The 51,441-nt window shown below is 59.2% G+C and carries 53 protein-coding genes; 23 read left to right on the forward strand and 30 right to left on the reverse strand.

Translation table 11 applies throughout. From position 1 onward, the window contains the following. Positions 1 to 800 precede the first annotated feature (800 nt). Positions 801 to 1,439 carry a hypothetical protein gene (locus tag ACODS0_RS22175; RefSeq protein WP_431153421.1) on the reverse strand — a complete coding sequence of 213 codons (639 nt, stop codon included), beginning with the start codon at positions 1,437 to 1,439 and terminating at the stop codon, positions 801 to 803. 417 nt (positions 1,440 to 1,856) lie between these two features. On the opposite strand from ACODS0_RS22175, the gene ACODS0_RS22180 reads away from it, so the two are divergent. The 9 genes from ACODS0_RS22180 (at position 1,857) to ACODS0_RS22220 (ending at position 8,847) form a co-directional block, all read left to right on the forward strand. After that, positions 1,857 to 2,297, forward strand: coding sequence for a hypothetical protein (locus ACODS0_RS22180; protein ID WP_431153420.1), 441 nt, complete (start codon positions 1,857 to 1,859; stop codon positions 2,295 to 2,297). Positions 2,298 to 2,337: 40 nt separating this feature from the next. Next, entirely contained in the window at positions 2,338 to 3,042 is a 705-nt protein-coding gene (locus ACODS0_RS22185; protein WP_431153419.1) for a DsbC family protein, read from the forward strand. 263 nt (positions 3,043 to 3,305) lie between these two features. Further along, positions 3,306 to 4,337 (forward strand): ParM/StbA family protein, encoded by a 1,032-nt coding sequence (locus ACODS0_RS22190; RefSeq protein WP_431153417.1) that lies wholly within the window; start codon positions 3,306 to 3,308, stop codon positions 4,335 to 4,337. A 386-nt stretch (positions 4,338 to 4,723) separates the two neighbouring features. After that, entirely contained in the window at positions 4,724 to 5,239 is a 516-nt protein-coding gene (locus tag ACODS0_RS22195) for a thermonuclease family protein (protein ID WP_488837181.1), read from the forward strand. Further along, entirely contained in the window at positions 5,236 to 5,994 is a 759-nt protein-coding gene (locus ACODS0_RS22200; RefSeq protein ID WP_488837183.1) for a toxic anion resistance protein, read from the forward strand. Before ACODS0_RS22195 ends, ACODS0_RS22200 begins: the two co-directional genes overlap by 4 nt. A gap of 17 nt (positions 5,995 to 6,011) precedes the next feature. Further along, positions 6,012 to 7,142, forward strand: coding sequence for a toxic anion resistance protein (locus tag ACODS0_RS22205; RefSeq protein ID WP_431153414.1), 1,131 nt, complete (start codon positions 6,012 to 6,014; stop codon positions 7,140 to 7,142). Then, entirely contained in the window at positions 7,139 to 8,029 is an 891-nt protein-coding gene (gene traA, locus ACODS0_RS22210; protein WP_488837185.1) for a TraA family conjugative transfer protein, read from the forward strand. Before ACODS0_RS22205 ends, traA begins: the two co-directional genes overlap by 4 nt. Before the next feature lie 39 nt (positions 8,030 to 8,068). After that, positions 8,069 to 8,548, forward strand: a complete 480-nt coding sequence (locus ACODS0_RS22215) for a hypothetical protein (RefSeq protein ID WP_488837186.1) — start codon at positions 8,069 to 8,071, stop codon at positions 8,546 to 8,548. A 2-nt stretch (positions 8,549 to 8,550) separates the two neighbouring features. Further along, positions 8,551 to 8,847 (forward strand): hypothetical protein, encoded by a 297-nt coding sequence (locus ACODS0_RS22220; RefSeq protein WP_431153411.1) that lies wholly within the window; start codon positions 8,551 to 8,553, stop codon positions 8,845 to 8,847. A 105-nt stretch (positions 8,848 to 8,952) separates the two neighbouring features. Here ACODS0_RS22220 and ACODS0_RS22225 read toward each other — a convergent pair whose 3' ends face one another. Continuing rightward, on the reverse strand, positions 8,953 to 9,255 hold the full coding sequence (locus ACODS0_RS22225; RefSeq protein ID WP_431153410.1) for a hypothetical protein: 303 nt from the start codon (positions 9,253 to 9,255) through the stop codon (positions 8,953 to 8,955). Positions 9,256 to 10,036: 781 nt separating this feature from the next. On the opposite strand from ACODS0_RS22225, the gene ACODS0_RS22230 reads away from it, so the two are divergent. Further along, positions 10,037 to 11,317: a hypothetical protein gene (locus tag ACODS0_RS22230; protein WP_488837187.1), complete on the forward strand. Its 1,281-nt coding sequence runs from the start codon at positions 10,037 to 10,039 to the stop codon at positions 11,315 to 11,317. Here the strand turns inward: ACODS0_RS22230 and ACODS0_RS22235 are convergent. Beyond that, positions 11,241 to 12,047: a GGDEF domain-containing protein gene (locus ACODS0_RS22235; RefSeq protein ID WP_488837189.1), complete on the reverse strand. Its 807-nt coding sequence runs from the start codon at positions 12,045 to 12,047 to the stop codon at positions 11,241 to 11,243. The two genes, ACODS0_RS22230 and ACODS0_RS22235, sit on opposite strands and share 77 nt — an antisense overlap. A 55-nt stretch (positions 12,048 to 12,102) precedes the next feature. On the opposite strand from ACODS0_RS22235, the gene ACODS0_RS22240 reads away from it, so the two are divergent. Further along, a complete protein-coding gene (locus tag ACODS0_RS22240; RefSeq protein WP_488837191.1) occupies positions 12,103 to 13,725 on the forward strand; it encodes a hypothetical protein in 1,623 nt (540 codons plus the stop codon). A 337-nt stretch (positions 13,726 to 14,062) separates the two neighbouring features. Here ACODS0_RS22240 and ACODS0_RS22245 read toward each other — a convergent pair whose 3' ends face one another. The 3 genes from ACODS0_RS22245 to ACODS0_RS22255 are packed head-to-tail and all read right to left on the reverse strand — an operon-like array spanning position 14,063 to position 17,489. Further along, complete coding sequence (locus ACODS0_RS22245) at positions 14,063 to 15,931, reverse strand: hypothetical protein (protein WP_488837193.1); 1,869 nt, start codon at positions 15,929 to 15,931, stop codon at positions 14,063 to 14,065. Then, complete coding sequence (locus ACODS0_RS22250; protein WP_121729233.1) at positions 15,928 to 16,416, reverse strand: ABC-three component system middle component 2; 489 nt, start codon at positions 16,414 to 16,416, stop codon at positions 15,928 to 15,930. Before ACODS0_RS22250 ends, ACODS0_RS22245 begins: the two co-directional genes overlap by 4 nt. After that, a complete protein-coding gene (locus tag ACODS0_RS22255) occupies positions 16,413 to 17,489 on the reverse strand; it encodes an ABC-three component system protein (RefSeq protein WP_488837195.1) in 1,077 nt (358 codons plus the stop codon). The genes ACODS0_RS22250 and ACODS0_RS22255 overlap by 4 nt, the downstream gene beginning before the upstream one ends. A 742-nt stretch (positions 17,490 to 18,231) precedes the next feature. Between ACODS0_RS22255 and ACODS0_RS22260 the strand changes: the two genes are divergently transcribed. The 7 genes from ACODS0_RS22260 (at position 18,232) to ACODS0_RS22290 (ending at position 24,299) form a co-directional block, all read left to right on the forward strand. After that, positions 18,232 to 18,717 carry a hypothetical protein gene (locus ACODS0_RS22260; RefSeq protein ID WP_488837197.1) on the forward strand — a complete coding sequence of 162 codons (486 nt, stop codon included), beginning with the start codon at positions 18,232 to 18,234 and terminating at the stop codon, positions 18,715 to 18,717. Then, on the forward strand, positions 18,710 to 19,801 hold the full coding sequence (locus ACODS0_RS22265; protein ID WP_488837199.1) for a hypothetical protein: 1,092 nt from the start codon (positions 18,710 to 18,712) through the stop codon (positions 19,799 to 19,801). The genes ACODS0_RS22260 and ACODS0_RS22265 overlap by 8 nt, the downstream gene beginning before the upstream one ends. Next, complete coding sequence (locus ACODS0_RS22270) at positions 19,791 to 20,474, forward strand: YkgJ family cysteine cluster protein (protein ID WP_488837201.1); 684 nt, start codon at positions 19,791 to 19,793, stop codon at positions 20,472 to 20,474. Before ACODS0_RS22265 ends, ACODS0_RS22270 begins: the two co-directional genes overlap by 11 nt. 8 nt (positions 20,475 to 20,482) lie before the next feature. Further along, positions 20,483 to 20,686 carry a hypothetical protein gene (locus ACODS0_RS22275; RefSeq protein ID WP_488837203.1) on the forward strand — a complete coding sequence of 68 codons (204 nt, stop codon included), beginning with the start codon at positions 20,483 to 20,485 and terminating at the stop codon, positions 20,684 to 20,686. Further along, positions 20,683 to 21,720 carry an SMEK domain-containing protein gene (locus ACODS0_RS22280; RefSeq protein ID WP_488837205.1) on the forward strand — a complete coding sequence of 346 codons (1,038 nt, stop codon included), beginning with the start codon at positions 20,683 to 20,685 and terminating at the stop codon, positions 21,718 to 21,720. Before ACODS0_RS22275 ends, ACODS0_RS22280 begins: the two co-directional genes overlap by 4 nt. Positions 21,721 to 21,792: 72 nt before the next feature. Continuing rightward, a complete protein-coding gene (locus ACODS0_RS22285) occupies positions 21,793 to 22,155 on the forward strand; it encodes a DUF6283 family protein (protein ID WP_488837265.1) in 363 nt (120 codons plus the stop codon). A 14-nt stretch (positions 22,156 to 22,169) separates the two neighbouring features. Next, positions 22,170 to 24,299, forward strand: a complete 2,130-nt coding sequence (locus ACODS0_RS22290) for a site-specific integrase (protein WP_488837207.1) — start codon at positions 22,170 to 22,172, stop codon at positions 24,297 to 24,299. Positions 24,300 to 24,319: 20 nt separating this feature from the next. On the opposite strand, the gene ACODS0_RS22295 is transcribed toward ACODS0_RS22290, so the two are convergent. Both ACODS0_RS22295 and ACODS0_RS22300 read right to left on the reverse strand, forming a co-directional pair. After that, complete coding sequence (locus ACODS0_RS22295) at positions 24,320 to 24,631, reverse strand: hypothetical protein (protein WP_488837209.1); 312 nt, start codon at positions 24,629 to 24,631, stop codon at positions 24,320 to 24,322. A 98-nt stretch (positions 24,632 to 24,729) separates the two neighbouring features. Beyond that, positions 24,730 to 24,999 carry a hypothetical protein gene (locus tag ACODS0_RS22300; protein WP_488837211.1) on the reverse strand — a complete coding sequence of 90 codons (270 nt, stop codon included), beginning with the start codon at positions 24,997 to 24,999 and terminating at the stop codon, positions 24,730 to 24,732. Between the two features lie 657 nt (positions 25,000 to 25,656). Between ACODS0_RS22300 and ACODS0_RS22305 the strand changes: the two genes are divergently transcribed. The 3 genes from ACODS0_RS22305 to ACODS0_RS22315 are packed head-to-tail and all read left to right on the forward strand — an operon-like array spanning position 25,657 to position 31,380. After that, the gene (locus ACODS0_RS22305) at positions 25,657 to 28,317 is read left to right on the forward strand and encodes a DNA methyltransferase (protein ID WP_488837213.1); all 2,661 of its coding nucleotides are present in this window, start codon (positions 25,657 to 25,659) and stop codon (positions 28,315 to 28,317) included. After that, positions 28,310 to 30,229, forward strand: a complete 1,920-nt coding sequence (locus ACODS0_RS22310) for a DEAD/DEAH box helicase (protein ID WP_488837215.1) — start codon at positions 28,310 to 28,312, stop codon at positions 30,227 to 30,229. Before ACODS0_RS22305 ends, ACODS0_RS22310 begins: the two co-directional genes overlap by 8 nt. Beyond that, positions 30,226 to 31,380, forward strand: coding sequence for a GIY-YIG nuclease family protein (locus tag ACODS0_RS22315; RefSeq protein WP_488837217.1), 1,155 nt, complete (start codon positions 30,226 to 30,228; stop codon positions 31,378 to 31,380). The genes ACODS0_RS22310 and ACODS0_RS22315 overlap by 4 nt, the downstream gene beginning before the upstream one ends. A 205-nt stretch (positions 31,381 to 31,585) precedes the next feature. Here ACODS0_RS22315 and ACODS0_RS22320 read toward each other — a convergent pair whose 3' ends face one another. The 17 genes from ACODS0_RS22320 to imuA all read right to left on the reverse strand — a co-directional run bounded on the left by ACODS0_RS22320 (position 31,586) and on the right by imuA (position 46,001). Next, positions 31,586 to 31,840, reverse strand: coding sequence for a hypothetical protein (locus tag ACODS0_RS22320; RefSeq protein WP_488837219.1), 255 nt, complete (start codon positions 31,838 to 31,840; stop codon positions 31,586 to 31,588). 59 nt (positions 31,841 to 31,899) lie between these two features. Continuing rightward, positions 31,900 to 32,952, reverse strand: a complete 1,053-nt coding sequence (locus ACODS0_RS22325; protein ID WP_488837221.1) for an exonuclease/endonuclease/phosphatase family protein — start codon at positions 32,950 to 32,952, stop codon at positions 31,900 to 31,902. A gap of 120 nt (positions 32,953 to 33,072) precedes the next feature. Continuing rightward, the gene (locus ACODS0_RS22330) at positions 33,073 to 33,744 is read right to left on the reverse strand and encodes a hypothetical protein (RefSeq protein ID WP_488837223.1); all 672 of its coding nucleotides are present in this window, start codon (positions 33,742 to 33,744) and stop codon (positions 33,073 to 33,075) included. 71 nt (positions 33,745 to 33,815) lie between these two features. Next, on the reverse strand, positions 33,816 to 34,001 hold the full coding sequence (locus ACODS0_RS22335) for a hypothetical protein (protein ID WP_488837225.1): 186 nt from the start codon (positions 33,999 to 34,001) through the stop codon (positions 33,816 to 33,818). A gap of 78 nt (positions 34,002 to 34,079) precedes the next feature. Continuing rightward, on the reverse strand, positions 34,080 to 35,291 hold the full coding sequence (locus ACODS0_RS22340) for an AcrVA2 family anti-CRISPR protein (protein WP_488837227.1): 1,212 nt from the start codon (positions 35,289 to 35,291) through the stop codon (positions 34,080 to 34,082). 17 nt (positions 35,292 to 35,308) lie between these two features. Next, on the reverse strand, positions 35,309 to 35,485 hold the full coding sequence (locus ACODS0_RS22345) for a hypothetical protein (RefSeq protein ID WP_488837229.1): 177 nt from the start codon (positions 35,483 to 35,485) through the stop codon (positions 35,309 to 35,311). Positions 35,486 to 35,501: 16 nt separating this feature from the next. Beyond that, positions 35,502 to 35,777, reverse strand: coding sequence for a hypothetical protein (locus tag ACODS0_RS22350; protein ID WP_488837230.1), 276 nt, complete (start codon positions 35,775 to 35,777; stop codon positions 35,502 to 35,504). A 67-nt stretch (positions 35,778 to 35,844) separates the two neighbouring features. Continuing rightward, a complete protein-coding gene (locus ACODS0_RS22355) occupies positions 35,845 to 36,405 on the reverse strand; it encodes a hypothetical protein (RefSeq protein ID WP_488837232.1) in 561 nt (186 codons plus the stop codon). 120 nt (positions 36,406 to 36,525) lie between these two features. Further along, a complete protein-coding gene (locus tag ACODS0_RS22360) occupies positions 36,526 to 36,822 on the reverse strand; it encodes a hypothetical protein (protein ID WP_488837234.1) in 297 nt (98 codons plus the stop codon). Between the two features lie 36 nt (positions 36,823 to 36,858). Further along, positions 36,859 to 37,347, reverse strand: coding sequence for a hypothetical protein (locus tag ACODS0_RS22365; protein WP_488837236.1), 489 nt, complete (start codon positions 37,345 to 37,347; stop codon positions 36,859 to 36,861). Next, on the reverse strand, positions 37,344 to 38,003 hold the full coding sequence (locus tag ACODS0_RS22370) for a tyrosine-type recombinase/integrase (RefSeq protein ID WP_488837238.1): 660 nt from the start codon (positions 38,001 to 38,003) through the stop codon (positions 37,344 to 37,346). Before ACODS0_RS22370 ends, ACODS0_RS22365 begins: the two co-directional genes overlap by 4 nt. 139 nt (positions 38,004 to 38,142) lie before the next feature. After that, a complete protein-coding gene (locus ACODS0_RS22375; RefSeq protein ID WP_488837240.1) occupies positions 38,143 to 38,682 on the reverse strand; it encodes a hypothetical protein in 540 nt (179 codons plus the stop codon). 568 nt (positions 38,683 to 39,250) lie between these two features. Next, positions 39,251 to 39,694 carry an LPD11 domain-containing protein gene (locus ACODS0_RS22380; protein WP_488837242.1) on the reverse strand — a complete coding sequence of 148 codons (444 nt, stop codon included), beginning with the start codon at positions 39,692 to 39,694 and terminating at the stop codon, positions 39,251 to 39,253. A 365-nt stretch (positions 39,695 to 40,059) separates the two neighbouring features. Further along, positions 40,060 to 40,602, reverse strand: a complete 543-nt coding sequence (locus ACODS0_RS22385; RefSeq protein ID WP_488837244.1) for a hypothetical protein — start codon at positions 40,600 to 40,602, stop codon at positions 40,060 to 40,062. A 213-nt stretch (positions 40,603 to 40,815) separates the two neighbouring features. After that, positions 40,816 to 43,941: an error-prone DNA polymerase gene (locus tag ACODS0_RS22390; protein ID WP_488837246.1), complete on the reverse strand. Its 3,126-nt coding sequence runs from the start codon at positions 43,939 to 43,941 to the stop codon at positions 40,816 to 40,818. A 7-nt stretch (positions 43,942 to 43,948) separates the two neighbouring features. Beyond that, positions 43,949 to 45,265 carry a Y-family DNA polymerase gene (locus tag ACODS0_RS22395; protein ID WP_488837248.1) on the reverse strand — a complete coding sequence of 439 codons (1,317 nt, stop codon included), beginning with the start codon at positions 45,263 to 45,265 and terminating at the stop codon, positions 43,949 to 43,951. After that, a complete protein-coding gene (gene imuA / locus ACODS0_RS22400) occupies positions 45,204 to 46,001 on the reverse strand; it encodes a translesion DNA synthesis-associated protein ImuA (protein WP_488837250.1) in 798 nt (265 codons plus the stop codon). Before imuA ends, ACODS0_RS22395 begins: the two co-directional genes overlap by 62 nt. Positions 46,002 to 46,139: 138 nt before the next feature. On the opposite strand from imuA, the gene ACODS0_RS22405 reads away from it, so the two are divergent. Next, on the forward strand, positions 46,140 to 47,120 hold the full coding sequence (locus tag ACODS0_RS22405) for an NYN domain-containing protein (RefSeq protein ID WP_488837252.1): 981 nt from the start codon (positions 46,140 to 46,142) through the stop codon (positions 47,118 to 47,120). Between the two features lie 115 nt (positions 47,121 to 47,235). After that, entirely contained in the window at positions 47,236 to 48,063 is an 828-nt protein-coding gene (locus ACODS0_RS22410; RefSeq protein WP_488837254.1) for a hypothetical protein, read from the forward strand. Positions 48,064 to 48,695: 632 nt separating this feature from the next. Here the strand turns inward: ACODS0_RS22410 and ACODS0_RS22415 are convergent. The 5 genes from ACODS0_RS22415 to ACODS0_RS22435 form a co-directional block, all read right to left on the reverse strand. Continuing rightward, on the reverse strand, positions 48,696 to 49,157 hold the full coding sequence (locus ACODS0_RS22415) for a hypothetical protein (protein ID WP_488837256.1): 462 nt from the start codon (positions 49,155 to 49,157) through the stop codon (positions 48,696 to 48,698). A 25-nt stretch (positions 49,158 to 49,182) separates the two neighbouring features. Then, positions 49,183 to 49,506: a helix-turn-helix domain-containing transcriptional regulator gene (locus tag ACODS0_RS22420; RefSeq protein ID WP_488837258.1), complete on the reverse strand. Its 324-nt coding sequence runs from the start codon at positions 49,504 to 49,506 to the stop codon at positions 49,183 to 49,185. Then, on the reverse strand, positions 49,503 to 49,856 hold the full coding sequence (locus ACODS0_RS22425) for a type II toxin-antitoxin system RelE/ParE family toxin (RefSeq protein WP_488837260.1): 354 nt from the start codon (positions 49,854 to 49,856) through the stop codon (positions 49,503 to 49,505). The genes ACODS0_RS22420 and ACODS0_RS22425 overlap by 4 nt, the downstream gene beginning before the upstream one ends. Continuing rightward, on the reverse strand, positions 49,840 to 50,166 hold the full coding sequence (locus tag ACODS0_RS22430; RefSeq protein ID WP_488837262.1) for a hypothetical protein: 327 nt from the start codon (positions 50,164 to 50,166) through the stop codon (positions 49,840 to 49,842). The genes ACODS0_RS22425 and ACODS0_RS22430 overlap by 17 nt, the downstream gene beginning before the upstream one ends. A 214-nt stretch (positions 50,167 to 50,380) precedes the next feature. After that, positions 50,381 to 51,208, reverse strand: coding sequence for a DUF932 domain-containing protein (locus tag ACODS0_RS22435; protein WP_488837263.1), 828 nt, complete (start codon positions 51,206 to 51,208; stop codon positions 50,381 to 50,383). Between the last annotated feature and the right edge of the window lie 233 nt (positions 51,209 to 51,441).

Consider the following 51,441-nt stretch of genomic DNA (forward strand, 5'->3'; position numbering starts at 1 on the left):
ACTCGAGAGATCGTGGCAACGGGTTACCTAAGCGGCCGCCCGGCTTCGCCGGGCGGGCTGGAACCCGCAGGACCGTGGCTCGCAGTTCGGGCTTGGATAACGGGTTGCACCGGAAACGTGAGCCCGGCCTACCGGCCGGGCGGGAGGCCGGTTCGATGGAAACTGAGCCCTGGGACGAGCGAGCGGGTAACGGGTTACCAAAAGTGGCGCCCGGCAGCGCCGGGCGCGGTACGACCTCCACCAGTCGCGCCACCTCCCATTGTCGAGCGAGGTTTGGGTTGCCTAGGCCGCAGGATGCGTAACGGGTTACCCGGTCGAGTGTGCCCGGCTGTGCCGGGCAGAGTCGACGAAGGAGTGATGCCGCGATTCTCCGGCTTGGCGGATCACATGAACCCAGTGCAACTCAGAACGTAGTGCAACAGGTTACCCCGGAAAGGGAAGGGGAGCTCCCGCAGGGAAAAAAGACAATCGAAAAGCACAACAAGGGAGCATTACTGCGAAGTTTTGTCCAATGAGTTGGACAAGAATGGAGCAAGGGGGGAAGAAGAGTGGAGAAATGCGAAGAGTAGAAACGAGAGCGAGAGGCAGAGCGAGGAGGAGAGAGAAGGCGAGAAATCGAGAGCATTACAGCGATGGAATCGCTGTGGGGAGGGAGAAGCGAGAAGCGGGAGATTCGCGACAGGCGAGGGAAGGCGATGTGCGAGAAATGGCGCCATTCGAATCAGGCGCAACACTTCGAGTAGAGACGCACCACTGAGGGTGGTGGTGCGGATACACCGGGGCACGTGAACTGCGATAACTCACGCGGAGGAGGGGAGGGGAGTATCGAGATCTTCGAACCGCCAAACGACCTTGGGATGAAATCGACGGTCCACGTCGTATCCCGCAACCTGCAGGTTCTGCACGATAGCCTCGTGGATCACCAGAAGATCAGCGGAGGTGTCATCGGCGCGGCCTTCGTTCTTGGAACTGGACAGTTTTGATACTCGGCTGATTCTATTGAGGCACTCGATTATCGATTCACGCTCGGCGGTAAGGGATTTGAAGTTGAGAATCACATCCGTCACGAGTTGCCGGTTGGGAAAATCTACTAGCCCAGCACCCACCATGTCCGGATGAAATCGAGTGACAGTCCGGGTGTAGCTGCGACCTGTGCCCGTCGAGAACCAGCGCACCAGGGCTGGAGTATTGGGACGACCATCGTGCTTCCGATACCAGCGAATATCGAGCTTCCCGTGCATGGGAGGCTGGCCAATCCTCAGGAGAAGCGCCGAATAGTCGATAAGCTCATCGATTTTGTGAAGCCGATCAAAGAGCCCAGCGATTCCCACGCCAAGTTCTGTGTTTTTAAGCTCGGCCCACTGCGAGTCGCGGCGACTGCCAGGAGACGCGCCAGGATCAGGAAGGCGGAATCGGCCATTGGGAGAACTGAAAACCATTGAATGCTCTCAAACTTTTGATATCCGGGCTGGGCCGCGCTCCAGCGGCACAGCTGCCCCGTTGCGAGGACGTAACAATTCTAGAACATCAGCACCGTGCAGAAATCGTGCATGCGTATTGACACGCGCCACGCCTCTGGAGCACGTGCGGCTCCGGCGAAATCGGGCCCATGATTCCGATGCCTTGCGGCCACTACTCGCGAGTGGCTAAGGGCCTGGAAGCATGCAAGACTAGGCGCGGGGTGTCTCGACCGAGACTAGCGGGAGCATGTGGCGACCCCTAATAAGTTATGTAAGCGGGCCAGGACGCGGGTAGCTCAGTCGGCACCGAGTGCGGCCAGGTCGCGGGGTGTAGGCCGGTAACAAATCTTTTTGGTGCTGCTACAATGCGCCCGTATCAAAAAAAGGAATGTTGCTGTGCCAAAGCTCATCAAGGAAGTGTGCGGAGCCATCGTCAGTGGTGCTTTGATCGTTTGGGTTGGGGCGATGTTGCTCACGAATGATCCCTGTGAGCGCCTTTCTCGATTCGACTGGCTTCCGGCCGCTGTCGTGCACGCTACGATATTCGTCGCCGAACCGTTCGTATCAAAGGGGACTGCAGTCGGGATAGGCGACTCCTTGAATGTCGTGCGAAACGGCTTGAATGGAATTTTTGCAAAAGTTGTACTCAGAAAGTCAACTGAGGAACTGAAGTGCAGCGCGCAGAAACCCTCGAATACTGCGCAAGAGGGTTTGAAGGCTGAACCCGAGCGCCCGTCATCTGGCAACAAGAAGATCCCAGAAATAGAGGAAGCTCGAGAACTCTTGAATAGTCTCAAGCACGAGGCTTCGAAGGAAGAAGTTCCGGCTTCCAAGTGAAATACGCTCAAAATCCATTTTTCCAACCCGAGGTAATCGAATGAAACGAGTATTTGCGCTGCTATCTATTGCGGCTTCCATGTCGGTTTTTGCTAGCCCGAAAGAGGATGCCATCCTTGCCAAGATGAAGGAGATTACCAAGTCTCCGGGGATCTCTGTCCAGGCCACGCCCTTTCCAGACCTGTTTGAAGTGCACCTTGGGGGTGGAAACATTGTTTACACGAATCCAACGGTGGACTATGTGATGCTCGGTAATCTCATCGACCCGAGTACTCAAAAGAATCTCACGGACGAGCGCCGTTCGGAATTGAACAAGGTTGATTTCAAATCGCTGCCGCTGGAGCGCGCGATTAAGACGGTGAAGGGGAACGGGCAGGCCAAGATTGCTGTCTTTGAAGACCCCAATTGTGGATTCTGCAAACGGTTGCATTCAGAGCTCAAGAAAGTAGATAACGTAACCGTCTATACCTTCTTGATGCCAGTGCTTGGCGCCGACTCGGTTTCCAAGGCGCGTGGAATTTGGTGCGCCCCGAATAGAGCCAAGGCCTGGTCCGACATTATGAGTGGGGGGCCAATTCCTGGTTCGAATTCTTCCTGTGACTCTTCGGTGGTCGATAAGAACCTGGAACTCGGCAATACCTTGGGAATTCAAGGCACTCCCACTATCTTTCTGGCAGACGGCCGGCGCCTTCCCGGATTTGTTACTGCCGATGAGTTGAACAAGAACATCGCCTCTGTGAAGTAGCAATAGCCTTCTCCTCCCCCATTTGGCCCGTTCGACGGGCTTTTTTTTCGCCTGAAGCGCAGGATTGGCGCCAGCGTGGGCGCGGAGAAGACCCATTGCTAGTGCTGGGGGCCAATATGGCGCCACCGCTGTTGGCTTGCTTGGTGCTGACTGCCAGCTGGGCGCAGATTTGGCGTCAAAAGAGCGTAACAATGTTGCCAGGTGGCAAAAAACATTTATAATTTGATACGCAACATTTGTTATCACTACTGGAAAGCTATCTCATGACCTGTCCCGTGATTGGATTTGACCTTGGCCACTCTGCTTGCAAACTGACATTCGACGCTCCCGTTGGGGTGCGTCGCATGTTGTTCCCTTCCATCGCCTGCCTGGCCCAGCCAATCTCGAGTCCCGCAGAGGCAGAGAGGGCGAAGGCGGAAACGGTTGAAGTTGGCGGGCGGGATTGGTTTGTGGGTGACACGGCGCGGCATCAGGGGAAAGCGGCCACCGCGTCGGGCCTGAACGATCGTTGGGTGGAAACTGACGAGTTCGCCGCCCTTGTTGAACTTGCCAAGCGTCGGATCGAAGCGGCCGGGGTCAAGGGCCAGCAGTTCTGGATCGTTGGACTACCGGTGGGATCGTATGTCCCTCATCGCGACGCCGTCGGGAAGCGGATGACCTCGATCCTTGGTCAGGATGCGCGGGTTCTGGTCATGCAGCAGCCGGACGCTGCCTACTTTGCGCACATCTACACACGGCAGGGCGGGCTGCGCCCAGGTGTCAGCCCTACGAACGAGTCTTGGGCGGTAGTAGACGTGGGCTACTTCACCACGGATTTCGTACTGTATGAGAACGGTCGCTACATCGAGTCCTGCTCCGGCCGATACGAGGGCGTGCGGGTGGTGGCGGAAACCGTGATGCGCGCGCTCGAAGCCCGGGGCATCAAGCGCACGCTTATCGACATCGAGCGCATCTTGCCCGTTGGGAAGCTCCGCCACATGGGCGAGGAGGTGGACGTCTCCATGGAGATCGACGATGCCTTCGCTCAATTGTTCTCCAACATCTTTGACCAGGCGTCACGCCTGCTCGGTGATCGTGTTGAGCTGCTTTCTGGGGTGCTGGTCGCGGGTGGCTCTGCCTCGGCACTTGCGACACGCATGAAAGCTGTGTGGCGTCACACGCGTCTTGTGAGCGACGATCACCAGGAGGACTGTGCAGCCCTTCATGGGTCGCGCTTCATCATCAGCGAGGGCTACTACCGCTATGGCAAGGCCAAGCAGTACCTCGAAGGTATGAATCTGGCCACTGCGGGGTGAACATGGCGAACTGGATCAGAGACAGCGAACCCCTGGAGTCCATACGCGTTTCCTTCCGGGCGGACCCGTACCGGGACCAGGCGGTGCATCAAGCACTGTCGAAGCTGCCGTTCCGTGCGGGCGGCGCGTTCGTGCGATTCGCTACCGCCCAGGCGATCGCTGCGGGCCTTGTGAATGTGGACGACTTTCTGCGCGGCCTAGCGCCTCAACGGGCACCCCGCGCTGTACGCCCCTCCACCCAAGTGGCACCCCCGATGCCTGCCGATGCTCAACGCATCCCTCAGCCACCAGGCGCGCAGCGCGAGGTCGCTGAGGCGAAGCGCCCGACGACGGATGCTGAGTTGGACGCCCTTCGCGCCACTACGCGCTTCTAGAGGGGGTGATTCATGGTGAATTTGATTCTGTCTGCGCTGCTGGTGTGCTTTGGCGCCCAAGCCTTCGCCAATCCGATTGGCGACGTGGAAGGAACGGTCGTGGGCGTGGTGGACGGGGACACGTTGGATGTTTCGACCGGCACCGTGGCGTACCGCGTGCGTCTCGCGGCGATTGACGCGCCCGAACGATCGCAGGCGTTCGGTCAACGAGCCAAGCAGGAGCTGATGGTGCACGGCCGACGTGTCTCGCTGCGTTGCAGCAAGCAGGAGCGAAGGCCCGAAGGGCAACGAAGTCGCGAGATCTGCACGGTGTTCAGCGGCGGCAGGGACATCAACTTGTTGCTGGTATCCCTGGGCTGGGCCTGGCACCACAAGGCCTACGCACGGGAGCAGTCAAGCGCAGACCGGAATGCCTATGAGGCAGCAGAGGCCTTCGCACGCGCAAGTGCCCGGGGCCTGTGGGAGGAACGAGATGTTGTGGCTCCGTGGGCCTATCGGCGTGATCTGAGTAAAGGAGTACGGGAATGAAGTCAGTGGAGGAACTTAAGCGGGATGTGCTGCCGGCGCTGTTCGCGGACTCATCCAGGGTCGCGGAGTACGGAGACGGCGCATCGGGCAAGGAGGCTATGCAGGCGCTCTCCGACTTGATGGAGCGGGGTGCAGTCTCGCGGCTCGCGGAGGCGATCGAGGCGATCGTGAACAAGCTCTCCGACGCTGATCCCAAGCAAATTGCCAAGGCGCCTAACTGGCTCGACAAGCTGCTGGGCCGCCATGTGGAGCGTCGCGTCCGGTACGACGTGGCGAGAAAGTCTCTCGATGAGCTTATCCAGGCGGCAGCTGGCATTGAGCAATCGGTGCGGGACACCTTGCGGATGGTGGACCAGAGCCTGTCGACCCACGAAGTAGAGACAGCACGCCTTGACGATCTCATCCGCGCCGGCCAGGAGTACCTGGACGAGAACCCCCAGGCGGGGATGGCAGCTGCTGGACAGCTGGAGTTTGACAAGCCGCGCGAGCGATTTGCCAGAAAGCTGGCGAACCTCGCTACCTTGCGCGCTTCCCACGCCATGTCGTTCATGCAGATGAAGCTCACGCGGGCTCAGGCGGTGGACATGCTGGATCGATTCGCTGAAACCAAGAGCGTGCTCGTGCCCGTTTGGCGTCAGCACACGCTGGCCCTGATCACCTCGAAGCACATGGATCCGGCCATGGTTGGCGAGGCTGCGAAGGCTCACACGGCGCTCATGCGAAGCCTCTCGAAGAGCCTTGAAGGCGTCAAGTAATACCCCAGGAGATCAACATGAAAAGTTCCATTGCTACCCGCCCAGGAAACTCCCTCGTGACACTCGACGAAGGCGAGCTGCGCAAGCTCGGTCTCACGGCCGCCGACCAGGCCGAGATCTCCCAGGTTGCGATGCGCATCCAGCCAGAAAACCCGCTCACCGTCTCAGAGTTCGGTCGGGACGTCGGCGAGCACACTTCTCGCTATGCGGACAGCTTGCTGGACCAGGTGCGAAACCGTGACCTCGACGTCGCCGGCGAGAAGCTCTCCGCTGTAGTGCATGTCGCCAAGCGGATGAACCTCGGGGTGCTCTCGGACAAGCGCTCTCGCCTGCCTATCGTGGGTCCCTTGGTTGACCGGATTCGCCTGCGCTCTGGCCGCATCATGGGGGAATTCGACAGCACCCGCCAGCAGATCGATAGCCTTGTGCGGGAAGTGGAAGCAACGCAATCCGGTATTCGCGAGCGGAACGCGGGGCTGGAGGATATGCACGTCGGAGTCCGGGAAGAGCACCGCCTCCTCGGTATCCATGTCGCAGCGGGGAAGATGCGGCTTGCCGAGGTCCGGGCGCAACTCGTCCAGTTGCGAGAAGGTGGCCAGGGGGATATCCAGGCTGCGCACGAGGTCGCGGACCTCGAAACGGTGGCCACCAATCTGGAGAAGCGGATCAACGACCTGATGGTGCTGCAGCACTCCGCCCTGCAGAGCCTGCCAATGATTCGGCTGATTCAGTCGAACAACCAGATGCTTGCGGACAAGTTCCACACGGTCCGGGAGATCACTGTACCCGCCTGGAAGCGCCAGTTCATGCTGAAGCTGACGCTCAATGAGCAGCGCAATGCGGTGGAGCTCGCGGACACCATCGACAACACGACAAATGACCTGCTCAAGCGCAATGCTGCCCTGCTGCACCGCAACTCCGTCGAGACAGCAAAAGCGAATCAGCGCCTGGTCATCGATGTGGACACGCTGCGCGAGGTTCAGACCACGTTGATCAAGTCGGTCGAAGACGTCATCCGCATTCACCACGAAGGGATCCAGAGCTTCCGGCAGGCCGAAGCACAGATAGAGAGCATGCGAAGCGACCTGCAAGCCAAGTTGTCGCGTACACCGGCGGCGGGGACAGTTTCTTACCAGGAGGCGGCATGAGATCGAGTGCTTCCGTTGATGCCAAGCTCGCCGTATCGGAGCTTGCGAGCCGCCGCGAACGATGGGCACTGGGCCAGACGCGGGCGACCTGGATAGTGCTCGGGATGCTGGCGGTCACCGTGTGCGCCGCGGTGCTCGTTGGCCAGGTTGGTCCCCAGTCGGCGATATCCGAGATTCAGGTCCCCGAGTCCCTTGGAACTGCCCTCAGAATGGCTGGGAGCGGTGGTACAGGGCACAGTCCCGAAGTAGCAGCGGTCTTCGAGCAGCTGGATGGCTTTGCCAGCGGGTATATGGTGAAGGCGCTCGCAGTAGCAATGCTGCTAACAGGCCTCGCGGTGGGGGTAACCAAACAGTCGATCATGGCCCCAATCGTTGGCATATCGACAGCATGTACGCTGGCACTCATGCCGTCGATCCTCGACTCTATGGGAGGGGATTCCAAAGGCCGTTCGCTGGCCGTCATCGCGCAAGAAGCCATTGAACGGCACGATGCCGTAGGTCTTCGCTCCATCGTTGCAGATCTGGACCGAGCCGTGCAGCTGGAGGGTGAATTCGTACTTGCCCAGATGGGCCCTCGGAAGGGGGAGCAACCGCGTCAGTCGCAGGCAAAAGCGGTACTGGCGAAGCTCGCTGGGCAGAAAGCGTTCCAGCCGAGGGCTGATGTTCTGTATGCCCTAGAGAAGAGTGCCTATGGTGCGGCCCAATCGGACAGCGCCAGAACCTACTCAACCGAGCGGGAAGGGCGCGTGGCAATTGCTCGTATGGCTGCCTGGGCCCTGGCAACAATGACAGCGACGGCAACTGCCGCCCTGGGCGCGTGGCTCCTAGTCAGCTTCCTGATTGCCCGTCGGATCCGGCGCATCCGCGAGTTGCTCGCTGCAGACTGATTGTTGAAACCCCGTACTTCCACCACTGAAAGGAAAACCATGAATCTCCAACGTACTCAAGTATTCACCGGAATGGCGGCGATCGCGCTGTTGATCGTCGTGTTCGAGGTCATCCCAATGCCTGCCAAGGTGATCGAGTTCAAGTGGCTCACTGCCGTACTGGCCGGGCTGCTCCTCGTGGCGACCACTGCGATAGAGCTGACACAGCGCAAGGCCCGAGAGGAGTTTGCTGCCTCGGTTGAAGTGGCGGTTGGCATCCGCCGGTCCAAATGGGGGGTTCTCAAGCGGCTCGACGTGATGTTCGGCGTCTTCATGGCAGTGCTGCCCTTCGTGCTGATCGCCAACTATCTGGGCATTTCGCATGAGTCTGTTGCTGAGAAGCTTGGGATATCGCCTCTCTTGCTGGCCATCTTCGCGATCGCCGTGACTGGAGGTAGCATTTGGGGCGTGGTGCGCGGACTCGGCTGGAAAGTCTCGCGGCCAGGAATGGAAGAATCGAATCAGGCGAAAGGGGTCTAAGCATGGAAACACTGTTGGAAGCGTCTTTCCGCGAGCTCGGCCGCGGCAACGCAGAACGTGCGCTTGAGCTGGTAGAAGCTTCCAACAGGTTTGTTGACCTGGTGGACTCGTTCTACCCCCGGGCAAAGCCGTACGTTCCCGTGAGCGCCATGTCCAGCGTGCTGGCCCTTGAGTCCTATCTGCTGGTGAGCGTCGAGGACGTCTTCGCGCAGCTGCCGCAGGACGCTGAAGTGATCGAGATGCGCGGCTTGCTCCTGCTGCGCGAACCTATGGTGCCTTTGAGTTCCACCATCAACTAGCTGGATTTGGCCCCAAGAATCTACATCACGAAGGGACAGGTTCAGTTTCGCTCGGGCAAAAAAAAGAGGACACATAGTGTCCTCTTTTGCTATTTCGCCAGTAAATCAGTTGCTGGTCGAAGGGTTCATGGCGCGAAGATAATCCATCTGACCTTGAACCACATAAAGTGCAGCCAAAGCAATATCGCCTTGACGCTTGTCACCACGCACGGAAGCGCGCTCAACCGCAGCCCAATAGGACCTGAAGAGTTTATTGAGGACGTAAAGGTCCTTCTGAGAAGAGACTTCTTGAAAAGTCTTAGCGACGACAGTGTCAGTGCCCGGAAAGTTCCGAGCGATAGACATGTTCCAGGCGCGTTGAGCTTGGTCAGCGGCTACAGACGTGTTGTCGATTGCGAACGTGTTCATGGGAACTCTCCGGATAGTTGAAGGAGCCTCGGGGGAGGCGGATTGGTTTACGGTCCTTCTTGTCACCAGAAAAGTGATAACCAAGGGGGTGGGCGTCGCATCGATGAAACGAAGGCCTGCCCTGAATGCTGGGTTGATGGTTTTGCCGCGCCTAATCGCACATCCCCAGGTCGTGCGGGTTGGCCTCGAGAATGAGTTGTCCGGTTATTCGAATTGAATCTGAATATTGATGTTACGTTCGCAGGTGAAACTGGTTCTTCCAATTCCCACGTGCCTGCACGTAGAGCGAATATGAGTGAGTCCAGCTGATGATATAAACCCACTGATACTTGCAGCCCTGTTGGTTTTCGGAACAACGGTTTTTGATAACGCTAAATTGTTCCGATAGTTTTGTTGTGGCACTAAGACGGTGCCAAAACGTATTGCAAATTTGATGCGATTGTTTGGCGCCTGGTGTCAAAATCGCGCCAAAAGTCCACGGTGCGGACTTTTTCCGCTGCCGGGTTGCATTCCATCGGTATCCTCGACGTAGGAGTCGAGTTGGAAGCGTAGGTTTGGGCGTATCTATTGCCAGCGGCGGATCTTGGCGCACGGATGATCGGCGTGAGCAGGTTCGATAGGGGGCGAGGCAGCGTCGAAACCATACCTGTTTGGTCACTTGTCGACGTCGGTAGCAATTTGGTAGGTGGTTTCCGTATTGGTGCAGTCGTCCAAAGCTGGCATAATTAACAAATAAGCAAACTTAGTACCTCGATATATTTTGATTCGAGCAGGAGCAATCATGAAGGCGTGGACCAGTGGTCAGCGACACCAAGGGCATGGGAAAAGTGCCCAGATGGTCAGGGCTGGCCGGCCCGATGCAGTGGCGCCGCGCGGCATCTTTTTGACGAGATACCAGAACTTTAAGCTGCTTCATCTCGCTTTAGGTTCTGACGTGCTGTTGACGGCAACAAAGGCCCATGTCTCGAAGGACCGCGCGGAGCGGATCTTGGCACAGGAGGAAGTGATTGATGACCAGCTGGCAGAGCACATGGGCAGAATGATCCAGGCGCCCAGTTGGTTTGATACGGTCGGAGCTGTACTTGATGACACCTTTGTCGAACGGATCAAGTCTTTCCAGGCTGAAGATGAAGACGAGACGCACAACCCAATGAGGGAGACCACAATGACCGCACTCCGAGTCCAATCTGACGTGAACGAAATGGGCGCCACCTCAGGTGGTGGGCTGAGCCAGCAGGTCAGCGCTCCCGCTGCGCCGTCTTCTGTAGCTGCGAACGCCGACCAGCGAGCTGCGGGCCCCAGCCGCGGCGTAGAAGATCGCTACGACCTGTTTGCGGCATGGCTTTCGAAGGAGATCTCGTCAAGGCCTGGCCTCAAGCCCGAGATCACTTCCTGGCTTGGCATCGAGTTATGGATGCTAAACGGCTGGCTCAGTGCTCGTCGCCGTATGTTCCTCAGTGACGTGGAAATGCTGAGTAATGCTTTGCAGCAGCACGGGCATTCCTGGGGCAGCCAGGTGCGAGGGAAGTTCGACGAATTTGTGATTCGTCAGCTTCCCACGGCGCGCGGTAGAACCCGTCGGTCGCAGACGGAAGTGGGTGCGGGTGCGGGCGAGGCCATGAATGAACTCGTCAGTGCCGCGGCTCAGGCGAGCGCGGGCGGCTCGTCGTCCTCCGAGACACCTCCTCCCCCTGCGAATGCGGCGGCGGCCAGCGGCCAGGCGATTGGAGGCTCTGCGAGTGCTCCAACCAAGATGGAGGCGACGGATGCAAAGGTTGAAGGGCGGCAGCGTGCGTTGCCTACTGGGCCAGGAGCAGCGGCTGGCTCGCGATCGGCACCGCAGGGCGCCGGGGGTGCCGCGGCGTCAGGCCAAATTGGAGCGGCGCCTGGCAGTCCAGTGCCCGGGGCAGCTGCGCGCCAAAGTGTCCCAGCCCGGTTCGAAATCGTTGAGCCAGGTAACCCCGAGCCGGTGATGGCAGAGATTGTTACGGCGGCCCGGAGTATTGCGGCAACGCTCGAAACGGCAATGAACATGCTGGCTGAATCCCGCCAGAAGAAATGATGTAGCTGGTCAGCGGCTGCCGAGCTGCTGGCCGGTCCATCGTTGGCACGGGTTTGGAACTCAGCGGTCTAGCTCGCTGTGACCAGACCACGCAGCGCTTCCCGGCCGCTTTCGCACTGTACATGGCGTGATCCGCCTTTCGCATCAAAGTGTCGACGTCGTTGGCGGTGCCCGGAAAATGCGAGATGCCGAGGCTTGCTGTGATCGTGGCCCTGACTGTGCCGATCGGGTGGGGCGCGGAGAGCTGCTCCACCAACCGGCTGGCGAGGGTTCGGGCCTGGTCCAGCCCGGTGTAGGCCAGCGCGAGGGCAAACTCGTCGCCGCCCAGCCGTGGCCATACGTGTCGTTCACGGCTTTGAGCTGCTCCCGCTTGCGTTCGTAGTAGCTCACGAACAGAAGGACTGCCTCGACAGAGATCGGAAGGATGCAGGCGATGGCTAGCATTCCGAGTGCTGTTCGGATGCTCAGAGCATGTCCGGTGACTGGCGTCCACCACCGCGGCTTTGTAGCCTGAAGCATCGACAAGATTTCCATGTGCAGGGTGTGTGGTTCGAACGTATCGCTCGCGGCCAATGGAAGTCCCGTGGCGCAGCCCTGGGGTAGGTGCCGACCTCCAAGCATAGTGTTCGATGGCTCCCCTTGAAAGAGGCTGGCGTTCACCCAAAGGATGCCCGGAAGGATGTGCACCGGCTGCCAAGGATTCGTTGACACCCTCGGAGGGTTCCAGCATAAATGTCAGCGAGCAGTCGATTCGTGTGCGCTTGACAGGTACCGGAGGGAACCCAATGAAAAAGTTACTCGCTCTTGCATGCTTTCTTGTCCCGGCGATCGCCTACCCGTGCGGTGCCAACGAATATGAGCAGTGTTACTCGGCCTGCCTCCTCCCGAGGCCGTTTGGTGGTGGTTGTGCCCAAGAGGTGAAGGACTGCAAGTGCCTCCCGAAGATCGGTGGCACAGTGGGGCAGATCGGAGAGGCCGGGAAGGACGCCGTGAACCACGTCGCAAAAGAGGTGGAGAAGCTTGGCCAAGACACTCTCACGACCATCAAGAAAGCCGGCGGAGACACCGTCAAAACGCTTGAGAAGGCCGGTGGCGACACGGTTACCACAATCGAAAAAGCTGGCGGGGACACTGTCAACACCTTCGTAAAGGCGGGTCAGGATGCAACAGCCACCTACGTGAAGGCATGGAAAGACTCGGCGGAGCAAACCAAGCGAAGTTTTCAGGACACAGTCGATGCGACGAACGCAGCCGCCAACTACACGACGAATCAGATCAAGTCCTATGAAAGCGCGCTGAAGAACGCGGACAGGCGCCTGCGCGAGGGCAAGGTCATTGACGCAATGTGGGGCCTGGGCGTTGAACCGTTGCAGGCCCAAGAAGCCAACTTCGCCAGAGCGACGCAGGAAAGCACGCTCATCGCCGCAGCCGCCTCGTCGGCCGCCGCGGTCTATGGTGGACCTGGTGGCGCTGCAGCGTATGCAGCATGGGCTACGTATCGAGCGACGGGCAACGCCGACCAGGCCCTTCGCGCCGGCTTTCTTGCTGCGGCAACCGCGCAGGCGGGTAGTTCGGTGTCCAGCATGCCCAGTGGAACCATGGGCGAGGTTGTCAAGAAATCCGCAATGGCAGGTGCGGCCGGAGGGATCGCGATTGCAGCCGCTGGGGGCGATGAGCAAGCGATCAAAGAGGGATTTCTAAAGTCGGCCGGAGCCGTGCTGGTACAAGCGGGAAACGACAAGGCGAAGGCGTTCTCGCCTAAGGCCAAGGACGCCTGGGACACCGTGCAGTGCATATCGGCCCGGGACGTTGACTGCGTGTCGAAAACGACATGGGCAAAAGATGCTCAGGGAAGGATCCTGAAGGATGCCAAGGGTAGGCCGCGTTTTGATACGTCGAAGCTCGATCCCCAGCAGTACATTGGCAAATGGACCGGGATTGATCCCAACTCGGTAGAGGGCAAGAAGAACGCGCTGATGGCGAAGATCTCCCAACTGCCCAAGATTGAAGCGATTCCGCTGATGAAGAATCGGTGGACTCTCACCTGGACGACTGGAAAGTCTGCCGCGATGGGCTACGGTCAGCCGACTGTGGTGTTGACCTACGTTGGTCCCAAGCCGCCCTTCACCTCCGTGGTGCGATATGGTCGTGGAGGTGATCCAATCGTTTGGACCAGCGAGGGGCCCTCGGGGGCCGTTGTTGGGAGCTACAACTGTACTTTGGCAGGCATCGGGCGAACGGTTCGCGTGACTCAGAAGGGTGATGGCTGCGATGCTATCTATCGGAGGGATGATGGCGGGCAGGACGTGATCTGGCACTCCGACCACCGCCCCGAGATCTGTGCCCAGAAGGCCGTTGCCTTCGTCACCAGCATGCGCGCCAAAGGTATGCAATGCTCCGCGAAATGAGGTGCATGGGTGGTGAGGTAGCTCCAGTTGGAGGGGCTGGTGGGCATTCTGTCGGCCGCCCCCGTTTAGGTGCAGGTGCGCGACAGTTCAGGGGTGTGCTGTGATCCTCCAGGGCTAGTTGGGCAGCAACGAGCGCAACACAGCAGGGCGCCCCGGTCGGCAAGGCAGAGACTGTCGCAGCAGTCGCGGAGAAGCTGGGCGCGCGATGCGCGGCGGGAAGTTGTAGCGCGTGCCCATGCACCGCGCCAGCCTGCCCACGTCGGTGGCTGCAGTGCCGGACTCCAAGGGCTGGCGCGCTGGTCAGCTGGCGTCGTGGATCGGGGGCACGAGTGGCGACTTACGCAAGATCGTCGAACTCGGCCCCGTCGCTCGGCCCTGGCGGCGGAACAATCATCGGTCTGGGCGGATAGAACCCTTGCCGTCCGCGGGCGTAGTCGTCGGTGAACTCGATAGCGTCCAAAGCGCGGGCCGTGACCGGATCCACCGGTTCGTTTTCCAGAACGACGATTTGGCCGGGGCCTTGGAAGCGGGAAAGCCAAGCGTAAAAGCTCGTGTTCACCGTGGCTGTGGGGATCTCCCGGTCCTTGTCCGGCGACTCTTTCTGGGCGTAGGCTTTCAGCGGCGAATCCAGCACGACGACGCCGAGGTGAGGGTGCCCACTTCTTAGAGCATGCTGCATCAAGGCTATCGTCATAGCGGACAGGAACAGGCCACGCTTGCCCGCTCCATAGCTTAGGCGTCTGCGGCCATCGATGACCAGGTCGCAGGCCTTCGGGTCGACGTATACAGACTGGATGGACGTGAACCCCCAGTCGTTGAGCATCTGGCGTGCGATCGCCCCGACGTCGTCGCCGTGCTGTCCAATGTTTCGAACGAGGGCCGTCTGCTTCTGTTTCGTGGCTTCCTTGAGGTGGTCGATTGCCGCCGTCAGCCGAACGGTCTCATCAAATGCGTCGATGAGTGATGACAACCGCGTATGGGACTCGGCGAGTTCGCGTGGGTCTGAGTCGAACTCCAGCGATGCACTACGAAGCACGGCCTTCTCCTGTTCCTCCAATGCCTTCAGCGATGTCGTAAGCCGTTGCACATCAGCAGTTGCGGCGGCGAGACGCGTCTGTTCTTGGGCCAGGGATGGCTGCAGTCCGCGACGGAGTGCGCGGATCTTTTCCGCCTCGGCCGCGATCGCGTCGCGGTACTTTGTTGGCGCCCGGGGCTTCAGGTTTCCGGGATCGACGTGCTGTTCTACCGACGTGCCGCAGAGTGGACAGGGAGTCTCCGTCAAGGCCTCGAAGAACTGGATGCCTTCGTCCGTGGCTCCGAGCCGGGCAAGGTCGCTCGAATACTTCAGGTCCAGCAGCGTGAAGCGTTCGCGCATCGACGTTGCACTGGCCTGTTGTGTCATCGCGGTACTCAGGGCTTCTCCCTCCGCAAATATCTGCTGCCGTAGCTCCTTCAGAACAGAAGAACGCGCCTGGAGTTGCGTGGCAAACATGTCCAGCCGCTCATCGACTTGCGCCAAAGCTGCAACGGCTGATGCTCGATCTGTGTCCGCTGGAATCACTCCCTGAAGGCGAGCCAGTTCCGCCTCGGCCGCCGCCAATCTTCCCTTGGCCTGGTCTTTTTCGGAAGCGGTCTTATAGAGCTCGACCGCGGAGTCATCAAGGCCGCTCAGGAACAGCGAGAAGGACGAGACGTGCTTGTCCTTGCCATGACCCTTACCCTTCGTCGCGTCCTCGGAAATCATTCCGGGCTGGGAGAGGAGCGCCCAATGCCGCAGGTCGTCACCAGTGATGGGGCCTTTTTCACTTCGCTTGCGAAGCACCTGTTTGCCTGCAGCGCCAGACAGCTGGACGAGCAGCTCGCCAAGATCCTGATTGACGTCTTCGAGCGGGTTCGGGGTACCGTCCCGAACCCAAAGATCGTCCAATCGCACCAGAACGCGCGCGGCACCGCCAGACATCGCCTTACGAACAAGGTATTCATGCTCACCATGCAGGAAGGCGAGCTCCAGCGAGTCGTATCCCTGCGACTCCGGAAACTGTTCGAGTGTCGCGGTGCCGCCCAGTAGGAACCAAATGCATTTCCAGATGTGCGACTTACCTGTATCACTCGGGCCGCGGATGAGGGTGCGTCGACCATCAAAGACGACAACGGCGGGCAAGAGGCCCGGACCATGAACCGACAGGTGCTTCAGCGTTATTGTCATTGGTGCTCCCTCGCGGCGGCACCTTCAAATTCGGCCCCCCACAGATAGCCTTGTTGGGCGAATCTCTCGGTCATGTCTCTCGAGCTTAGGGTGGCGAAGGTGGTGGCCGCCCAGCGGCACCGGCCTTCCAACTCACGCAGGTAGGGTGACGTCAACGCGCCGACCATGCTTCTAGCGGTGTCACCGGCGAAGTAGGTGATGCCGGCCTCATCCATGACCACGGCGACGAGACCGCGGGTGCTCATCAGGTATAGGCCTTGTGCGATGAGGTCACGGCGACTCATGTATTCGCTGCCGCGGTAGGGCACAGGCGTGTGAAGGCTAGGTGGCCCACCGAGATCGTCTGAATACACGATGGCGTAGTCGAGCAGGACCAGTTTTTGGAGGTCGGCGCCGGCCGGCTGCAAGGAATTGAGCAGATACACCATCCGAACGCCCAGTTCGAACGGCGAGTTGAAAGCGGCGAGAGGCTTGGACTTTTTCACTTGACCCACTTCAGCCTACCGGCGTTGGCGAGGTGATGGCAGGTGCCGGGCAGGTCCCCCCCACGAAGCTGGAGAGACAGACGGCTCTCCTGGACCTGCAGCGTCGACGCCTTTTCTACGGCAGCGTCGACCCGTTCCATACCCGTCTTTAGGCGGAGTTGGGCGACCGTGGGGCGGACGCCCGCATGGACCATGTCTAACAGCCGCTCGAACTCGGGCTCGTTGGGGTATATGTCGCGACTGAATCGTTGCAGTCCTTCAGCGCAATAGAAGACTTGTCGATGCGAATCGAAGTGGTCTTCGTAATCGCTGCCCTGGAGGTCAGCAAGGGCGACGGGCGATGCTTTGTGCTCGCTGTAGACGCGCAAGAGTTCGTCGACGTATACGCTCTCGTGCCCAGCGGGCTGGGCTGGCATCGGATCATCGTCGCCGCGTTCCGGCACGATTCCGAACTGTTGATAGTGGGCGGCCTTGTCGAGCGCGTGCCAGGCCAACAGGTCATGCACCGGGCACTCGATGAAGCGGTCAAAGTCGAAATCGTCGATTGCCGCCTGGACTTCCTTGGTCAACTCGGCGGCTCTGCCCTTCATGCCTGTGTTCTCGTTCTTCCATGCATCGATGAACTTTGCCTTGAAGGCAGCGGCCCCAGAGGCCATCGTGTTGTGTAGCTCGTTGCCCACCGCATGCGGGCAGCAGAAGTAGTAGAAATTTGGACGCGGGTAGGTCTTCAAGGCCAACTGCTTGAAGAACTTCGCCATCTCCGGAAATGCGTCGCTCTGCGTCAGTCCCTGCTTGTAGTGCTTGGCCTGGTACAAGTCCCACCCATCACGCACCAACGCCGGACCATACCGCGCCTCGATGTCGCGGCCGCCGTCGCCCGCCCCGCCTAGCCGCTTGATCGCCGCATATTGGGCGCCCCCTGAATGCACTCGCTGGCGCGCGGCTGCCAAAATGAACTCCTCCCACTGATCAGGGTTCAGCAGAAGAACTTGCGAGGATGGCTGGATGACACCGCCTGCGGTTACATGCTGGGTCTTCCGCGACTTGCGAGTCGTGCCTGGTTTTGGTGGCATGGATTTGGACTTGTCCCTGGTGCGATTTTTTAGCGATCACGCAAGCTCGGATTTTGCCAGGGTGGCGGTAGTGTGGGCACCATCCGCCGGCACTTGTTGAAGGGGTACAGAGATTGTCGCATCGCGCAGGAACGACGGGCTCATGCCGAGGTCGCGACAACCATCATCAACAGTCACGTGTTACGGATGGGCGGTGGCGTGCAGGCGTGGACTAGTTATCCAGCACCTAAGTGCAGCAAAGCAGACGCAGGCGAACGTCCGCAACCAGCCTGTAGCTGACCTTGAAATGCGACCGCAGTGGTCCGATAAAAAGTGTGTTATTGCTCACTTCCAGTTCAATCCTTTATCGCTGGCGCTCAGCTAGCTGGCGTTGATACGAGGTGCTCCCCAGGTTCACGGTCGCGGGGCGCCAAAATCTAAAGTTGAATGGCGGAACAACGAAAGTAGAGTGGCGTTCCGCACTTGTCGCGGACTGGCCCATTGAAGGGGGTGTTTCTTGTCGGACAGAACACGTGGTTACGATGACGGATTCTCAGGGAAGCGAATTATTTGCCACGCATGCTAATAGCCCTTATGATGCGTGCGTTTGAACAAAAAAATTGAAGCCTGCCTGTCGGGCATGGCCTCCACCGGCTGCCCACGGCAGCTTTTTGAAAATTTTGCGCTCGCTGGAGCCCTGGATCAAGATGGATAAATGATCAGGTGCAGTCAGTGGCGGCCGCAGACCTCTGGGACATGAGCCATGGCGCGCATGCGCTACTTCTGCGATCTGGGGCCCGGCCCCGAGCCGGTCCCGCTTCAGGGCGTGTGGCCCATGGCCAAGCCGGAGTTCGCGCAGCGCTTTCCTGGGATAGCCGGGCTGCGCGCCGACGGCTACTCGCCCTGGGTCGGCTATCCGCTGGAAGGCCCTGGCGGCCCGCTGCCCGTGACGCGGCGGATCGACTACAAGGCCCAGACTTCACGGCACGACTGCAACGCCAAGTGCCTGCATGGCAGCGCCACCGGGACGTGCGAGTGCCAGTGTGGAGGGAGCAACCATGGGCGCGGCGTGCTTTCGCGCCTGGTGAGCCCACCAGCGCAGCAGTCCGCGTCGGGTGCCACGGCCCACCGCGATGTGGCGCGCCCTATCGCCCAGGCGGGTGCCATGAAGAATCAACTTTTTATGCAAAATTTAGGTCTCCGGCTGGACGCAGCCACGGACTTTGCGATGGAGCCGCGACATGACTGAATACCTGCACGACATTCCAGGCCTCGCCGAGGCCATTGCCAGAGTGCCCGCCGATGGGCGCGACCCGCGCCACAAGGCACTGCTCAAAGTCCTGCGCGCAGTGCCCGGCCTGGAAGCCGTCGAGTTCGCCACCAGCCGCGGGAACTGCTACCTGGCCCAGCGCCGGGTTTTCACGGCGGCGGGCGCGCTCGTGCACGAGGACCTGGCGGCCTGGCTCTCGCAGGAGTTCGTGAACGACGGCGCGCGGGCCAGCGTCACCCACCAGCGCTTGCTCGCGGCCGACCTGCGGCTGAGCACCACGGAAATCACCTCGCTGTACCTGGTGGTCGACCGTGGCGGCGACGAGTCCAACTTCCTGCAGATCGAGGTCGAGCTTTCGAGCGAACGTCTGGAGAATCGGCTGATGCAGGACTATGGCTCGCCTCCGCGCGACGCCCGGGAGCTACTTTCCGAAGCCAAGGGGCAAGAGCTGCCGCCCAAGGAACAAACGCCCCTGGGGACGCCGCGCTACCGGCTGCGCCGGGTCGTCGATATGGCCCGGTTCATGGAATTGATAGACGCGGACGAGGAACTGCAGCGCGCCCGGGTGCGTGCCCTGCGGTTCACGGTGTCGGATCCCCAGTCCGAACAAGCGCCGCGTGTCGTTGGCTACAAAGAGATCGATCCCGGGCTCGACAAATACCCCGCCAAGGGCCGCCGCCTGTTCAAGGACTGGGCCGCGAGCAGTGCCGGGCAATCGGGCCAGCGGCTGTGCCGCCACTGGGTGATGCAGATCAGCGACTCGAAGGACAAAACCACGAACCGCCGCTGGGTGTCGCTGGTGCCGATGTGGACCTTCGACAAGAAGCTCGCCGAGGTGGAGTCGCGCAAGGGCAGCGTGCACGCGCTCTATGACAAGCTGTGCACCATCGACCGGCGCACGGGTGCCCCGTTTGCCTGGTTCTTCTATTTGCTGCACGGCAACCGCGTGCACGACGGGGCTGGCCACCGCGTTCTGGAGGCGGCCGAGGCCTGCCAGATCGACCTCCCCGAAAACGACTACCAGGTCCTGCGCCGCTGGCGTGACCGTGTGTATGGCTTCTAAAGCAGGCCCGGCCATCCGCTGGGACACCTCGGACCGCGCTGCGCACCTGCACCGCGTGCGGCAGCGCGAAGGCGAGATCCTGGGGCCCGAAGGTCGCGCGCGCATCGACGGGCGTGCCAGGGCCGTGCTCGCGCCCGCCAACGCGGACCGTATGCGACTCGTCAATGAGGCGATCGGGGCGCCTACGCGCGCGAAGGCCATCGTGTGGCTGCACCGTGCTGCCGACCGGCTCAGTCAGGCCGTGGCGCGCGAGGTCGCCTGCCGCCGGGGTTGCGATGCGTGTTGCCACCAAGACGTGGTGGTGTCCCAGGCCGAGGCTGAACTCATTGGACGGGCCATCGGCCACCGGCCTGCGGCCGCTCCCCCCGGCGCCGTGTCCGTGGGGCGAGACCTGCACGAACCGCCCCCGATGGCGGCACGGCACACCGGCCAACCATGCACCTTCCTTGACGCGGGCGAATGCGGGATCTTTAGGCACCGCCCGCTCGTGTGCCGTCTGCACGCGAACTTTGACGAGGACGCATTGCTGTGCCAGATCGTGCCAGGGGAGTCGATTTCCGTCCCGTATGTGGACACGTCCATCGAAAAGGCGGTCTACCACGTCAGTGTGGCCGCAGGAGGCCTGGTGGCGGACATCCGGGACTGGTTTCCGTCAGAAATCGGGGAGCAATAGCAGTGGACATGGATGCGATGAACGTAGTGCACCAGCAGCTCGCGCCGGAAGTGCGCTATGTCGCCTGGAGCAGCAACTGTGCCGGCGAGGTGCTCGCCCAAGGAAGCTCGGCCGACGGCCTGCACATCGGGCACTTCCAAGGGGACGCGGAGCTGGCCGCGTTTGTCGTCGCGGCGCATGACGCCTGCCGAGCACAGGAGAACCGGGAATGATCACCAGAGGGCACTTCATTGGGGAGATCGTGGATGCGTTCACGGGCATCTCAGAGCGGGTCGAGACCCGCAACCGCTTGGGTATCACCGACATGAGCGTCTTCACCGAGGCCTTTGTGGGCGAGCTGCTAAACGCGGTGCTGGGTACGAACTTGCATTCGCTCAACGATGAGCGTCCGAACGAGCCCGGTCTCGACCTGGGAGACAGCGGCGGACGGTACGGAATCCAGGTAACCGCCACGGCCTCGAGCCAGAAGGTGCGCCACACCCTGGACGCCCTGACCGCCGAGCAGGCGAAGGCCTACGAGCGAATCGTGGTGTTTTGCCTGGGCAAGAAGCAAGGCAGCTACAGCGTCGAGGGGCCATTCAAGCATGGCGTGACCTTCGATCCCGAGAAGGATATTTGGGACTTCACCGAGATCGCCCGCATGGTGCTGGCCTTGCCGCTCGACAGGCTGCAGGCAGTCCACCAGGTCGTCCGCCGGAACACCGTCCAGCTGTTGGTGGAGCTGGAGGTCCCCGACGAGAAAGGCCACTACCCTACAAATGGCTATGACAAGTGGGAGGCACGGCCGCCGCTCAAATTCGGTGACGGCAAGGCTTACTTGGAGTTCTACCAAAAGGCGTTCGGCGAGCTCGAAGACGAAACGAAGGTCGAAATCGCGAAGGCATTGCCGATCCTGGCCAAGAAGCTGCACCGTTTGCCGCGAGTGACCCGGGAATTCTTGGCCATGCTGATCGAACGCCGCGAGCATCGCGAGCCAAGGCGCAACTTTCGCGAAGCTGCGATTCACGCGGAGTTAAACAAGGTGCTGCGCGAGTGTGGCGGCAAGGTCAAGGAAGAGCTGGACCTTTTGATCTATGAAGGCCTCGTTGCTGTCGATGACGATGATCCGCACGAATCTGGCGCCCCTGAGATCTTCATGGACCTCACCGATAGCATTCCGTTGCGTGAGGGTCTGGTCGATTTCATCGAGAGCCGTGGCCTGACGGTGCGCCAGGTGATCGGTGGCGCCGACCTTTCCTCGTTTTAGTGACAGGCCACGCACAGTGAAACGTTCGAAGAAGGCCCGAGCTGCAAAGGCGGTGCCGATCAAGCCTGGACGCTGCTTCCCCAGCCCTGCCCCAGCTGCCCGTGGCGCCTGGACCAGACTGCGAAGGACATCCCGGGGTTTTCTGTCGCGAAGGCGTGCGACCTGGGGGGCACCTGCCCGGATGCGCGTGGACACGGGCCGGACTTTGACGCCAAGGTGTTCGCGTGCCACCAGTCGAGGGTTGGCGAGGAATTCGCCTGTGCCGGCTGGCTGGCGACCGTCGGCCACTGCCATCCCAAGGTGCGGCTGGCCTGTGTCCAGGGCCGGGTGCCGGAGGCCTCGCTGGCGCCTGGCCGGGATTGGCCTGCACTGCACGCGAACTATGGCGATGTGTTGCACAAGCTGGAGGAGTCCGCCGATGACCGTACAGCCTAGCTCGGGGGGGTGCCATGCCTGACACTTCAGCACGCGCTCTGAGCGGAACCCCGGTTGTCGACGACCATGGCCACGCGCTCGAGGCGCCCGAAGCCGCCGCGCCGCGGCGCCGGCGCGGGCGTCCGACTGGCGCGCGGGCGAAGACCACGGAGCGGCCCATCACCGCGGATGACGTCGCCTTCCTTCGGGCCACCGTGCAGGGCGTGGATGCGCGCGTAGCCGCTGAGCAGTATCTATCCTACCTGGGCGTGGCGATCGAGCGCAAAGCGGCCGACAGCTACGGCGATCAGCTGCGCGGGCGCGTCCTTGCGATGGCCTCGACCTGGCCAGAACTTGCCGAGCAGGCGGCAATCGTGTGGCCGGAGGGCGCTGACCCCGCGGTGAAGGGGGCGGATCAAGCTCTCGCGCCCCCGGCCCCGGGCGAGTCGGCGGTGGAAACCCGCCCTAGCTTGCAGGAATTCGCGGGGCGGTTCGACGCCGACATGTACTCGGAAGCCGAGCTCATTGAGCTGTATGAGGAGGAGTTTGGTGCGGCTGCGTCGCACACCGAAGTCAGCTGCCCTGCCCCGGCGGCAAGCCCGGAAAATGCCCAGGCTGGCGCAGGCGACTTCCGCCGCAAGCTGCACGCGCTGGACTGGATGGACCGACGCCTCGCGGTGCGGCCGCAGCGAGAGGATGCGGTCGCGCAATGGCTCCAACTAACACCGGCGCAGACGCAGGCACTACGCGACGCCGGGGTGGTCAACCTGGGCAACTTGCGCGACTGGATGGCGCTCAAAGGCGTGCGCTGGTGGAATTCGATACCCCGGTACGGGCGGGTGCGCGGGCGCAGACTGCAAGGATGGCTGGACCAAAGCGGCATCCTGCCCGACAACGGCCTGGAGTATCCGATGCGCGCCCGGGCCGGTGAGATCCAGGAATACCGCGGCCAGCTCGTGCCCTTCGGAGAAATGATATGGCCGCCGGCGTTGCGGGGCGCGGTAGGCGGCTTTCGCGGAACGATAAATACGCTGGGTGCTCAAGACGACCTGCAGGCGATACAGCGGTGGTTCGACACCTTGCGCGACAACAGCCCGGCGACACAAGAGGCCTACAGGCGCGCGATCGAGCGGCTGGCGCTGTGGGCGATCACCGAGCGCGGCCGAGCGATCTCGGCACTGGAGTCACCTGATCTGAAGATGTTCTTCGATTTCTTGCGAGCGCCGCCAGCCCACTGGGTCCAGGTGCGCGTCCGCACGCGGGCAGCCTCCGACTGGCGTCCCCTTAAAGGCCCACTCAGCGCAGCGAGCATGCTGCAGACCAGCGCGGCGGTGCGACAGATGCTCACCTACTGGTATGGCACGGGCTACCTGGCACTCAACCCGGCGGTGGGCATGCGGGGGCCCAAGCGCACCGAGGTCAAGATGGACGTCATGCGCTCCTTCAGCGCCCAAGACAAGGAAGTCATCCGCACCGTGGTGACCAGCATGGACGATGGACCGCGCAAGCGCCGGCTCATTGCGATGATCCGGCTGCTGCAGACAGCAGGCCTGCGCCGCGACGAGGCTGCCAGAATGACCTGGTCGCATCTCGAGCGCATGCGCATCGATGGCGAGGCCTCCGACAGCTGGGCGCTGCGTTTCGAGGGGAAGGGCAAGCGGGAGCGGATCGTTCCGCTGCAGGATGCAACGATCGAAGCGCTGCAGGCACACCGTGCCGACCGTATCGCGCTCGCTGAGTCGGGTGAGTTGAATGTGTTCAAGAACCTGGAGCCCTCAACGATGCCGCTGCTGGGCATTCTCGATGAGCGGCTAGCCGGAAAGAGCGAAGGAAGCGACGGCGACATGCCCCATAACGCACGGCGAGAAGGGAATGCCGACGGCGGATTGAGCGCGGCGCGCATCTACGGGCTGCTCAAAGAGTTCTTTAGGAAATGCGCGAAGATCGCGGGGCCGAAGAGTTCGGATTTTTTGGCGGCCTCAACGCATTGGATGCGCCACACATTTGCGCATGACACGATTGCAGCCAACAAAGGTCAAGATGGCGCACTGGCGGTGGCGCAGGCGCTGCTGGGCCACGCCGACATCAACACCACGATGATCTATGTGAAGGCAGAGCTGTCCTCGCGCAAGGAGACCGTGGACAAGATCCAGTCCATTGTTTGAGTCATGCACTTCGCATTTCCTCAGGTCTTGAAGTTTCCTTTGGCGGTGAAGATGTAAAAGTAGCCGATGCCGGTTCCGCCTGGTGTCGACAAACTGCAGTCACTATCAACACTAAGGCGATCCCACGACACGAGGCCTTTAGTACCAGCCTTCACTGCCTTGTCCTCAGCATCTCGCTTTGCCCTATTGCACCCTTCGACGGGATTTGGAGGATTGATTGAGCCCGCTGCAATTGCGGCGGTGCCTTCTATCTTCTTAGTTTGAGCGTGTGCGACGCAGCAAGCCGCCATGCCAACGCAGACGATTAAAAATGACCTGTTCAGGCGTTTCATGAGGACTCCTTTGATGGTGTTTAAGCCTTCAATATATGCCTACGCAGGCGCCCGCCGCCAGTCACGTAGGGCCGCTTCAAACGCTAAGCCTTGAACAACTAGATGCTGCTCACGACAAGCGCAACCAGGGCCACCACGAGCGCCGCAGCCGCGACCAACAGGTCTGCGGTGGCGCTAACTCGCGCGAAGTACAAGCTCCACCTCTCGCTGGTCGTATGTTCACGCCCTGCCAGGTCCATCTCGCCTCTGGCTGGAGACTCATGCCGAATGCTCTCCTGAATCCATTCCTCGATGGCCTGGTGGATCTCGTGGTTCCAGCGATCGGTGAACTTCAGAAAGCCGCATAAGAATGCGAGTGTGACGCCCATCGCCAGCAAGAAGGAAAAGAGCTGACGACCAACTAGTCCATGGTTCCAGAATTGCTTGTGGGCGACGGGATGGCCTGTAGCTCTATTGGCCTAGTCGCGCCCGCCTTTGGTCAGGTGCTTCTCAGTCTCTGACGCCTGCTCAAGTTCCGAATCCAGGTGTTTTGCAAAGGCTCAGAAAGAAAGTCCCATATTGTTGGCGCCGATTGAATCTTGACAGATAGATGGAGCGTTGGCTGTGCTGGCGCAGGGTGCGCGCCAAGGCGTCGAAGCGGGCCAGGGCGAGGTTGGCCAGCCGCCTCACTCTTGGTTTTGGCGCGCCAGCCGTCCAACAATGGCCTGCCCCATCCCAGGGCGGCGCCGGGGCGCGCGTTTTGCCTATTTTGAGAGCATCAATCCTAACGGCTGACGCCATCGGCAGCTGCGTCCGCGCGGCGCGCGCACAAACTGGGCTGTTGGAGCCGAAAGGCCGGGTTTGACTGCTCTATGATGGATGTTGTCGGGGCGTTGGGAGAAAAATGACGCAGCCGACGCACAAGCCGAGCCGCAGGCCTCCTGCCGGCGACGCCAATAAGAAATAGCGATGGGGGCATCCGCACTTTCAGCCACAGGCGACGCCTGTGGCTGGCAGGGCTGTGGCCCCCATTACATGGGGCCGGGATGAATATTGCGCTGATCGAGCAGAACGTTAAACAGGTCTTGCTCACGTCCAATCAAGAGACGTTCATTTTTGATTTGCTCCTGGCCTATGGAAAACCCAAGGCCTCGATCAACCGCCTGCAGGCTTCGGGAACGTCGAGCTACAACCTCTCCAAAGAGGCAGGGGTTGTCCTGTGGAAGAGCAATGTTTGCTTTGTCGCCACTGAGCCCGGAAATTGCGAGGCCGTCGTCGAGCGGTGCAAGGCTTCCGACGCCGTCGCCAAGCACAAGCCCCGGTTCCTGTTCGCCACCGACTTCGTCGATCTGGTGGCCTTCGACGCCAAGGCCAACGAGACGCTGCGCATCCCATTCGTGAGCCTGTCGGCCCACTTCGACTTCTTCCTGCCCTGGGCTGGCATGGAGAAGTCCCGCCACGCCTCGGACAACCCGGCCGATGTGAAGGCGGCCGAGAAGATGGCCAAGCTCTACGACATCATCGAGGCAGACAACCCGACCACGAGCGCCAAGGAGAAGCACAGCCTCAATGTGTTCCTCTCGCGCATCCTGTTTTGCTTCTTCGCCGAAGACACGGAGATTTTTCCGAAAAAGCTGTTCACCAACAGCGTCGAGTCGCACACGTCCAAAGACGGCAGCGACTTGTCCGAGTATCTCGACACGCTCTTCGTCGTCCTCAACACCAAGGACACCAAGAATTTTCCGGCCTACCTGCAAACCTTCCCCTATGTAAACGGTGGCCTGTTCGCGGAGAAGCACCCGGTCCCGCAGTTCTCCAAGCGTTCGCGCGACCTGCTCATCCAGTGCGGGGCTGACTTGAATTGGTCGGAGATCAACCCGGACATCTTCGGCTCCATGATCCAGGCCGTGGTGGATGTCGAGCAGCGCAGCAGCATGGGCATGCACTACACGTCGGTGCAGAACATCATGAAGGTGATCGAGCCGCTGTTCCTGACTGAGCTGCGCGAGGAGTTCGAGAAGAACAAGAAGAGCCAGAAAAAGCTCGAAGAGCTTCTACAGCGGCTCACGCAGATCAACGTCTTCGACCCCGCCTGCGGCTCCGGCAATTTCCTGATCATTGCCTACAAGGAGATTCGCAAGCTGGAGATGGAAATCATCAACCAGCTCTGTGAGCTCAACCGCCAGGCCGACTTTGGCCTCTCGGCCATCCAGCTCTCGCAGTTTTACGGCATCGAGCTCGACGACTTCGCACACGAGGTCGCCATCCTGTCGATGTGGCTGGCTGAGCATCAGATGAACTTGGTGTTTCTTTCTAAGTTCGGTCGCGCGTTGCCGACGCTGCCCCTCAAGCCCAGCGGCAACATCGTCTGCGCCAACGCGACGGTGATCGACTGGGAGGATGTGTGCCCGCGTAGCGACAAGAAGACGGTCTACCTGCTGGGCAACCCGCCGTACCTGGGTGCTCGCAACCAAAGCGTGGAGCAGAAGGCCGAGCTCAGCGGCGTCTTCGAGGGCCATGATGACTACAAGGACTCGGACTACGTCTCGGCCTGGATTCTCAAAGGCGCGAAATACATCCGCGACACCGATTCCAAGTTCGCGTTCGTCACAACCAACTCCATCTGCCAAGGCGAGCAGGTCTCATACATCTGGCCGCGCGTGCTGGCCCAGGGCTTGGAGATCGACTTCGCCCACCAGCAGTTTAAGTGGAGCAACCGCGCGAAGAAAAATGCCGGCGTCGCCTGCGTGATAGTCGGCGTGCGGCGCGTGTCGAAGAAGCCCAAATACATCTTCCACGACGGCACGCGCGCCACCGTGTCCAACGTCAGCCCATACCTCACCGAGGGCACGGACACTTGCGTCGCCCGCACCTCCGAGATCATTTCCGACCTGCCCGTCATGATGATCGGCAGCATGGCTCGCGACGGCGGAAATCTGATCATGAAGGCGGAGCAGAAGGACGAGATCGTCGCGCGCTATCCAAACAGCCTGCCGTTGTTCAAGATGCTCACCGGCACCAACGAGTTCATCAAGGGCGAGTTCCGCTGGTGTCTGTGGATCGAGGATGAGCAGCTCGATTTGGCGCGCTCTATCCCGCCAGTGTGGGCTCGCGTCCAGGCGGTCAAGAAGTTCCGGGCGGACTCGAAGGCCAAGACCACCAACGAATACGCCAAGATTCCCCACAAGTTCGCGCAGCGCTGCTATCGCGAGCTTCCCTCCATCGTGGTGCCATCGACGACGTCCGAGCGCCGCGAATACGTGCCCATCGGCTACCTGCAGCCTGGCGTGGTCATCACCAACTCGGCCAACGCGATCTACGACGCCTCCACGTTCGTCTTCGGTTTGGTGTCTTCCAAGCTCCACATCGTTTGGGTCAGGGGCATTGGCGGCGAGCTTGAGTCGCGGCTGCGGTATTCGGCCGAGGTTTGCTACAACACGTTCCCAGTCCCGAAGGTCAGTTCAGCTCAGAAGAAGGCTGTCGAGGTCGCTGCGATTCGCGTGCTCGACCGGCGTGAGCAATACTCAGACCTGAGCATCGAAGTCCTCTACGACCCCGACACCATGCCGGAGGATCTCAAGGCGGCCCATGCCGCCTTGGACGAAGCGGTGGACCGCATTTACAAGCCGCGTGGCTTTGCCAACGACGAAGACCGTTTGGAGCATTTGCTCCGGCTCTACGAGGACATGAGGGAAGCGCATGCCTAATCTTGTTGAAGTCTCCTATGCCCAGACGGGCGCGAGCACGAAGACCAACGACATGGGCATGCGTGAGATGCAGGCCCGGGCCTTCGAGGCGCGCAACGAGCAATACCTGCTGCTCAAGGCGCCGCCCGCGTCGGGCAAGAGCCGCGCGCTGATGTTCTTGGCGCTCGACAAGCTCAAGAACCAGGGCATCCGCAAAGCCATCATCGCCGTTCCTGAGCGCTCCATCGGATCGTCGTTCGCTTCGACGCCACTTTCCGATCACGGCTTCTTCGCCGACTGGGTGGTCCGGCCTGAGCACAACCTCTGTACGCCCGGCGGCGACCAGGGCAAAGTCAAGGCATTCGTGACTTTCCTTGAGGGCGATGGTGACGTTCTGGTCTGCACCCACGCCACTCTACGTTTTGCCTTCGAGGCCATCGAAGAGGAACTGCTCAACGATTGCGTCCTGGCCATCGACGAGTTCCACCACGTCTCGGCCGACGTGGATAGCAAGCTCGGCTTCATGCTGCGCAGCGTGATGCAGAAGTCCACGGCCCACGTCATCGCGATGACGGGTTCTTATTTCCGGGGCGACAGCGTGCCTGTGCTGCTGCCCGAGGACGAGGCCAAGTTCGTCAAGGTCACATACAACTACTATGAGCAGCTCAACGGCTACACCTACCTCAAGTCGCTGGGCATTGGTTATCACTTCTACCAGCGCCAATACCTGTCGGCCATCGCCGCCGTGCTCGACACCGACAAGAAGACGATCCTGCACATCCCAAGCGTGCGCTCCGGCGAATCGACCCAGGACAAATACAACGAGGTGGACTCGATCCTCGACGCCATTGGGACGGTGAAGGCGCAAGACCCGGATACGGGCGTCATCTTGGTCGAGCGCAAAGGCGACGGAAAGCTGCTCAAGGTCGCCGACTTGGTCCACGACGAACCCAAGGCGCGCGACAAGATCGTGGGCTACTTGCGAACCATTTCCTCGCCGGACGACTTGGACATCATCATTGCCTTGGGCATGGCCAAAGAGGGCTTCGACTGGGCGTTCTGCGAGCACGCGCTGACGGTTGGCTACCGGGGGTCGCTTACCGAAATCATCCAGATCATCGGCCGCTGTACGCGCGACAGCCCGAACAAGCCGCACGCGCAGTTCACCAATCTGATCGCGCAGCCCGACGCGCACGACGACTTGGTCAAGCTCGCCGTCAACAACATGCTCAAGGCCATCACTTGCTCGCTGCTGATGGAGCAAGTTCTGGCCCCGAACTTCAAGTTCAAGACCAAGCACTCCGAGGACGACAAGGCCGGGCCGGGCGAAATCAAGATCGGCGGGTTCAAGGAGCCGTCCTCGAAGCGGCTCAAAGACATCATCGACACCGACCTCAATGACTTGAAGGCCGTCATCCTGCAAGACGACACGATGCTCAAGGCCATGCCGGGCAACGTGGACCCCGAGGTCATCAACAAGGTTTTGATCCCCAAGATCATCAAGCTGAGGTATCCCGACCTGTCTGACGACGAAGTCGAAACGGTGCGCCAACACATCGTGGCCGACTCCGTCTTGAAGAGTGGCGAGTTCAAGGAGGACGGCGACCGGCGGTTCATCAAGATGGCAGGCAAGTTCGTCAACATCGACGACTTGCACATCGACCTGATCGATCAGATTAACCCGTTCCAAGCGGCGTTTGAAATCTTGTCTAAGTCGGTGACTGCCGGCGTCTTGAAGACGATTCAGGAGGCCATCGAGGCCACGCGCATCGTGATGACCCCGGAAGAGGCCGTCATGCTCTGGCCCAAGATCAAGGACTTCACGCGCGTCCACGGGCGCCCGCCTAGCCATCAGGCCACAGACGCCTTGGAGGCTCGCATGGGCGAGGCGCTCATCTACATCCGTAACCAGCGTCGCCAGCAGGGCGTATGAAGCTCGAAGACCTCCTGAAGATTGTCGGCGACGACGACCTTGACTTGCTCAAGGTCAAGCCAGCCGGCTCGGGCGCCATGGCCGCTGACGCGCGCTTGGTGGCCTCGTTCAGGGAAGTCGAGGAGTTCGTCAGAAGGCATGGCCGCGAGCCCCAGGCCAATCACGCGGACATGCACGAGTTCAAGCTCAATAGCCGCTTGGCTGGCATACGGGCCAGCAAAGCTAAGGCGGAGTCGCTCATGGCTATCGACACTCATGGTTTGCTTGGCAAGCCGGTCGAGTCAGTCGGCGAGATATTTGAAGACGACGACATTGGGCTGCTCGGCGCCACGGACGACGACATCTTCAACCTGCGCCACGTTCCCGCGACCATTGCGATGCCCGACAAGATCGCGCAGCGAAAGCCCTGCGAGGACTTCGAGCAGTTCGAGCCGTTGTTCAAGCAGTGCTTTGAGGAACTGGCCGCTGGCGTGCGCGAGATGCGCGCCTTCACGGGCGAGCAGCAGATCAAGGTCGGGCACTTCTTCGTCCTCAACGGCATCACGGCCTATGTGGCTGAGGTGGGCGAGAAGGAGATCAAGAACAAGAAGGTGAATGCCCGCCTGCGGTGCATCTTTGAGAACGGCACCGAGTCGAACATGCTGCTGCGGTCCCTGGCGACCGAGCTGTACAAAGACCCGACGGGGCGGCGCATCCTCGACTCCCATGACAAGGCGCTCGAGGAGTTGGAGCTCATCAAGGAGGACGACAAGTCCACCGGCTACGTCTATGTTCTCAGCTCGTCCAGCGAGAAGCCAGAGATCAAGGCGATCCAGAACCTCTACAAGATCGGGTTCTCAAGCGTGCCCGTCGAGGCGCGCATCAAGAACGCCAAGCAGGAGCCCACCTACCTGATGGCCGCAGTGAAGATCGTCTCGGTCTACCAGTGCTACAACCTCAAACCGCAGAAATTCGAGGCGCTGCTCCACGCCTTCTTCGGCAAGCATTGCCTTGAAGTGCAGGTCGCGGACTCGGCCGGCAATTTCCACACGCCCCGAGAATGGTTCATCGCGCCGTTGCCTTGCATCGAGCTCGCGATCCAGCTCTTGATCAATGGCGAGATCGTGCATTACCGCTATGACGGCGACTCCCAAGAAGTGATCGAGCGATAGAGGGCAAGCCAGGATAAAGGCAGTTTTGATTCATAAGCCTTTAGGTTATGTTGGTTGAATTTCTTATATCGGATAGAAACTCAATTGGTCACCTGTAGTGTTGCCAGCGGTTCAATCAGATTCACCCATTTCTGATGGGTCGGCAGGGATTCATGCAAAAAACCGCAGAAACGAGCCTAACCCATTATCGTTATTGGCTTTTTTCCTAGAAGACGATTCGAAATTCGACAACACTGCCATCAGCAAGCAGTGCTTCCCAGGTCTTCATCGACGCCTGCTGAACACGAACCACAGTCAACTGGGGGAAGGTCGTTGCGATCCAGCGGTGCAAGATTTCGAACATATGCTCGCCAGGTCCACCTTGCGCTGCATGGATGCCAGGAGCCAAGTCGCACTCGAATGCAGGTGAGATCACTCTCAATCCTGTTGCGTTGGCGAAATCAATAGTGGTCTTCTCCATCCTATTCCCTTCACTGAATTGCTCGCCACACGAGAAGTATTTCGCTGTCCAGGCCAGTCTCAGTCGTCATCCGCTCCAACACATACACTGGTCCGGACCATTAAGTGGTCACTGAGCAGTTTGCGAAACTGAACATTGGTAGTTCCCGGTCGCCATTGGCTTGGCCTAACGATCTTGAAGTCACTGCTTCGCTGACCGTTGTTTGCACCGCCACAGGTTTCAGCCGTGGACGAGCGCGCAGGTAGAACAAAAATGCGGTCAAAGGGTGCTGCCTTGTCAGCGCTTTTGAACGGTAAGTGCGTGCCAAGATCGCGCCCGTTGCAGTCCAGGAAGCCAGCTGCCTTCATATTCTCGCCCGCCTGCTCATTGGCCAGGAGCATGTTGGTGTCGCCAAGGACTATCAGATCATTCTCGCTGTGCTGCTGCCGCAGGAACGCCAAGCCTTTGAGCAACAGCTCCGTCTCGTACGCTCGCGCTTGGGCCGTTGCTGGACCATCCGTGTTCGACTTCCAGTGCGCTGGAACGATAAACCAATCGGTTTGCCCTTGCCCTGCAGAAAACTTCACTGCATGGGGCCAGCGGGAGAAGACGATGGATTCTGAGCCTGGTCGAGGAAACTGGTCCTTGATCGCTTTTTCACGCGCTGGGTCGATTTCAGCAGGCAACTTTATGGGTGTGCCTTGCATACGAATTTGTTTTTCGTTCCATGCCACTCCGATCCATTGATCGTCGGGCGCGCGTGCCCCTTCCCGCTTTGGGAACAAGGCATAGTGCCACTGGGCACCGCTCTCCTGGTTCAAAAGTGTGAGGGCGGCGTCCAACGTCGCGTTGCGCGCCGCCCCATCCTGGTTGGTGCTGGTGCGCGATATTTCTGCTAGCGCTAGCAGGTCCACTGCGCCGGCTTTGATGTAGCTGGCGACATTGGCAGCATCCTGTGCCAACCGCTTTCCCGCCGTAGGGTTACCCAGCCATTGAATGTTCCAGCTTCCGATGCCGATTTCACGACTGCAGCTTTTTGCGTCGGACTGCGCGAAGGCGGGCATGTGCCCTGTAAACACCACTGCGGCGAGAACGGCGAAAATGATTTTCGCGTATTGGTTTGACTTGTTCATGCTGTCGTTCCTCCTCAAGGTCTTGATTGCGTCTGCGCCAAAACCTACCATAAGCCGGCTCGCACCTGACTCACAGACAACAACCGTCGCGGTGGGCGGTTTGTTGCTACGTAAAATCGACTATCTACATTCTGTATAGACCGTCCCGCCAGCTGTGCGCGAGGAGCATGAGATTGAAGGCGTAAGAATTGGCGCTGGTGGCCGTGGTTGCGCCGCCTGCATAAGTAGCATCGCATTGGCGAAATCGGCAGACGCTTGGGCTTGTTCAGCAGCGCGTCGGCTTTGCGCAGCCTGGTTCGCTTGCCCTTCTTGCTGTCGTGCCGCTTGCCACAGACCATCGTATTTCACGCTGAGCTGCTTGCGGTGCGTACTGAACTGGCCGTATGTCCACTCTCCAGAATAGAGTTTAGACAGAGCAATGATGAATTCTGCATTCGAGGACTCGGGCAAGCCGTTATACATAGTAGGTTGATACATCTGGCGGAACTGTTTGCCAGAATCAATGCACTTATTTCGCTCATCCGCCCACATTTTGATCGCAGCCTTGTCGTCGTCGGTGGCTTTGTCCTGGCGGGCCATGTGCTCCAAAGTTACGCCTGATGCCGCCGCGATGCTGCCCAGCTTGGGTTGCAGAACTTGCAATTCCGGTTTGTTTGCCAGTGCGGCAAAACATATACGCGACGGATCATCATCAGTCGTGAAGCGCACATTTGATTGTGCGGTCGGCATAGTGGCATTGCAGCCCGCCAAAGCAATCGCTGCAGCGACGACAAGTAATTTCTTCACGCTCATTCCTAAGCTTTCCTTGCTGAAGCTGACTTACTGCTGCCGTCAAAAACGGCAGGGGTAAGCAAGCTCTTGCCTCAGTTGTCGCGTGGCTCTCCATCGCCAAACCATGCCAGCGAGTAGGTAGTCAGGGGGTAGCCCGATTCGTCTTTGCCAGATGCGGTTTCGATCAATGTCCACCCCAAAGCAATCAACTCATTCGCACGCCTGGCATCAGATGCACCGCGCACAGCTTTCGCTTTTGTCAAATCTACAGTTGCCATTCTTCTACTTCCCAAAAATTGCTGGCTTCCGGCCAGCTTCGGGCGCCACGAAAGCGCAAATCAAAAACCTGTTTCCGATCAGTTGTGGATGCGCGCAATGGGGACCGCTTGCGTCTCCCGTACGGCCCGAACTGGGTGTCCCGTTTCTTCCGTGTTCCCGCTGACGGCACCATCCGCAATCAGGTAAGGCCGCTCACGTACCGCTCCGCCTAGCACTCTTGCAGCACGAATCCAGATCAACTTGCGCTGGCTTAGTCCCGCCCCAAAGGCTTGCCGCCGCCAGTGCGCTCTCCGCATATGTGGCGATGGACTATCACCACTACCTTCGAGGCTGGCCTCCACTTGCAATGCGCGTTCGAACACCCCGCCGACTCGTTTGATGAGAGTGAATCCGCTGTTTCGCGCCTTGGATAGGTTGCGCGCAAGAGTCTTACCCTGCGAGCGTTCAATCTTTTCGCGAAACCCTGGCGGAAACCCTTCCTGGAAATCGTCTTCAATGTCATCAGGGTACTGACTGACATAAAGGAGAGCGTTGGCCACCATGCGAACGCACTCAAGCACAACGGGAGTGTTTTCCAAGTTGAGACGACGATCTTCGGCCTGGGTTGCCCACGACTCCAGAATTCTTGCCTTTTCATCCTCGTCGAATTCCGACAGGTCCGAGAATTTGCCGTCCTTGGAGGGGTCCCTTCCTTGAATCTCAAGATGCTTCTTTGCACCGTCTAAAAGCGGCATATCCATTTCGTCGGAGCCAAAGTGAAAAGTGAACGTCTCCATCCCGCGCTCGCCCCAATGTGCTGGCGCCTTCAACAAACTGCCAACCAGGGTCATACTCACCGTTTTTCCATCCTTGTGACTCTTCTCGGAAAGGAATACTCCTTCGAGACGAGTGCGCCCGCCGTTAAAAACCAACCCCACATCGGTCCCAATATGGATGTATGAGTCCGGAAATGGAAACTTCAGGTCACGGGCCGTGGCGTCGCCAAGGTCGGAGTAGCGGAATGCGTCTTTCAGCGCTGGCGCTATATGGAAAACCACCTGGCCACCGCTAAAGAAGTCTGCAAGTGCTGTGGAAAACCAGGACTCATGCATGCAGCAGGAGTGCACAAGTTGATCGAGTTTTGGGTCTGCCTTGATCGTCTCGCGATCACCAAATGACTGTCGCGTTCTGGCTAGGGTCATTTGAACCAGCGAGTTCCAGTTTCGATCCTTATCAGGAAGGCTCAAAAACTCGGCTATGTATGGCCGATTTTTATGGGCTCGGTATGGAAAGTACCCGGTCTCGCTCATGTCACTGATTTCCTCGGTTAGATTTTTTGGAAACCGCAAGTAGGACAAGGCTCACCGGCCATCAGCACGGCATGCGGTCGCAGACATTTGACACGCTTCTTTTCGGAAAGTTTTTCGTCAAGGGCCTGATAGCGCACTGTCTCCTTCAAGCCTTTAGTTTGCTCTTCGATGGTCTTTCGCTTGTCTGCACTCACGATGTTTTCCTTGACGTCAGCTCTGGTACAAAGAAACTAGCACCGCCTGCACCAGGGCACACAATGCAGCGCTGTAGGCCGCGTACCGATTCCAGCGGCTCTGTTCAACGAGAGTGGCATGAAGGTCGATGCGCTCCCCCTTTGGCCCCTTCGCAATGAGATCGCCTCCCATCAACGCACCAAACCCAACGGTGCGGTTGTCTGCCAATACATTTGCCCGAGCAGACTTCACCCACAAGATTGCTGAGACAAGTGCGAGTACGCCGACAAGGAGGGTTAAAAGTGCTTTCATACACCGCTTTCGGTCATGTGTTCTTCCTTCCGTTCATTGGTTTCAAGAACGATGGCTGTCGCCGAGTTCAACCCCAAAGGCTTGCCAGCAGTCCTACTGCAAGCCCAATGCCGACACTGATGGCGATCCAGACATTGCTGATCAGAGCCGAATGCCAGACTTTCAGGGCAAGTGCAACGAAACTAGCTATCCCGGTCACCCATTTGAATCGGTTCGCTGTTGCGGCTACTCGCTGACCTAAAACGCAGATCCCGAGAAACCCAATCTGAACGTAGCTCGGCATACGCATGTAAAGTCGTCCGCGCCAAGTGGTGGCATACGAACTTGTATAAATATTATTACCTGCAATGGATGTGGGGGTCTGAACTGAATTGAAGAGGCTGAGTTGCAAGGCGAGGTTGATTGAATCTTCTCTTCTAAAGCGCCACACATTGGCCAACTGCTGGTCCGCGTGGGATTGAGAGAAAGACATATCGGTATCCGGAACTTCACAGCCCATTACCTCTCTTTTTTTATCTTCGAGTGAAGTGGCGTGGCTATGGCGGGACATCCCGTCGCCATTTTGAATCTTATCAATGCAGCCATTGATTATGATGCGCCGCATTGATAACGTGAACCTCTTGTTCATGAGCGAGGTCCACAACGCACGCGTATCTCTCCCCGCAGGCTGACCCAAATCAACTGGGGCCCCACATTCAAGTAGCTTGGCAAACTTCGCCAGTTGTCATGGTTGCTCATTTTTTCCTACCTATTCCGAGTCGATTGATTCACAGACCAAAAGCGTACTGCGCACGCAATCCCTTGCTTGCATAGACAGTCTCTCTTTTGCTGCCACGACTTGGGCACCATGCCAAACCGTTGCCTGTAGGGCTTTGCGGGCCATTTGAGCGCGTTTGGTAGCGCAAGCAGCCATCTCTAGTGCGAATGCCTGCCTACGGGTATGTGCAGCCTCCAGCGCCTCCTCGATGGTCATGCCAGCCAAACCGCCATTCGCAGCAATATCAGCCGCCAGTTCGTTCAAGTAAGCCTCTTCTTTTTTGGTCAAAACTTGTCCGCTTGGCATGGTTATTACTTCCTCGCGTTAGCGGGTCGAACGGATGAACTTGCGCCCTTGCTCGAACCAATTCACAGCCTCGCCCGTGTTGCCTTTATCCAGTGCCGCCATCACATGAGCGAGTGCACCAATGGCCTCATCCTTTGTGATTTCGCCAGCCTTGTAGTCGTCCAACACATGCCCCAAAAAGGCGTCCATGTTCTTGTGATCGCGTTCTGTCAGATTTGGTTTTCTTGTACTCATTGTGCTCAGTTTCGATTTTTCGATTATGCGAAGTTTACCCCCCAATGGGGGGTATTGCAAGACCTGTAGGCGTTGCCGGAGCACATGGTTCTCAACGATGATGTTTACGAAGCGCCACGCCATGGCTGGCATCTCTCGAAAGCTCTTTGATCCTTCAGGCGCAAGCCATTTCTCAAAGGTAGACCACGGCACTTCCATCTGACTTGCCAGTTCGCGTTGCGTCTTGCCGAGTAAGGCTGCTGCATCTCGCAGAAGTTGCTGCTGAGTGCTCACACAGCCCTCGCAACGATGTCCGCCAAGCGCACGGGATCTCCCTCCACAAGCCGCTTTGTGGTGCTCACGCTCTTGTGCCCCAAGATCGCGGCGATGTGCACCAGGTCACGGCCTTGGCGATGCTGCTTTACCGCGAAGGTACGTCGAGCAGACTGGGCGCTGCCACCCTCAATTCCGGCGTTAGCATGCAGGCGTGAGATGTAGGCCCCCAGCGTGTTGCAGGAATAGCTCCACACGCCCGAGGGAAGCAACCGCTTGGTCAGAGCATAGGCACCACCATCCTCCGTCAGGAACAGGGCACTTTCGGGATCGAGACCACGGTAGGCACCCTTCTTGACCGTGGTGCCGTGCTTGTGCTCCAGCCGCCACGCGACGTAGGCATCCAACGCAGCCACGACGCGCTTGTTCGACCAGAAAAGGGGGCGCTCTTCGCCGTTGTGCGCAACATCGACGCGCACAGCGCTGGTGACGCGCACGTTGCCCTTGGCGCCTAGGTAATCGCTAACGGTGATGGTGGCCAGCTCCGTGACAGACATGGCTGTCCCGTAGAGGGTCAGGATCAATGCGGTATCGCGTAGCGGAACACGGCTGCATGCAGCCGTCGCCTTGAGCAGGTGCTCGATCTGCTTGTCTTCGATGACAGGAGGTTTTGCCACTCTTGCAATTGTTCGTAGTTGACGAATTACATAGAGTGTATCGGTTGGGCGCATGACTGCATATCGGCAGCGCAAGTGATGGTGCCACATCAAGGAAAGTCGGAAGGCCATACCATGAGGTTTGTGCTCGAAAGGCCGTCTACGAAGGTGTCGAGTCCATTGGGGCACACATTGAGCGTCCCGCCCCAGCGGCATGTGCGGCTTGCTCGATGGTCACCCTACCCGTCTCGTCGGCCAGGTCGAACAAGCGCAGCAGCTTTGCGTGCCGCTCGGACAACCGGTAGGTAGTCCCCATGGGACGTGGTGGGGATGCAGGACGCGCTCGTTCCATGCGAACCAAAGGCCATGTCAAGCCAGCCGAACGCCACTTGGACACATCCACGGTTTTCCATCGCCGTTTCCGGGCCTCATGCGCGACATCCAGCATTTCAAAAATGACCGAGCGCGAGTTACCAAAGGGGGCTTGTGGATTGTTCTGGATGAGCGCTTCAACAACATCCAAGTCGATTTCCACGTCGATGTGCTCATGCGAAAACTGGACACCCAACTCCACCGTCATCTGCTGGGGGTACCGAGCCCCCGATGAGTCCGTGTAGTAGCCTGCCAGCGCATTGTGGACGGCCGAGTGGCCACGCAATGCGGCCAATAACGGAACCGAGGGGAAGTCGATGTGGAGCATCCCTGGGGAGGTATATTGGATTTCGCCCAGCGGCCCCGAGGGCAAGAGCCGCCGAGTCCTTTTAACCCCATACCCTCGCACGCCCTTCATTCGAACTGACGAGCGAGCTTCTGGACCATCGTAGGAAATGTCCAGTGTGCACCGCTCTACCAGGCGGTACTCTGTGTAAGGCGTGCCATTGCAATCGATCGCGCGTTTTAGGCACCTGTCCACCAGCGATTTTTCCATGTTCCCCATCACATGCCTTTCTGTCAGAACTTGAACAGTCTGGGGCGGGACTTGGGCAATATCAAGGGGTTCTTTCGCACCACGAAACACAGCTTCTCTCAGCGAAAACCCTGTGGTGAGCAGGCCACAGAACGCCGGTTGAAGACTGGATGTGGGACACCTCGAAGGCGCCTCGGATACTGCTGCCTCCTAGTTGGCAATGAGCTGGTTAGGGGCGGCTATTTCCGGTGCCCAGGCCGCATGGAGCCTCGACATCGAGGAATCTTGGAATCGACGGCGCCAATGCAAAAGCCCACGTTCATCCTGAAAGGGTGAAGCGTGGGCTTTAGTTTTTTGAGGATCAAACCAATGGTTGCTCGACAACCATCAGCGCCTCATACCGTTCAATGTCTTCGAGTGAAATCCACTGGGGCTTTTCACGGAAGCTAGCAAACAGTTCTTTCATTTTGGCGATTTGTTCGACCTCATCGCCGGACCAAAGGCGTTTCTTGTGTCGATTGCCATGGCCCAAATAGTAGTCGCAATCTTGCTTGAGACGCGCCAGCAATTGGTAGTTGAACGCATCATGCATTTTCGCCGCTTCTTGAGTTACTCGCTGAATTTCAGTCTCAGACAAATTGTATTTCCCAAATTCATCAAGCGTCTCTCCAGAGTTGTATGGCTCACCTGCTTTTACGTTCCACTGAATCAGCTTGCCATCCGCATCGCGACCAAGCACCTCGCCATCCACAAGGGATGAATTGGCTGTGGTCTTCAAGTTTGACAGTTCAGACTTGTTCATCATTTTCGCTTCCTTATCAAGGTGGCGGACACCGGCCCATCGGGCGCCTGTGCCCGTTTTGGGGTTTGATTCCTCTGGCCGCTTGACTCAGAAGAGTTTGTGCTCGACGAGAGGGGAAATCGAGCTGTACGCTTTCGGAAGCTGTAGGAACTGCTTGCCGGCGCCGAAGTCCGCTATCACGGTGCCGGATGGACCGAAGTAGCCCACCGAGCAGTTGTGATAGTCGTATTCCAACGCAAGCGAATTGCTCGGAAGGTCTATCAGCCTCCATGTCGGTGGCAGCGATGGACGATGTAATTCGACATTTTCACGGCACAGCCTGCGTGCTTTGTTGGTATTCAGCGCGTGTCATGATCATGTTTTCCCCCTCAAGCCTCGGGCGGGGAGGTGGTGGCCACGGATCTTCTCAGTTCCTCCGTCAAGGCCAGGAGGCTGGGGCAAGCCAAGGTTCGTCCGAGGAACCCTGTGTATTGCGCGGTGGTGATGAATACTCGGCAAGGAATCTGGAAGTAAACGCCTCGGCCCGCGCCTGCAATGTCGTGGTGGAAGAACCAGAAGTCCCCGGGCAGGCTCGCATCGATTCGCTTGAGCTGGTCTTTCGGCGTCGATGGATTGAGTGCCCCGCAGCTCAAGCTGCCATGGCCTGACCGGTCGAGATAGAAGCCGCCACTGGGTGAGGTCTGCAGTCTGTCGCCCCAGTTGTTGCTGAACCGTTCGAGCTCACCGGTTGGGAAGAGCACGAAATCGCCCATACAGGGTTCTATGAGTTTCTGGCGAGCTGCGAAGCAGCGGGCAAGAATGTCTTGGTCTCGGGCGTCGAGATGCTCGATGAACCCTGAAAGGGTGGCATGGGCTTCTCGCAGCTCTTCGGTCGAGACGAGGGAAGAGATGGAAGTGGTAGTTGTTGTCATTGAAGATCTCCGTGTGGAAACGGGCGCCGACACCTTGCGGTGTCAAATGCCCGCAAGGGTTAGAAAGTCGGTGAGCTCAGTTGATGAGCGAGATCAGCACTCGGTCAGTCGAAACTAGAATTTTGATGTTTCATAGTTCAATTGATCCGTGGCTTGCGGAGCCTACTGGACGTATTGCCGCATCACGACAAATAACGCCCATCGACCTTCAAGCTAGCGGAAGTCGCGGCTCTCGGTGGCCAGCCGGCCGAGCAATGGCGATAGATCGGCCAGACGATCGGCAATGAGGTTGCACACCATGCCCTGGCGCTGCCATCGTCCCTTTACCGCGAGCAGGCGTGAGCCCAATAGCACCTGGCGCTGCGCGTCTCTCACATCCCGCCACACGATCACCTGGGTAGTTCCATGCTCATCTTCCAGGGAGAGAAACACTGTGCCATTGGCCGTCTCTGGCTGCTGGCGAAGCGTGACGATACCGGCAGTGCGAACGCTGCGGCCGTTGGGTATCCTGCGCAAGTCCTCCGACGTCTTGAGCTTGTACTTTTCAAGCCTCTTGCGCAGAAGCGCCATGGGATGGCTGCGCAAGGTCAGGCCAAGCGAGGCATAGTCCCACACCACATCCTCGCCCTCAGGCGCTGCAGGCAGTTCTAAAAACTCTTCTTCCACGGGCGCCTCTTGGAGCAACTCAGGTGGTGCATGCAGCGCGGCCGCATCCCAGACTTGCTGACGCCGGTGACCCGACAGAGTGGCCAGCGCGCCGGCGGCCGCTAGCAACTCCATCTCATGGTGCTCCAGCTGTGCCCGACGCGCCAGCTCTTCTGCATTGTCGAAAGGGGCATTGCGCCGTGCCGCCATGATGCGAGCCGCGCTGCCCGCCTGCAGGCCGCGGATCATGTGCAGTCCCAACCGTACAGCTGGTGTACTTGGCAGGTCTTCCAAGGTGGACTCGACGTCGCTGTACATCACGTCCACCGCCCTCACCTCTACCCCATGCCGCCTGGCGTCCTGCACCAGCTGGCTAGGGGTGTAGAAACCCATGGGCTGGCTGTTCAGTAGCGAAGCGAGGAATGCGGCTGGTTCGTGTCGCTTGATCCAGCTTGAGGCATAGACCAGCAGCGCGAAGCTGGCCGCATGGCTCTCAGGAAACCCGTATTCCGAGAACCCTCGGATCTGCTGGAAGGTCGATTCCGCAAAGCTCTTCTCGTACCCTCGGGCCAACATGCCCTGCACGATCTTGTCATAGTATTTTTCAAGACCGCCCTTCCTTTTCCAGGCTGCCATTGCGCGCCGAAGCCCGTCCGCCTCGCCAGCGGTGAAGCCTGCTGCAACCATCGATATCTGCATGACCTGTTCCTGAAAGATAGGGACACCCAGGGTGCGGCCGAGCGCGACTTCAAGCTCCTTGCTGGGATACGACACACGTTCATGGCCTTGCCGTCTACGCAGATAGGGGTGCACCATGCCGCCCTGGATGGGCCCGGGCCTGACTAGTGCCACCTCGATCACCAGGTCATAGAAGCATTTGGGCCGCAACCTCGGGAGCATCGACATCTGCGCGCGCGACTCGATCTGAAAGACGCCCACGGTGTCAGCCATCGAGATCATCTGGTACGTCTGGCGATCCTCGGGAGGAATGTCCTGCATGCTGAATTGATGGCCACGGCGAAGGCCGACCATGTCCAGGGCCCTTCGAATCGCGGACAACATGCCCAGGGCCAGCACGTCCACCTTGAGCAGGCCTGCCGCATCGAGGTCGTCTTTATCCCATTCGATCACGGTGCGGTCCGCCATCGATGCGTTCTCCACCGGCACCATGCGGCACAGCAAATCCCGCGTGAGCACAAAACCGCCTGTGTGTTGCGACAGGTGCCGCGGGAACCCGATGAGCTGGCTGGTGAGCGTGATCAGTTGGCGCACTGCGAGGTCATCCACGGACATGCCGAGTTCATCAAAGCGTTCCAGCCTGACGTCCGCCCCGTCGAACCACTTCTGGCCCTTGGCGATGGCGTCCACCGTGGCCAGATCGAACCCAAGCGCTTTGCCGACATCCCGGATCGCTGACTTCGGCCGGTAGCTGATGACTGCGGCGGTGAGCGCTGCCCGGTCCCGCCCGTACCGCTGGTACAGGTACTGGATCACCTCTTCGCGGCGCTGATGTTCAAAGTCAATGTCAATGTCTGGTGGTTCATTGCGCTCCTTGCTGATGAAGCGCTCGAAGAGCACGGACATGCGCACTGGATCCACCTCGGTGACGCCAAGGCAGTAGCAAACCACGCTGTTCGCCGCCGAGCCGCGCCCTTGGCACAAGATGTTGCGCGAGCGGGCGAAGGCCACGATGTCGTAAACGGTGAGGAAGTAGTGCTCGTAGCGCAGTTCACAGATCAGAGACAGCTCGTGCTCGATTTGTCCTTGGACTCTTCCCGGAATGCCCGCCGGCCAGCGGCGGCCCGCACCCTCGTATGTCGCCTGTCGCAGGTACGTCGCAGCAGTGTGCCCCGCTGGCACCACCTCGTCGGGGTACTGGTACTTCAGTTCGTCCAGATTGAAGGTGCACCGCGCCGCCACCTGCAGCGTCTCGGCCAGCAGCTCGGCCGGGAAGGTCTGCGCGAGGCGTAGCCGGGTGCGCAGATGCTGCTCCGCGCTGCGCTGCAGTGCGAACCCACACTCGGAGAGCGGCTTGCCAATGCGTGTGGCCGTGAGCACATCTTGCAGCGGCTTTCGGGAGCGAACATGCATGTGGACATCACCTACCGCGACCAGCGGGAGCGCGGTGAGTTCGGACAGCTGCCGCATGCGGTGGAGCCACAGTTCGTCGTCGAGGCGGCGCAGCTGCTCCACGCCGATCCAGCAGCGCCCAGTGAATTGATTTAGGGTCCAGAGCCCGGCCGCTTCCAACTGCGCCTCCGAGGCCTTGCGGTCGGGGCAAAGCAGGACCACGCAGTCTTCCAGCTCCGTACCGCTGATGTGGTCAAGAGTGAGGTGGTAGGTGCCTTTCTCTGAGGAGCGCCGAAGCTTGGTGATGAAAGCGCATAGGTTGCCGTATCCGTTCAGGTTCTGGGCGAGAACCACCACAGTGAACCGGGCCTCAGTCTCGTCACGCGGCTGGATCTGGAGTTGCGATCCCAGCAGCAGCGGCAGGCCCGCCGCTTTGGCAGCCACGTGCGCGCGCACGACACCCGCCATGGAACATTCGTCTGTGATTGCCAGGCCCTGATAGCCGAGTTCCTGGGCACGCTCCACCAGCTCGTCGGGTGCGCTCGCTCCCCGTAGGAACGTGAAGTTCGACACGCACCTCAGTTCAACATAGTCCGGCAGCGACCGGGAAGGACGGATCAGCATGCCAGGTTCACGCAAAGTGCCCGTGCAGGAACCAGGCGGTCTGGTCTCGCGCCAGGCGCTGCTGGAACACCCAGAGCACGCCGGCGTGCGCGCTCAGAGCAAGCCAGTAGTCGCGCTGCACGTTGAGGGGTCGCGCATCGGCGCCTTCGCCACTCAGTTGCCACCAACCGCCTTCGATGCGGTCAGGACCCAGGAGCAACTGCAGGGGCCCTTGGTAGTACGGGCGGTTGTCGCGCTCGATGAGACGCAGTGGCTCATCGAGGACCCAGCTGGGCAAGGGCAGTTCGTAGGGGGGTTGCGACGACTTGCGTTGGGCATTGCACTCCCAACTCTGCATCCACTCCAGCCGATGGTCTGCAGACAAGGCCGGGCGGCGAACGCAGGTATTCCCCAAGCGTGCCTGGATTCGCTCCAAGGCGAGATCTGTATTGGCGCCTTTGCGCAAGGTCTCAGGGATGAGGGATCGGCTCTCTTCGATGATCGGCAAGACCTCAGGAGCGAGTAGCTCAATGTCTCCGGCCGGGGCCGCAAGCTGGACCTTGGCCAAGTGCTCGGCCAGCAGCCGCGCGAAGTGCTCAACGTTCTGTGTGGGCTGGCCAGTGCGAACGGTCAGCTCGCCACCGGCGCCGGCGTCCTTGGCGCGCATGACGTCGTGGCACCACCTGAACGTAAAGGCTGTGGCCCCCATGCGACGCGCGGCCAGCCATCCCGCCATCTGCACGAGCAGGCGCCGGGCGCCGAACAGCAGGGCTGGCGCAGTCTCTACCCGCGACGTCAGCTCTAGCCTTGCATGGAACGTCTCGGGCAAGCTGATCCATTCGTAGACCTCCGGCCGAAGTGCGTACGCCTGGTCGAGGGCGGCTAGCAGGTCCTTGTCAAAGCGACGGCTCAGGCCCCCACGCGGGAGATTGCGCACGTCGCCGAGCGAGCGGCAGCCCACGCGGGCCAGAGTGGGCTGGTGCTTGCCCACTGCCGAGATTGCTTGCAGCGGCAAGGGGTCCAGGATCTTGGCCAATGGAGCGCGAAAACCGTCGAAAGCGGCCTCCCCAGGTGCGTGGCGAGCCAAGGCGAGCGCTGACGTGCCTGTGGGGGCCCAGGCAATGCGGGCACCCAGCTCCGCAGCACCGCCCTCGATGAGGGAGTGCAATGTCTCCATGCCTCCAAACAGGCGCGCGCTTCCCGACACCTCTGCGACTACGGAATCTTCCACCAGAGCCACCCGAGGGGTGAACTGCAGGGCCCAGATTCCGAGGGAAGTCGCATCAATGGGAGACGGGCTGGTCGGCAGAGGGATGGGGAGCAACGCGGCCCAATGCCCACGCATTGGAGGCCTCCTCACGGGAGAGTGCGGCGGCGGGGGCCGGCACGGTCTTGAGCCGGGGCGGAATCACCGACTCCAGATTGCCTGGCATCGCTGCCAGGTACAAGGCCTCATCCAACGACGCGCCCCTGCGCTTCGGAATGCGGACCTCCAGCTTCCAGCCGTTGGCCAGGGCCACGGCGACACGCAGCGGCGCTGGAGAGCTATCGGTCAATGCTGTCACAGGGCGGAACAGGAACACGGGCGCATCGCAGGACTGGGCGTGGACCTGCAGCCGGCGGATCTGCTCTGGCCGTGCCTGAGGCAGCCAGGACAGCACCGCCCCGGCGGGATCGGACTTGACGATCTGCTCCGTCACCCAGAGTCGGTCCACGGGGGTCGACGCATGGATCCACACCACCTGATCCGCGTTCAGGCCCAACTGCTCCAGACCTGCGGCATGCGGCTGCTTGGGCGGGGCGATCAAGTAGATCCGGCCGCCAGAGGACATGAGCGAGGGAATGGACCTACTGAGGAGGCGCCACTCGCAGAGGGCCGCCTGGGGCATGAGCAGCTCGGTCAGGCTGTGGGTTGGCCAGCCACCGCCAGGAAGCTCAATGTCCAGTTCGGCAAAGCCCGACGAGACAGTGCGCGACACGGAATCGCCCAGTTCCGCGCCGCGCCAGACAGCCTCGGCCACATGACGTGGCAGGCTGCCAGGATCAAAGGCGCCGGAAGCAGAAGGGATGGGAGCTGGCATGGACGGGAGACGGGGGCGGTCATTGGCAAAAAAGCTGTATGAATATCCAGTATATGCCCGCCTATGCAAAGTAGAAAGTGCACCCTGGTTTGGACTGCGCGGTAGCGCTAATTTCGTAGCAAGACAGCGCCGCCCGGCTTGAATTTCGGCCGCAAGCAGCACCAATACACCTACAGTGCGGTCAGATTCTCTATCTCCATGCGCTCACGCCAGTGCACCAGCTGCACACGGCCCTCCCCCGGCCAGTTCGGACGAGAATCGGGCATCGCACAACTCAACCCCACACGTTCAATGACAGCACCACGGGTCTCAACTAAGCAAGGCGCCGACGAGCCGACAATGCGGCTCGCGGTTTTGATCGATGCCGACAACGCACAGGCGGCCGTTATTGACGGCCTGCTCGCGGAAGTCGCGCGCTTCGGTGAAGCTACCGTGAAGCGGATCTACGGCGACTTCACTGCCCCGACGAGCGCATCCTGGAAAAAGGTGCTGCAACGCCATGCCATCAAGCCGGTTCAGCAGTTCGCGTACACCACCGGGAAGAATGCAACGGATAGCACGCTCATCATTGACGCCATGGACTTGCTCTATACCCGCAAGTTCGATGGGTTTTGCCTGGTCTCAAGCGATAGCGACTTCACAGGTCTCGCAACCCGCATTAGAGAAGAAGGCGTCACGGTCATCGGTTTTGGTGAACACAAAACGCCCGAGGCATTCAGGAACGCATGCCACAAATTCATTTTCACCGAGGTGTTAAGGCCGACTGCTAGCAACACCGCTACGGCTCCTGGTGCAAAGCCTGCGCAGGCTGATGCAGCCGTGAAAGTGGAACCGCCGGTGCCACTCGCAGTGCCCGAATTTCCAAAACAGTTTGTCTTGGAAGCGCTGGAGCTTTCCAGCGACGACTCTGGTTGGGCTCATCTTGGTACGTTTGGTGGCTATCTGACCAAACTGCAGCCCGAGTTCGACTCGCGGCTATACGGCTTTAAAAAGCTATCGGATCTGGTGCGCTCCAAGTCAGATATTTTTGAGACAGAAGAACGAACTTCGCCGGGTCAGACGCAAAGGGTGCTGTACGTCAAAGCAAAAAATACTACGGCGTCGCCCACCAGGTCTTAGCTCCCATAGCAGCAGCACCGTTCTATCCCCTGAATCTAAATGTTTGCCGCAGATTTGGCAACAGTTGGCCGGCAAACCTTTCTGCAAATATGCGGATCCCAATAATATAGAAAACATGGCAATTATCAATGTTTCCGCACCGAAAGAGCATCCGGTAGAGATCAAGCTTCCAGCTATGAGCGAAGAAGTCAAAGAAGCCTGCGAAGACTATATGCACTACATCAATTTTATTCTTGAGCCGGCAAAACTAGAAATCGAAACAACCGTTAGAAAGAACAGAGTATCACTCCATCAGGCATTTGGTGCAAATCTCATACTGGCGCATAGTGTTGACTATCTAAAAGCCATTCGGTCTGCGGCAGGAATCAACGAACGCCGCGCGGATTTGATTCAGTCTTTTGACGAAATGTTTGCAGTAGATGGCGCATATATTTCTAACCGCAAAATGGAACTGATAGATGCCGTCAACAATGCGCTGAAACATATCCGAATCAAACCAGATCGATACGTCGACCTCGGTGACCGCTATGGGCAAATTTCCTTCAAAAGCCTGGTCGAGCACGAGGGGCGTGTATTTTGTCATCTAGAAAAATACAGGTTCGACTATTGCCGTGCGGTACTTCTTCCAGGGCTAAAATCCCTGTCAAATTGGAATTTCGAAGACGCAGACGATGTACTGGAGTTCGCAATGGGCAAAAAGCCCACCTCAAGCAGCGGCTATTCATCTTCATATGATTCCGGTGACCCGTCCCAGGCTATCGACCGAATGGTCGAGATTTGCTCATCTCCCTGCCGAAACTGTGAAGAGCAAGCTGACGATTGCCGTTGTTCCCAGTACATCTTCGATGGTAAAGCAGGGAAATTTGAGCCGCTTCATTCTGTTTCGGAGAGTGATTTTAATGAGTTAATGAGTCAAATTTCGCCGTCATACAGCAGAGGATAAATATGAATGGCTTCTCGGTGGGTATTGGCGATCACTCCGAAGAGGTATAGGCAGAAAAAAGCCCATCCATGGATTGGATGGGCTTTTCAATTGAGCGCACTATTCGCGCTTCAGGCCATCGGCCTATCTTGGTTCTTTGCAGTCTAAGGAACGAACCGGTTCACCTGAGATTGACCAAATGTATGCAGGGGGATACCCCGCAATAGAGTTTGCAAGCTGCTCATAGGAGCCTCGCCGCTGAAACTCTTGGTTGGAAAATCCGTCCCATAGTTTTACTATCCAAAGTACTTGGAAATCTGCGGAGTTCATTATTCGCAAGACATCTTGAGTTGCTCGGGCTTCGCCGGGAACCACCAAGAAGCCCAGTCAAGATAAACGAACCTACCGCCTTCGATTGTTGGTGAGAAACCTGTCACAGTTTCATTTCGAAAAACCACACCATAGTCGTTGGTGAAATTTACCTTGTCGCCTACCTTGAAGTTGCAGGCTATTGGGGGATTTGTTTCGGCATCAGAAGAGAGCGGATATACCATCCCTTCGAGGAAATGCTGCCACGGGTTGTGCCTTTTCCAGGTGGACAGACACCATCCCCAGAGGGGACCGTGCCCGTCTGGGGGGATTCAATAAGGGTTCTATTTTGCCGGGTGGTCGCGAACGACAAGAACTTGAGCCTTGGTACGCTCCACCAGTTCGGCAGAAAGTCCCATCGTGGTTTTCATGCTTTCGATCTCTTGGTGTGTAAGCGAGGGGATTCGTTGCGGCTTCTTTCCGGGCGTCAGCCCAATTCCCACCGCGACGATTCCTGGCACAAGTGCTACGAGATGAACTGGTTGAAGCCCGTTCTTCATCGAGCCAAGCTCAGGTATCAGGATCATTATGAGGAAGGCCCCGATCATGATTCCGCCGAGCAGACACATTGCAGACAGCTTGTAGGAAATCTCGATAGCATTTTGCCGCAGTGCAATTGCGGAGCGAAGGGTGACAAGTACTGGTGTGCTATCTTGGGCTTGTTTCATTTTTGAGGAGTCCATTTTGCGCTGGCCGAATGAATGAGCCAGCAGTTTGAATATAAGAACCCCCCATGGCAATGCCATGAGGGATATATTTTGGGCCCTCCAATCAGGCAGCCTCGACAACACGCACGTCGAAGTCCACCTTCAGTCCGATTCGTACCGCGCCAAAAATTGCAGCAAGATTATCCATGCTCGGATTTCCCCGGGGGGATAGCATCCGATGCAGGCTCTTGCTGGGCTTTTTGGTCACTGTAGCAAGTTGCTCGAAACCTACTGTGGCATTGACCAGATCCCGAAGGACCAGCCGTGCTGTATCGGTTTCACCGTTAAGAAAAAGCGTTGCCGCCTCATCCAAGAGCGCTCGTGCAAACTCCGGCTCGCGTCGAACGCGCTCTACTACCGTCAGCTTGAAATCTCGCGTGAGACTCATCGCGGTCCACCTTTCTTCGTTGGGGTCTGGGCCTTCTTCCTGGCCTTGTATTCCTCATGCAGCGCTACCGCCTGGTCAATTGCGCGCTGTTGGTTCTTCTTTGAGCTGCCTCCAAAAAGCACCACGAGAGATTCACCGTCGTTCGCAAGATAGATTCGGTAGCCTGGGCCCCAATTGATCTTGTACTCGCCGATGCCGCGGAACCACTCCACGTTGGAAGTGTTCCCGAGTTCCAGGCGCGCCTTTGCGATCGTCACCTTGGTCGCCGCTTGGAGGTCCAAGCTGTCGAACCACTCCTTGTAGGGATTGGTGCCGTCCTCGCGCACGTACTCCTCAAGCCGCGCAGCCATTTGGGATGGTAACGTTTAGGTTACTCAAATGCAACTGCAGCGCGAGGACGTCCAGGTGCTCCTCCTCGCGGTCAGGGCAAAAACCAAAGTTGCCGGAATCGACAAGGCGCTGCCGCCACTGCTCGACGTTTTCGAGAGTCAGCGCCCCCCAGACATAGTCTTGGCCGTAGGCATTGGTTCCCACGAGGGCCTCAAAGTCGTCATCCCAGCCTATCGCGTTGTCGTCGATACGCAGCGAGGTGCCGACCGCCAGCTTGTCATAGAGGACGCAGGTTGCAGGCAGGTCTTGCATGCTGAATGTTTCGATCATTTGATCTCCAGGTTGTGGTTGATAGGGCCAGGCAAGCGGTGCGCATGCCCAGCGGGTACTTGGTTGTTTGCTTGAAGGAACGAAGTAACCGGGCGCCGCGCAAAAAAAGAAACCCCCAGCTGTTTAGGCCGGGGGTTGGGTAGTGCTAGTCCAATTGGATCTGCAGCTGGCAGGACCTGAGGGCCAGGACGCTATCGAGAGAATCGCATGGCGACTACGCCTTGAGCTTGGCCATGCCGTCGGCGAGGAGCCACAGAGCGCGGTTGAGCTTGATGTCCTGGTCGATGCCCTGGATCCCGCGCGTCTGTCGGCGCTGGCCGGTGGCGGTGCGGCCGCGCAACCCTCCCTTGCTCACGTTCTCCTGACAGACGTTCATCACCGACCAGAGGTCGGGCTTTGCATCTGCATTTCGCCGCGGTTGCAGGAGCTGCGCCTCGGTGATCGGAGCGGGCTTGACCTCGGTGTCGTACTTGAGCGCCAGTGCGGACCGGGCAAAGACTTCCGCCTCGTGCGTATCCAAGGTGATGGCGCGCATCGAGTCGCGAGACTGTGCAACGCGATCGAAGCCCTGCAGAACCTCGTAGGCGCCTTCGATGACCTGTGAGGCAACGTCGCCTTTGTGCGGGACCCGTACGTCGGCAACGGTCTCGCCGCATACCAGGCCATTCGAGCAAACAAATCTGAACATACCCGCGAGCATTTGGTAGCTGCTCGAGCCATCGTGTGCGTTCAAAACAATGATCTCGTTGGCCTCACTGCCGGTAATCTGGCTTGCGTGGCGCAGTCGGATCATGTGCTTCGTGAACTCACGGCGGTCCTCTCGGCGCACGCGCGTCTGGGTGACCATGAAAGGTTGAAAGCCCTCCCCTCGCAGTTTGTTGAGCACCACGGAAGTGGGGATGTAGCTGTAGCGATTCGACCGGCTGTCATGGGCTTCTTCAGCGAAGATCGAAGGGGCCACCAAGCGGATCTGGTCATCGCTCAGCGGCACTGGAGAACGCAGGACGGGGGAACGGGAAGCGAAACGAGAAGCGAGTTGCATAGTGAATCTCCAGGAGTGTTGTGGCAAGCGCAAGGCATATGCCGGTTACAAAAACGGTCTGAGGGCGTCTGCCTTGACCGAATACCCTCTTGAATGCCACGGCGCCGCTGATAACCTCCCGCAATTGAAAAAGCCCCCTGGTCAATGACCGAGGGGGCGGGGGTTTAGGTGGCCAACAAGGGGTCTCCTCGTTTTCAGTGCAATAAGTGACGGTACGAAAAGCTAGCACTGGC

The sequence above is a fragment of the Acidovorax sp. FG60 genome, from assembly GCF_057808995.1.

Excerpts from the sequence above, each read along its gene's own strand:
- ACODS0_RS22275 (WP_488837203.1), top strand. The coding sequence starts at position 20,483 with ATGGATGCGATGAACGTAGTGCACCAGCAGCTCGCGCCGGAAGTGCGC.
- ACODS0_RS22390 (WP_488837246.1), bottom strand. The coding sequence starts at position 43,941 with ATGCTGATCCGTCCTTCCCGGTCGCTGCCGGACTATGTTGAACTGAGG.
- ACODS0_RS22335 (WP_488837225.1), bottom strand. The coding sequence starts at position 34,001 with ATGGCAACTGTAGATTTGACAAAAGCGAAAGCTGTGCGCGGTGCATCT.
- ACODS0_RS22420 (WP_488837258.1), bottom strand. The coding sequence starts at position 49,506 with ATGAGTCTCACGCGAGATTTCAAGCTGACGGTAGTAGAGCGCGTTCGA.
- ACODS0_RS22265 (WP_488837199.1), top strand. The coding sequence starts at position 18,710 with ATGACTGAATACCTGCACGACATTCCAGGCCTCGCCGAGGCCATTGCC.
- ACODS0_RS22245 (WP_488837193.1), bottom strand. The coding sequence starts at position 15,931 with ATGACAATAACGCTGAAGCACCTGTCGGTTCATGGTCCGGGCCTCTTG.
- ACODS0_RS22255 (WP_488837195.1), bottom strand. The coding sequence starts at position 17,489 with ATGCCACCAAAACCAGGCACGACTCGCAAGTCGCGGAAGACCCAGCAT.
- ACODS0_RS22355 (WP_488837232.1), bottom strand. The coding sequence starts at position 36,405 with ATGAACAAGAGGTTCACGTTATCAATGCGGCGCATCATAATCAATGGC.
- ACODS0_RS22315 (WP_488837217.1), top strand. The coding sequence starts at position 30,226 with ATGAAGCTCGAAGACCTCCTGAAGATTGTCGGCGACGACGACCTTGAC.
- ACODS0_RS22395 (WP_488837248.1), bottom strand. The coding sequence starts at position 45,265 with ATGCGTGGGCATTGGGCCGCGTTGCTCCCCATCCCTCTGCCGACCAGC.
- ACODS0_RS22325 (WP_488837221.1), bottom strand. The coding sequence starts at position 32,952 with ATGAACAAGTCAAACCAATACGCGAAAATCATTTTCGCCGTTCTCGCC.
- ACODS0_RS22270 (WP_488837201.1), top strand. The coding sequence starts at position 19,791 with ATGGCTTCTAAAGCAGGCCCGGCCATCCGCTGGGACACCTCGGACCGC.
- ACODS0_RS22415 (WP_488837256.1), bottom strand. The coding sequence starts at position 49,157 with ATGGCATTGCCATGGGGGGTTCTTATATTCAAACTGCTGGCTCATTCA.
- ACODS0_RS22190 (WP_431153417.1), top strand. The coding sequence starts at position 3,306 with ATGACCTGTCCCGTGATTGGATTTGACCTTGGCCACTCTGCTTGCAAA.
- ACODS0_RS22340 (WP_488837227.1), bottom strand. The coding sequence starts at position 35,291 with ATGAGCGAGACCGGGTACTTTCCATACCGAGCCCATAAAAATCGGCCA.
- traA (WP_488837185.1), top strand. The coding sequence starts at position 7,139 with ATGAGATCGAGTGCTTCCGTTGATGCCAAGCTCGCCGTATCGGAGCTT.
- ACODS0_RS22425 (WP_488837260.1), bottom strand. The coding sequence starts at position 49,856 with ATGGCTGCGCGGCTTGAGGAGTACGTGCGCGAGGACGGCACCAATCCC.
- ACODS0_RS22280 (WP_488837205.1), top strand. The coding sequence starts at position 20,683 with ATGATCACCAGAGGGCACTTCATTGGGGAGATCGTGGATGCGTTCACG.
- ACODS0_RS22295 (WP_488837209.1), bottom strand. The coding sequence starts at position 24,631 with ATGAAACGCCTGAACAGGTCATTTTTAATCGTCTGCGTTGGCATGGCG.
- ACODS0_RS22435 (WP_488837263.1), bottom strand. The coding sequence starts at position 51,208 with ATGCAACTCGCTTCTCGTTTCGCTTCCCGTTCCCCCGTCCTGCGTTCT.
- ACODS0_RS22225 (WP_431153410.1), bottom strand. The coding sequence starts at position 9,255 with ATGAACACGTTCGCAATCGACAACACGTCTGTAGCCGCTGACCAAGCT.
- ACODS0_RS22235 (WP_488837189.1), bottom strand. The coding sequence starts at position 12,047 with ATGCTGGAACCCTCCGAGGGTGTCAACGAATCCTTGGCAGCCGGTGCA.
- ACODS0_RS22430 (WP_488837262.1), bottom strand. The coding sequence starts at position 50,166 with ATGATCGAAACATTCAGCATGCAAGACCTGCCTGCAACCTGCGTCCTC.
- ACODS0_RS22375 (WP_488837240.1), bottom strand. The coding sequence starts at position 38,682 with ATGCTCCACATCGACTTCCCCTCGGTTCCGTTATTGGCCGCATTGCGT.
- imuA (WP_488837250.1), bottom strand. The coding sequence starts at position 46,001 with ATGCCAGCTCCCATCCCTTCTGCTTCCGGCGCCTTTGATCCTGGCAGC.
- ACODS0_RS22410 (WP_488837254.1), top strand. The coding sequence starts at position 47,236 with ATGGCAATTATCAATGTTTCCGCACCGAAAGAGCATCCGGTAGAGATC.
- ACODS0_RS22185 (WP_431153419.1), top strand. The coding sequence starts at position 2,338 with ATGAAACGAGTATTTGCGCTGCTATCTATTGCGGCTTCCATGTCGGTT.
- ACODS0_RS22240 (WP_488837191.1), top strand. The coding sequence starts at position 12,103 with ATGAAAAAGTTACTCGCTCTTGCATGCTTTCTTGTCCCGGCGATCGCC.
- ACODS0_RS22205 (WP_431153414.1), top strand. The coding sequence starts at position 6,012 with ATGAAAAGTTCCATTGCTACCCGCCCAGGAAACTCCCTCGTGACACTC.
- ACODS0_RS22305 (WP_488837213.1), top strand. The coding sequence starts at position 25,657 with ATGAATATTGCGCTGATCGAGCAGAACGTTAAACAGGTCTTGCTCACG.
- ACODS0_RS22380 (WP_488837242.1), bottom strand. The coding sequence starts at position 39,694 with ATGATGAACAAGTCTGAACTGTCAAACTTGAAGACCACAGCCAATTCA.
- ACODS0_RS22320 (WP_488837219.1), bottom strand. The coding sequence starts at position 31,840 with ATGGAGAAGACCACTATTGATTTCGCCAACGCAACAGGATTGAGAGTG.
- ACODS0_RS22385 (WP_488837244.1), bottom strand. The coding sequence starts at position 40,602 with ATGACAACAACTACCACTTCCATCTCTTCCCTCGTCTCGACCGAAGAG.
- ACODS0_RS22330 (WP_488837223.1), bottom strand. The coding sequence starts at position 33,744 with ATGAGCGTGAAGAAATTACTTGTCGTCGCTGCAGCGATTGCTTTGGCG.
- ACODS0_RS22310 (WP_488837215.1), top strand. The coding sequence starts at position 28,310 with ATGCCTAATCTTGTTGAAGTCTCCTATGCCCAGACGGGCGCGAGCACG.
- ACODS0_RS22215 (WP_488837186.1), top strand. The coding sequence starts at position 8,069 with ATGAATCTCCAACGTACTCAAGTATTCACCGGAATGGCGGCGATCGCG.
- ACODS0_RS22230 (WP_488837187.1), top strand. The coding sequence starts at position 10,037 with ATGAAGGCGTGGACCAGTGGTCAGCGACACCAAGGGCATGGGAAAAGT.
- ACODS0_RS22350 (WP_488837230.1), bottom strand. The coding sequence starts at position 35,777 with ATGAAAGCACTTTTAACCCTCCTTGTCGGCGTACTCGCACTTGTCTCA.
- ACODS0_RS22175 (WP_431153421.1), bottom strand. The coding sequence starts at position 1,439 with ATGGTTTTCAGTTCTCCCAATGGCCGATTCCGCCTTCCTGATCCTGGC.
- ACODS0_RS22220 (WP_431153411.1), top strand. The coding sequence starts at position 8,551 with ATGGAAACACTGTTGGAAGCGTCTTTCCGCGAGCTCGGCCGCGGCAAC.
- ACODS0_RS22200 (WP_488837183.1), top strand. The coding sequence starts at position 5,236 with ATGAAGTCAGTGGAGGAACTTAAGCGGGATGTGCTGCCGGCGCTGTTC.
- ACODS0_RS22290 (WP_488837207.1), top strand. The coding sequence starts at position 22,170 with ATGCCTGACACTTCAGCACGCGCTCTGAGCGGAACCCCGGTTGTCGAC.
- ACODS0_RS22260 (WP_488837197.1), top strand. The coding sequence starts at position 18,232 with ATGGCGCGCATGCGCTACTTCTGCGATCTGGGGCCCGGCCCCGAGCCG.
- ACODS0_RS22300 (WP_488837211.1), bottom strand. The coding sequence starts at position 24,999 with ATGGGCGTCACACTCGCATTCTTATGCGGCTTTCTGAAGTTCACCGAT.
- ACODS0_RS22195 (WP_488837181.1), top strand. The coding sequence starts at position 4,724 with ATGGTGAATTTGATTCTGTCTGCGCTGCTGGTGTGCTTTGGCGCCCAA.